The organism is Dyadobacter sp. BE31, assembly GCF_031457695.1.
Classification (GTDB): Bacteria; Bacteroidota; Bacteroidia; order Cytophagales; family Spirosomataceae; genus Dyadobacter.
The window spans coordinates 402,529-459,812 of sequence record NZ_JAVDXA010000001.1 but is presented as its reverse complement, the minus strand read 5'-3'; the positions used below and the strand labels follow the sequence as shown (position 1 = coordinate 459,812).

56 protein-coding genes, 3 tRNA genes and 1 pseudogene (2 of these 60 only partly in view) are annotated in these 57,284 nt (G+C 47.7%); 27 read left to right on the top strand and 33 right to left on the bottom strand.

Annotated elements, in window-relative coordinates:
* From J2Y43_RS02030 to J2Y43_RS02015, 4 genes are all read left to right on the top strand, one after another.
* Positions 1-638, top strand: partial view of a histidine phosphatase family protein gene (locus tag J2Y43_RS02030; RefSeq protein WP_309981479.1) — the 3' portion only. It extends 7 nt beyond the left edge of the window; only the last 638 of its 645 coding nucleotides appear in the window; its start codon lies off the left edge, out of view; it ends in the stop codon at positions 636-638.
* Positions 639-744: 106 nt separating this feature from the next.
* Positions 745-1,842: a histidine kinase gene (locus J2Y43_RS02025; RefSeq protein WP_309981480.1), complete on the top strand. Its 1,098-nt coding sequence runs from the start codon at positions 745-747 to the stop codon at positions 1,840-1,842.
* 52 nt (positions 1,843-1,894) lie between these two features.
* Positions 1,895-2,629, top strand: coding sequence for a LytTR family DNA-binding domain-containing protein (locus J2Y43_RS02020; RefSeq protein WP_106595896.1), 735 nt, complete (start codon positions 1,895-1,897; stop codon positions 2,627-2,629).
* A 30-nt stretch (positions 2,630-2,659) separates the two neighbouring features.
* Positions 2,660-3,475: a DUF3298 domain-containing protein gene (locus tag J2Y43_RS02015; RefSeq protein ID WP_309981481.1), complete on the top strand. Its 816-nt coding sequence runs from the start codon at positions 2,660-2,662 to the stop codon at positions 3,473-3,475.
* Here the strand turns inward: J2Y43_RS02015 and radC are convergent, their stop codons facing one another.
* The 4 genes from radC to J2Y43_RS01995 all read right to left on the bottom strand — a co-directional run bounded on the left by radC (position 3,476) and on the right by J2Y43_RS01995 (position 7,788).
* Positions 3,476-4,180: a RadC family protein gene (gene radC / locus J2Y43_RS02010; protein ID WP_309981482.1), complete on the bottom strand. Its 705-nt coding sequence runs from the start codon at positions 4,178-4,180 to the stop codon at positions 3,476-3,478.
* Between the two features lie 62 nt (positions 4,181-4,242).
* Entirely contained in the window at positions 4,243-5,781 is a 1,539-nt protein-coding gene (locus tag J2Y43_RS02005) for a tetratricopeptide repeat protein (protein ID WP_309981483.1), read from the bottom strand.
* 62 nt (positions 5,782-5,843) lie between these two features.
* Positions 5,844-6,590, bottom strand: a complete 747-nt coding sequence (locus J2Y43_RS02000; protein WP_106595892.1) for a zinc ribbon domain-containing protein — start codon at positions 6,588-6,590, stop codon at positions 5,844-5,846.
* Positions 6,591-6,687: 97 nt separating this feature from the next.
* Positions 6,688-7,788: a Nif3-like dinuclear metal center hexameric protein gene (locus J2Y43_RS01995; RefSeq protein WP_309981484.1), complete on the bottom strand. Its 1,101-nt coding sequence runs from the start codon at positions 7,786-7,788 to the stop codon at positions 6,688-6,690.
* A 161-nt stretch (positions 7,789-7,949) separates the two neighbouring features.
* Here J2Y43_RS01995 and J2Y43_RS01990 point away from each other — a divergent pair.
* The 9 genes from J2Y43_RS01990 to J2Y43_RS01945 all read left to right on the top strand — a co-directional run bounded on the left by J2Y43_RS01990 (position 7,950) and on the right by J2Y43_RS01945 (position 12,226).
* Positions 7,950-8,023: transfer RNA gene (locus J2Y43_RS01990), tRNA-Asp, on the top strand.
* Positions 8,024-8,118: 95 nt separating this feature from the next.
* Positions 8,119-8,192: transfer RNA gene (locus J2Y43_RS01985), tRNA-Asp, on the top strand.
* A 300-nt stretch (positions 8,193-8,492) separates the two neighbouring features.
* Positions 8,493-8,630 (top strand): hypothetical protein, encoded by a 138-nt coding sequence (locus J2Y43_RS01975; protein ID WP_309981856.1) that lies wholly within the window; start codon positions 8,493-8,495, stop codon positions 8,628-8,630.
* A 476-nt stretch (positions 8,631-9,106) separates the two neighbouring features.
* A complete protein-coding gene (locus J2Y43_RS01970) occupies positions 9,107-9,577 on the top strand; it encodes an Lrp/AsnC ligand binding domain-containing protein (protein WP_015814589.1) in 471 nt (156 codons plus the stop codon).
* Positions 9,578-9,672: 95 nt separating this feature from the next.
* Entirely contained in the window at positions 9,673-10,026 is a 354-nt protein-coding gene (locus J2Y43_RS01965) for a PadR family transcriptional regulator (RefSeq protein WP_015814590.1), read from the top strand.
* A gap of 37 nt (positions 10,027-10,063) precedes the next feature.
* A complete protein-coding gene (locus J2Y43_RS01960; RefSeq protein ID WP_309981485.1) occupies positions 10,064-11,089 on the top strand; it encodes a TonB family protein in 1,026 nt (341 codons plus the stop codon).
* Between the two features lie 150 nt (positions 11,090-11,239).
* On the top strand, positions 11,240-11,764 hold the full coding sequence (locus J2Y43_RS01955) for a PolC-type DNA polymerase III (RefSeq protein WP_223410350.1): 525 nt from the start codon (positions 11,240-11,242) through the stop codon (positions 11,762-11,764).
* Between the two features lie 75 nt (positions 11,765-11,839).
* On the top strand, positions 11,840-12,016 hold the full coding sequence (locus tag J2Y43_RS01950) for a hypothetical protein (protein ID WP_309981486.1): 177 nt from the start codon (positions 11,840-11,842) through the stop codon (positions 12,014-12,016).
* Between the two features lie 136 nt (positions 12,017-12,152).
* Positions 12,153-12,226, top strand: a tRNA-Ala gene (locus tag J2Y43_RS01945).
* A 127-nt stretch (positions 12,227-12,353) separates the two neighbouring features.
* Here the strand turns inward: J2Y43_RS01945 and J2Y43_RS01940 are convergent.
* Positions 12,354-13,439 (bottom strand): fatty acid desaturase, encoded by a 1,086-nt coding sequence (locus tag J2Y43_RS01940; RefSeq protein WP_309981487.1) that lies wholly within the window; start codon positions 13,437-13,439, stop codon positions 12,354-12,356.
* Between the two features lie 747 nt (positions 13,440-14,186).
* On the opposite strand from J2Y43_RS01940, the gene J2Y43_RS01935 reads away from it, so the two are divergent.
* Positions 14,187-14,603, top strand: coding sequence for a response regulator (locus J2Y43_RS01935; RefSeq protein WP_309981488.1), 417 nt, complete (start codon positions 14,187-14,189; stop codon positions 14,601-14,603).
* A gap of 47 nt (positions 14,604-14,650) precedes the next feature.
* On the opposite strand, the gene J2Y43_RS01930 is transcribed toward J2Y43_RS01935, so the two are convergent.
* Positions 14,651-15,097, bottom strand: a complete 447-nt coding sequence (locus J2Y43_RS01930; RefSeq protein WP_309981489.1) for a hypothetical protein — start codon at positions 15,095-15,097, stop codon at positions 14,651-14,653.
* A gap of 139 nt (positions 15,098-15,236) precedes the next feature.
* On the opposite strand from J2Y43_RS01930, the gene J2Y43_RS01925 reads away from it, so the two are divergent.
* From J2Y43_RS01925 to J2Y43_RS01915, 3 genes are all read left to right on the top strand, one after another.
* Positions 15,237-15,428 (top strand): cold-shock protein, encoded by a 192-nt coding sequence (locus tag J2Y43_RS01925; RefSeq protein ID WP_309981490.1) that lies wholly within the window; start codon positions 15,237-15,239, stop codon positions 15,426-15,428.
* Positions 15,429-15,496: 68 nt separating this feature from the next.
* Entirely contained in the window at positions 15,497-16,423 is a 927-nt protein-coding gene (locus tag J2Y43_RS01920; RefSeq protein ID WP_309981491.1) for a lysophospholipid acyltransferase family protein, read from the top strand.
* 9 nt (positions 16,424-16,432) lie between these two features.
* On the top strand, positions 16,433-17,905 hold the full coding sequence (locus tag J2Y43_RS01915; protein ID WP_309981492.1) for a glycoside hydrolase family 130 protein: 1,473 nt from the start codon (positions 16,433-16,435) through the stop codon (positions 17,903-17,905).
* On the opposite strand, the gene J2Y43_RS01910 is transcribed toward J2Y43_RS01915, so the two are convergent.
* Both J2Y43_RS01910 and J2Y43_RS01905 read right to left on the bottom strand, forming a co-directional pair.
* A complete protein-coding gene (locus J2Y43_RS01910) occupies positions 17,902-18,909 on the bottom strand; it encodes a glycosyltransferase family 4 protein (RefSeq protein ID WP_309981493.1) in 1,008 nt (335 codons plus the stop codon). The two genes, J2Y43_RS01915 and J2Y43_RS01910, sit on opposite strands and share 4 nt — an antisense overlap.
* The gene (locus tag J2Y43_RS01905; RefSeq protein WP_309981494.1) at positions 18,906-21,149 is read right to left on the bottom strand and encodes a glycosyltransferase family 4 protein; all 2,244 of its coding nucleotides are present in this window, start codon (positions 21,147-21,149) and stop codon (positions 18,906-18,908) included. The genes J2Y43_RS01910 and J2Y43_RS01905 overlap by 4 nt, the downstream gene beginning before the upstream one ends.
* A gap of 271 nt (positions 21,150-21,420) precedes the next feature.
* Between J2Y43_RS01905 and J2Y43_RS01900 the strand changes: the two genes are divergently transcribed.
* Entirely contained in the window at positions 21,421-22,260 is an 840-nt protein-coding gene (locus J2Y43_RS01900; RefSeq protein WP_309981495.1) for a transglutaminase family protein, read from the top strand.
* Between the two features lie 749 nt (positions 22,261-23,009).
* Here the strand turns inward: J2Y43_RS01900 and J2Y43_RS01895 are convergent.
* The 11 genes and pseudogenes from J2Y43_RS01895 to J2Y43_RS01850 all read right to left on the bottom strand — a co-directional run bounded on the left by J2Y43_RS01895 (position 23,010) and on the right by J2Y43_RS01850 (position 33,143).
* Positions 23,010-23,444 (bottom strand): response regulator, encoded by a 435-nt coding sequence (locus J2Y43_RS01895; RefSeq protein ID WP_309981496.1) that lies wholly within the window; start codon positions 23,442-23,444, stop codon positions 23,010-23,012.
* 193 nt (positions 23,445-23,637) lie between these two features.
* On the bottom strand, positions 23,638-24,174 hold the full coding sequence (locus J2Y43_RS01890; protein WP_309981497.1) for a hypothetical protein: 537 nt from the start codon (positions 24,172-24,174) through the stop codon (positions 23,638-23,640).
* Positions 24,171-25,055: a relaxase/mobilization nuclease domain-containing protein gene (locus J2Y43_RS01885; RefSeq protein ID WP_409014400.1), complete on the bottom strand. Its 885-nt coding sequence runs from the start codon at positions 25,053-25,055 to the stop codon at positions 24,171-24,173. The genes J2Y43_RS01890 and J2Y43_RS01885 overlap by 4 nt, the downstream gene beginning before the upstream one ends.
* A 43-nt stretch (positions 25,056-25,098) precedes the next feature.
* On the bottom strand, positions 25,099-25,458 hold the full coding sequence (locus J2Y43_RS01880) for a plasmid mobilization protein (RefSeq protein ID WP_309981499.1): 360 nt from the start codon (positions 25,456-25,458) through the stop codon (positions 25,099-25,101).
* A 141-nt stretch (positions 25,459-25,599) separates the two neighbouring features.
* The gene (locus tag J2Y43_RS01875) at positions 25,600-26,238 is read right to left on the bottom strand and encodes a toprim domain-containing protein (RefSeq protein WP_309981500.1); all 639 of its coding nucleotides are present in this window, start codon (positions 26,236-26,238) and stop codon (positions 25,600-25,602) included.
* Between the two features lie 102 nt (positions 26,239-26,340).
* Positions 26,341-26,535 (bottom strand): annotated as a pseudogene (locus J2Y43_RS33515) (CHC2 zinc finger domain-containing protein); the annotation flags it as partial.
* A 217-nt stretch (positions 26,536-26,752) separates the two neighbouring features.
* On the bottom strand, positions 26,753-27,958 hold the full coding sequence (locus tag J2Y43_RS01870; RefSeq protein ID WP_309981501.1) for a DUF5906 domain-containing protein: 1,206 nt from the start codon (positions 27,956-27,958) through the stop codon (positions 26,753-26,755).
* A complete protein-coding gene (locus J2Y43_RS01865) occupies positions 27,948-28,247 on the bottom strand; it encodes a helix-turn-helix domain-containing protein (protein WP_309981502.1) in 300 nt (99 codons plus the stop codon). The genes J2Y43_RS01870 and J2Y43_RS01865 overlap by 11 nt, the downstream gene beginning before the upstream one ends.
* Before the next feature lie 66 nt (positions 28,248-28,313).
* Positions 28,314-29,381, bottom strand: coding sequence for a hypothetical protein (locus tag J2Y43_RS01860; protein ID WP_309981503.1), 1,068 nt, complete (start codon positions 29,379-29,381; stop codon positions 28,314-28,316).
* Positions 29,382-29,385: 4 nt separating this feature from the next.
* Entirely contained in the window at positions 29,386-30,621 is a 1,236-nt protein-coding gene (locus J2Y43_RS01855; RefSeq protein ID WP_309981504.1) for a site-specific integrase, read from the bottom strand.
* Between the two features lie 419 nt (positions 30,622-31,040).
* On the bottom strand, positions 31,041-33,143 hold the full coding sequence (locus tag J2Y43_RS01850) for an alpha-galactosidase (RefSeq protein WP_309981505.1): 2,103 nt from the start codon (positions 33,141-33,143) through the stop codon (positions 31,041-31,043).
* Between the two features lie 175 nt (positions 33,144-33,318).
* Here J2Y43_RS01850 and gndA point away from each other — a divergent pair, with 175 nt between their 5' ends.
* From gndA to J2Y43_RS01825, 5 genes are all read left to right on the top strand, one after another.
* Positions 33,319-34,731, top strand: a complete 1,413-nt coding sequence (gndA, locus tag J2Y43_RS01845; RefSeq protein ID WP_309981506.1) for an NADP-dependent phosphogluconate dehydrogenase — start codon at positions 33,319-33,321, stop codon at positions 34,729-34,731.
* Positions 34,732-34,743: 12 nt separating this feature from the next.
* Entirely contained in the window at positions 34,744-36,249 is a 1,506-nt protein-coding gene (gene zwf / locus J2Y43_RS01840; RefSeq protein ID WP_309981507.1) for a glucose-6-phosphate dehydrogenase, read from the top strand.
* Between the two features lie 3 nt (positions 36,250-36,252).
* On the top strand, positions 36,253-36,972 hold the full coding sequence (gene pgl / locus J2Y43_RS01835; protein WP_309981508.1) for a 6-phosphogluconolactonase: 720 nt from the start codon (positions 36,253-36,255) through the stop codon (positions 36,970-36,972).
* Between the two features lie 166 nt (positions 36,973-37,138).
* A complete protein-coding gene (locus tag J2Y43_RS01830) occupies positions 37,139-37,315 on the top strand; it encodes a hypothetical protein (RefSeq protein ID WP_309981509.1) in 177 nt (58 codons plus the stop codon).
* Between the two features lie 6 nt (positions 37,316-37,321).
* Positions 37,322-38,155: an SPFH domain-containing protein gene (locus J2Y43_RS01825; RefSeq protein WP_106599317.1), complete on the top strand. Its 834-nt coding sequence runs from the start codon at positions 37,322-37,324 to the stop codon at positions 38,153-38,155.
* A gap of 35 nt (positions 38,156-38,190) precedes the next feature.
* On the opposite strand, the gene J2Y43_RS01820 is transcribed toward J2Y43_RS01825, so the two are convergent.
* The 9 genes from J2Y43_RS01820 to J2Y43_RS01780 form a co-directional block, all read right to left on the bottom strand.
* The gene (locus tag J2Y43_RS01820; RefSeq protein ID WP_309981510.1) at positions 38,191-38,886 is read right to left on the bottom strand and encodes a hypothetical protein; all 696 of its coding nucleotides are present in this window, start codon (positions 38,884-38,886) and stop codon (positions 38,191-38,193) included.
* 2 nt (positions 38,887-38,888) lie between these two features.
* Positions 38,889-39,269: a GntR family transcriptional regulator gene (locus J2Y43_RS01815; protein ID WP_309981511.1), complete on the bottom strand. Its 381-nt coding sequence runs from the start codon at positions 39,267-39,269 to the stop codon at positions 38,889-38,891.
* Positions 39,270-39,281: 12 nt separating this feature from the next.
* Positions 39,282-40,094, bottom strand: coding sequence for a hypothetical protein (locus tag J2Y43_RS01810; RefSeq protein ID WP_309981512.1), 813 nt, complete (start codon positions 40,092-40,094; stop codon positions 39,282-39,284).
* Positions 40,095-40,197: 103 nt separating this feature from the next.
* Positions 40,198-41,034 carry an ABC transporter ATP-binding protein gene (locus tag J2Y43_RS01805; protein ID WP_309981513.1) on the bottom strand — a complete coding sequence of 279 codons (837 nt, stop codon included), beginning with the start codon at positions 41,032-41,034 and terminating at the stop codon, positions 40,198-40,200.
* Between the two features lie 119 nt (positions 41,035-41,153).
* Entirely contained in the window at positions 41,154-41,753 is a 600-nt protein-coding gene (locus tag J2Y43_RS01800; protein ID WP_309981514.1) for a nucleotidyltransferase family protein, read from the bottom strand.
* Between the two features lie 6 nt (positions 41,754-41,759).
* On the bottom strand, positions 41,760-42,953 hold the full coding sequence (locus tag J2Y43_RS01795; protein ID WP_309981515.1) for an XdhC family protein: 1,194 nt from the start codon (positions 42,951-42,953) through the stop codon (positions 41,760-41,762).
* Complete coding sequence (locus tag J2Y43_RS01790) at positions 42,919-44,097, bottom strand: aminotransferase class V-fold PLP-dependent enzyme (RefSeq protein ID WP_309981516.1); 1,179 nt, start codon at positions 44,095-44,097, stop codon at positions 42,919-42,921. The genes J2Y43_RS01795 and J2Y43_RS01790 overlap by 35 nt, the downstream gene beginning before the upstream one ends.
* Before the next feature lie 179 nt (positions 44,098-44,276).
* A complete protein-coding gene (locus tag J2Y43_RS01785) occupies positions 44,277-45,215 on the bottom strand; it encodes a proton-conducting transporter membrane subunit (protein ID WP_309981517.1) in 939 nt (312 codons plus the stop codon).
* A 53-nt stretch (positions 45,216-45,268) separates the two neighbouring features.
* Complete coding sequence (locus tag J2Y43_RS01780) at positions 45,269-46,900, bottom strand: putative inorganic carbon transporter subunit DabA (protein ID WP_309981518.1); 1,632 nt, start codon at positions 46,898-46,900, stop codon at positions 45,269-45,271.
* Positions 46,901-47,123: 223 nt separating this feature from the next.
* Here J2Y43_RS01780 and J2Y43_RS01775 point away from each other — a divergent pair, with 223 nt between their 5' ends.
* Positions 47,124-47,759: a peroxiredoxin gene (locus J2Y43_RS01775; RefSeq protein ID WP_106599327.1), complete on the top strand. Its 636-nt coding sequence runs from the start codon at positions 47,124-47,126 to the stop codon at positions 47,757-47,759.
* A 253-nt stretch (positions 47,760-48,012) separates the two neighbouring features.
* Here J2Y43_RS01775 and J2Y43_RS01770 read toward each other — a convergent pair whose 3' ends face one another.
* Complete coding sequence (locus J2Y43_RS01770; protein WP_309981519.1) at positions 48,013-48,690, bottom strand: DUF6962 family protein; 678 nt, start codon at positions 48,688-48,690, stop codon at positions 48,013-48,015.
* A 383-nt stretch (positions 48,691-49,073) separates the two neighbouring features.
* Between J2Y43_RS01770 and J2Y43_RS01765 the strand changes: the two genes are divergently transcribed.
* Entirely contained in the window at positions 49,074-51,563 is a 2,490-nt protein-coding gene (locus J2Y43_RS01765) for a TonB-dependent receptor domain-containing protein (protein WP_309981520.1), read from the top strand.
* A gap of 177 nt (positions 51,564-51,740) precedes the next feature.
* Complete coding sequence (locus J2Y43_RS01760) at positions 51,741-52,442, top strand: MCP four helix bundle domain-containing protein (protein WP_309981521.1); 702 nt, start codon at positions 51,741-51,743, stop codon at positions 52,440-52,442.
* 68 nt (positions 52,443-52,510) lie between these two features.
* On the opposite strand, the gene J2Y43_RS01755 is transcribed toward J2Y43_RS01760, so the two are convergent.
* Positions 52,511-53,062, bottom strand: coding sequence for a hypothetical protein (locus J2Y43_RS01755; protein ID WP_309981522.1), 552 nt, complete (start codon positions 53,060-53,062; stop codon positions 52,511-52,513).
* Between the two features lie 241 nt (positions 53,063-53,303).
* On the opposite strand from J2Y43_RS01755, the gene htpG reads away from it, so the two are divergent.
* Positions 53,304-55,133, top strand: a complete 1,830-nt coding sequence (htpG, locus tag J2Y43_RS01750) for a molecular chaperone HtpG (protein WP_309981523.1) — start codon at positions 53,304-53,306, stop codon at positions 55,131-55,133.
* 55 nt (positions 55,134-55,188) lie between these two features.
* Here the strand turns inward: htpG and J2Y43_RS01745 are convergent, their stop codons facing one another.
* The 3 genes from J2Y43_RS01745 to rho all read right to left on the bottom strand — a co-directional run.
* Positions 55,189-55,707 (bottom strand): hypothetical protein, encoded by a 519-nt coding sequence (locus J2Y43_RS01745; protein ID WP_309981524.1) that lies wholly within the window; start codon positions 55,705-55,707, stop codon positions 55,189-55,191.
* Complete coding sequence (locus J2Y43_RS01740; protein WP_309981525.1) at positions 55,704-56,057, bottom strand: hypothetical protein; 354 nt, start codon at positions 56,055-56,057, stop codon at positions 55,704-55,706. Before J2Y43_RS01740 ends, J2Y43_RS01745 begins: the two co-directional genes overlap by 4 nt.
* Positions 56,058-56,174: 117 nt before the next feature.
* Positions 56,175-57,284: the 3' portion of a transcription termination factor Rho gene (gene rho / locus J2Y43_RS01735; RefSeq protein ID WP_309981526.1), read on the bottom strand. It continues 696 nt past the right edge of the window; 1,110 of the gene's 1,806 nt are visible here — the last part of the coding sequence; its start codon lies beyond the right edge, outside the window — the gene reads right to left on this strand; the stop codon is at positions 56,175-56,177.

Here is a 57,284-nt window from a genome sequence, read left to right as displayed (position 1 = left end):
GAAAATCGATTTACCTCATTCGCCACGGTGAAACTGATTTGAACCGCAGGGGAGTTGTACAGGGAAGTGGTGTTGATTCCTTGCTGAATGAATGGGGAGAAGCTCAGGCCGAAGCTTTTTTTAATGCTTACCAACATGTTCCGTTTGACAAAATTTATACCTCTGACTTAAAGCGAACACATCAAACCGTTCGCGGGTTCATCAGGCGCGGCATACCCCATGAAAGCTACTCGGGGTTGAACGAAATATCTTGGGGAGACCGCGAAGGCCGCGAACCGAACACGGGCGATAATAACTACTACCGCGAGTTGGTAAATGCCTGGAAAGCGGGTGAGGTAAACCTCGCAGCCGAAGGAGGCGAAAGCCCTGTCGACGTGCGCGAGCGCCAGATTCCGGTGATTGATACAATCCTCTCGCGCCCGCATGAAAGGAACATTCTCATCGCCATGCACGGCCGTGCCATGCGCGTATTGCTGACCACGCTTTTCAACCAGCCGCTGGTGCGTATGGACGACTACGAGCACAGCAATCTTTGCCTCTACAAGATCAACTACTCCTACGATACCCAGCAGTTCGAGCTGGAAGTGTCCAACGACATCACACACCTTCTTTCCATCGAAATCCCGCAAACGATATAGCAGCCGTTTGTGTAGATTCGTTTCCATTGGTGTATTAATGTACCTCCCCTGAGGGGTCATTAATACATTTGTGGCTTTTCAATACATTATCAGCGTTCGCATGCTCATGTCCAAAAAACGCATCTATTGGACTCTTCAGATACTGGGTTGGACATTAATAATCATGTTCGAATACATTCCGTATCTCTTGGAATACGGTTTCAAGCTGACCGAGTTCTATTCTGCGCTGGCTAATATCCTGTTGGGCATTTGCCTTACCCACGTGTACCGCCTTGTGATCAGGCGGTGGAACTGGTCGTCGCTGCCGTTGCCCAGGCTTGCATTGCGCGTAATCGGGTCGGTGTTGTGGCTGGGGCTCATCATGACGATGATTAACCAGCCGATGGACCGCGAGGTGCTGGAACACAATATGCTCAACCAGCCGCTCATTTTCTGGGGTTATTATACCAATTGGTGCAAAATCCTGCTGGCGTGGATATTGTCTTATACGGTTTATCATTATGTAGAGCAGAACCGGCTAGCCAGCTACGAGAAAATCATGCTGAGAATGTCGATGCGCGAGGCGGAAGCGAAAGTACTGCGCTCGCAGCTTAACCCGCATTTTACATTCAATGCATTGAACAGCATCCGTGCGTTGGTGTACGAAGATCCTAAACGCGCGCAGCTCAGCATTACGCAGTTATCCAATATATTAAGGAACTCTTTGCTGGCCGACCGCCGTAAAACAGTGGATTTGCAGGAGGAGCTTCGCACGGTCGAGGATTATCTCGAACTTGAAAAAGTGCGTTATGAAGACCGCCTTAATTATAGCATTACAACCAATCCCCAGGCTATTTACTGGCAAGTACCGCCGATGATGTTGCAGACGCTTGTCGAAAACGGTATCAAACATGGTGTGGCCAAGCAAATGGGAGGTGGATTTATCGGCTTAAAATCGGAAATTGCAAATGAGCTGCTTGTGATCACGATCCATAACTCGGGTGACCTTGGGAATACGGAAGTGAATGCAGGCAACCTTGGCAACACCGAATCCGGTGGGGTTGGTTTAAAAAATACAGCCGAGCGACTATCGATTTTGTACGGTAAAGCGGCAACATTCCGGATTTTCCAGGAGAGGGAGAACGTGGTTTGTTCGGAAATCAAAATCCCGATGCTTTCGGAAGGCGTGATGATGGTGGGAGAGGGGTCCGAAAAAGAGAACTAATGACCAAATCAATATACTATCTGTTTTTTATTCCTAACTGAATCCATCCGCCATGAGGACTTTAATTGTAGATGATGAGCGACTAGCGCGCAACGAGTTGAAGAGATTGCTTGAACCATACACTAAAATTGAAATAGTAGGAGAGGCCGCAAATGCAGAAGAGGCGCTGAAACTGATTGAAGAACAGCAGCCTGAATTACTTTTCCTGGATATTCAAATGCCTGGTAAGAACGGATTTGAATTGCTCTCTTCGATTGAAGGCAAAAGTCCGGAAGTAATTTTTACGACCGCGTTCGACGAGTATGCGATCAAGGCATTTGAGTTCAATGCATTGGATTACCTTCTGAAACCGATCGATACCGAGCGCCTTAAAGAGACCATCCACCGTATCGAGGAAAATCAGGCACAGCCGGAGGCGCCCACACATGCGAATGAGCGCGCGGAGAAAGTGCTGGGTGAAAACGACCAGGTGTTTGTGAAAGACGGTGAGAAATGCTGGTTTGTTAAGCTGGGTAAGATCCGTCTGTTCGAATCGATGGGGAACTATGTTCGCCTGCATTTCGACGACCAGAAGCCATTGGTGTTGAAATCGTTGAATAATCTCGAAGAACGTCTTGACCCGAATACTTACTTCCGTGCCAACCGCAAGCACATTATCAATTTGCATTGGATCGAAAAAATCGAGCCGTGGTTCAGCGGGGGCTTGCTGGTAACCTTGCAGGGCGGGGATAAAATCGAGATCTCGCGCCGCCAGGCCATTCGTTTCAAGGAACTGATGAGCCTTTAATCGCTTCCCCAACTGAAAAAATCGATGACTATGGGTTTGAAGCAAATGGCTGCCCTGATGCTCGGCGCTTTGTCGTTTTGGGCATGTAACCAGCAGTCAAAAAAAGATAATGCAGTCGCTGAAACCAGCTTCCGGGCAGGAGAGGTGAAAAAGGAGCAGTTTGGTGGCTGCGATACGGTGTCCAACAAAGGGGTTTCGGTGCTGATCAGTCTCTGGGAGCCGACCGATTCCGGGGCCGTTGCTACCAAAATCAGGGAATTGCTGACGGATAAGGCTATTAAGCGGTTGAATTCCTACGGCGACCCAGCCAGCGCGTTAGCACGCCTGGAAGCCATTAAAAGCCCGAAAGCAGCTTTCGAGGACTTTGAAAAGAACTACAACGATTTCAAAAAGGAGTTTCCCGATTCGCCTGGCTGTTGGGAAGTGGAATTGCACGGAGACACCGTCATGACGACTTCCAAAGTGATGTTCTATCAGTTGGATCATTACGCATTCACAGGTGGCGCACATCCTAATAGCTTCACATCGTATCATGCATTCGACGGGAAAACGGGCGAGGAGATCGAAATGAAGCGTTTTGTGGCCGACTCTGTGGCTTTACTGAATCTGGTGGAAAAGAAGTTTCGTGAACTGGAAAAGCTCGCTCCCGGTGTTGACCTGGAAGATGCCGGTTATTTTCTTGCGAACCATAAGTTCTTCATTCCTGCAAACTACGTGTTCACACCGGAAGGGGTCTTGTTCTTCTATAATCCTTATGAAATAGCTGCCTACGCCAGGGGGCCGATCGAACTCACGATCCCTTACGAGGAGCTGAAAGGTATTATCAGGAAAGAAGCAGTATTTTGATCACATTTCACCGGCATCTTTGAAACTATAATAGCCGTCATCGGTAAAGATGATATGATCCTGAACAGGCAGGTCGAGCAATCGGCCTGCCTCTTTTACTTGCTCGGTAAGCACTTTGTCGGCAAAACTTGGTATAAGCTGCCCCGACGGATGATTATGCACCAGGATCAGCGAGCTGGCCATATGGTCCAATGCGATTTTGAATATCATTTTAATATCGGTAGCTGTGCCTGAAATGCCGCCCACGCTCACCTGTATTGTCCGCATGACGTAATTGCCGCGGTTGAGCAGCAGAATCCAGAACTCCTCATGCGTTTTATCCATCAGGTAGGGGCGCATGGCTTCGTAAACCGGCTGGGAACCGATGATCTTTCGCTTTTTATCGGATATAATGTCCCTACGCCGTCTGCCGAGCTCCAATGCGGCGAGGATGGTAAGTGCTTTGGCTTCACCTATTCCCTTGATTTTGGTGAGATCCCGGACGTTCAGTTTGGCAAGCTCGTTGATATTGTTGCCTACCGACGTCATGAGGGCTTTGGCAAGGTCCACGGCGGTCATTTCCCTCGTCCCCGAGCGGATCAGAATGGCCATTAGTTCCGAGTCCGAGCAGGCGGCCCGGCCTTTGTTCATGAATTTCTCACGGGGTTTATCGTCATCATGCCAATTGATGATCACTTTCGGGTTGTCGCTCTTTTTTCTGGGCATATCAATGGTTGCATTAATGCTTGCATCCTTGATACGCCAAAAGTAAGCTTTGGTAACAGGAGCTATTGGCCCAGTCCGGTCAGTGCAGCGCGGGCTTTGTTGTCGATGCTGTTCTTGTATTCATGTTTTTTAAAGCTCATCGCTTTTTTGAAATACATGACAGCTTTCTGATTATCAGCCCTTTTTTGATACAAATAACCCATTTGTAATGCAGAAGACGCAGCAAAACCTCCCGCAGCCGCGTCTGTTTGGCCGAGGGCGATCGAGCGGTCGTAAAATGGCACGCATTCATTCAAACGGCCCGATTTTTGGAGGATTCGTGCCATTCGATAATTGAACTCGGCCTTTTCGTAGGTTGTGGCAAAAATCTTCTCCGAAACAGTTTTCATCAGCTCCCAAGCCTTCTGAAAATAGCCGCCATCGGTCGCATATCTGGCCTTGTACAGTACCTTTTGCCTCGGACTGATTTTCCCCTCAGCGAATTCCTTGGCAATCCTTTCGGCAAACTGGTCGGCCTCCACAATTGTGCTACCCGTTTGCGTTACTTTCTGCATATAGCCGACAGCTTCCTGATCACGCCCGGCAAGCCAGCGGCACATAAACATTTTAAAATAACTGTCCTTAATGTAGTTGAATCCGGCATATTGTTTCAGGAATCTGGCATAGGAGGCAAATGACTCATCATAGTCGCCGTTCTGCAACGCAATTTCCCCACGCAGGTAATACAGGAATGGGAATGGCATGTATTCCTTGCCCGTTGGCGCGTCCGAAAGGAAATGCGAGGCTTCTTCGCTTCGGTTTTCCTTCATTAAGACCGTGGTAGCGAAGAAATGCAGCAGCAGGTTATCGGGCTGTTCCTTCGGCCATTGCCGGATACGGGCTTGCTGCTCGGCACTCAGTTGGAGGGTGTAAGCATGCAACAGCAAGTCGATCAGTTCGGCCTCCTGTTTGAAAAACGGCTCTTCCTTCACCACTTCCCGGAGCTCGCGGATGCCCTGCGCGATGTTGCCTCTTAATCCGAGGACTTTGGCGATCCACGTATAGTTTTCGGGAATGGACCCGATCAGCACATGCAGCAGCCCGAGCGATTTGAGGGTAGGGGTAAATGCCGGGAATTTCTTGCGATTATCTTCCAAAAGCCGGTAAGCTTTGATGATTTCCCACGAGCCGCTCACCTCGTTGCCGAATTTGAGTTTCGCAAATGCTGAATGCAAACGGATATCGGCCTGGAAGAGTCGTTTATAAGGCGATTTTTCGGAAAGTCGTCCTACCTGGTCTAGCCGTTTATCTTGTTGCTGGGTGAAAACCTTGTAGCGCGCCCGATCTTCGGCGATGAGCAGATAATGCAAATCTGCATAACTGTCGAGGTAGGAGATGAAGGGGTTATCGGGATTTGCTGCCCTTTCATCATCGATCAGTTCGCGTGCGGCGGGTAATCTCAGTTTTTGTATTTCGAAATAGGCTTTTTGTAGTTTCGGGGAAAAGATGATGTCGCCTTGCTCGTCGATAGCTAATGCAGGGCGGACGGTAAACAAGATGAGCAGCATGCACAATAGCAGCCTGAATACCTCAATTTTGACCTCCGAATGACTCCTACTCATGTTAATGTGCATAAAAAAAGGTTGTCCGGATAAGACAACCTTTCAATTTAGTATTTAAAATTCTAGCGGCGCTGGTGAACCGGCTGAACGCTTTCTACGTCGGCAAGGATACGTCCGCAGTGCTCGCAAACGATCAGTTTCTTACGTTCGCGGATATCAGCCTGGCGCTGAGGAGGAACGATGCTGAAACATCCACCGCAAGCTCCACGTTGTACATGCACAACGGCCAGACCGTTGAGTGAGTTATCGCGGATTTTCTGGTAAGATTTCAGTAGGCGTTCTTCGATTTTCTTGATGTGTTTCTCTCTTTCAGCGATCAGTGCCTGTTCTTCGGCCTGGCTTTCTGAGGTAATTACCGAAAGTTCGTTTTTCTTAACTTTCAGGTCTTCGTTTCTTTCATTCAGGATAGATTCCGCACGGTTGGCGTCTTCTTCAATGAGGCGGATACGGGCTCTGGCTTCGTTGATCTTCTTGTCGGCCAGTTGCATATCCAGTTCCTGCAATTCTATTTCTTTGGTGATGGCGTCATACTCGCGGTTGTTGCGGACGTTCATCTGCTGATCTTTGTATTTCTTGATCAGTTTTTCCCCTTCTTTCTGCGCATTTTTGAAATTGTCGATTTCCGTATTCAGATTGGCAATTTCAGATTTAAATTTTCCTAAACGCGTTTCGAATCCTGCAATCTCGTCTTCCAGGTCCCTTACTTCTTCGGGAAGGTCCCCGCGGGTTTTTAGTATTTCGTCAAGGCTTGAATCGATTTCCTGAAGTTTCAGGAGAGCATCTAGTTTTTGTGCGATTGTGTTTTCCATGTATGTCTTTTATGGACTTGTTTCAATGCTTGAAATGTGAGGTAGTCAGCCCTAATTTAAACAGATTATCAGCAGAATTCGTTGTCAAAACCGGTTTTCAGGAAAAATACCGCACCGGATTGGTACTGATTTCTGACAAACAGAGTGCGAAATTACTAAATTTTCCTGATATATAGTCATGCAATAAATTTTTCGTAAATACTTCGCTTTCGTAATGTCCTATGTCACAGATCATAGTGCGTCTTTCGGCATCGAAAAATTCGTGATACTTGTAATCCGCTGTAACGAAGGCATCGGCGCCTGCTGAAATGGCATTACGCAGCAAAAAACTGCCCGCACCACCGCACACTGCCACGCGACGGATTGCTTTGCCGGTCGGCTCGGTATATTTTATCACCGAAGCCTGCATACTGTTCTTTAAATGATTCAGAAAATCGGCTGTTTCCAGCGGTTCCGGGAGTTCCCCGATCGCCCCTGCACCTACTTCCTGGTTTTCGTTTTCGAGTGTGGACATGTAATAGGCCACCTCCTCGTAGGGGTGTGTGCGGTTGAGCGCGCGCAGTACCTGTGCCTGCAAGTGCGAGGGTAACATTAGTTCCACGCGATGCTCCTTCACTGTTTCCAGCTCGCCGCGGTCGCCAATAACGGGATTTGCATTCTCACTGGGTAGAAATGTGCCCAGTCCCTCGCTACGGAAGCTGCAATTACTGTATTCGCCGATTTGGCCAGCGCCTGCTTCGAAGAGCGCCTGCAATACTTCCTGTGTGTTTTCAACCGGGCAGAAAAAAGCCAGCTTTGAGAGAATTTGCTTTTTGGGGGCCAATACCTTGATATTTCGGAGGCCAAGCCTTTTGGCGATTTGCCAGTTTACGCCTCTCGGCACGTGATCAAGGTTCGTATGGGTGGCATAGAGCGCGATATCATTTTTAATGGCTTTAATCACCGTCCGCTCGACGTAATTTTTGCCATTGAGTTTTTTCAGGCCCTTAAAGATAATAGGATGGTGCGCGACGATGAGGTTGCATTGCTTGCGAATCGCCTCGTCGACGATGTCTTCTGTTATATCCAATGTGAACAGGATGCCCGTAACCTCTGTATCCGGCGAGCCAACGAGCAGTCCTGCATTGTCGTAATCCTCTTGATATGGTAGCGGGGCCAGCTTTTCGAGCTCGGCTAAAATTTCTTTGATGAAAGTCATAAATTTTTCTGTGATTCAACTGTTTCATTTTCAGAATATTCTTAGTTGAAGGGTTATTGTTTTACAAATAAAATAACTAAATTGCTGTGTAAGGTGTTGCAATCGTAAATATTAGTAGTAGTTTTGCACCACGTTTTACAAAAACGCTTGTGAAACGAATCGGTTTGGTAGTTCAGTTGGTTAGAATACATGCCTGTCACGCATGGGGTCGCGGGTTCGAGTCCCGTCCAGACCGCCGAGAAATTAAGTAAGGTAGTAATGCTGGTTCGAGTCTCGCCGGAATGCCGGCCCAGCCAGACCGCCGATTAGATTAAAAGTTCTTTATTTTTTGGTTTGGTAGTTCAGTTGGTTAGAATACATGCCTGTCACGCATGGGGTCGCGGGTTCGAGTCCCGTCCAGACCGCACAAAAGCTCAGAGAAATCTGGGCTTTTTGCATTTTAAGGCTTTTCTCATTGGTATGATTTTCATGTCGGCGAAAGATTTTTAAAATTTTTTCACCAAACGACGAAATTATGGCCAGTCACCAATTTCAGGAATGTATCGATGCCTGTGTGTCTTGCGCACAGGCGTGCACCTATTGTGCCACCGCGTGCCTGCGCGAGGAACACGTTGCTCATCTTCGAAAATGTATCCAGCTCGATATGGAGTGTGCTGCAATATGCCGCGCCGCTGTGGAGTTAATGACGCTCGAAAGTGATTTTAGTGCGCACCTTTGCAGGGTATGTGCGGATGTTTGTAATGCGTGTGCCGCTGAGTGTGAACAACATGCAGCGATGGGAATGGATCATTGCCGCGTTTGTGCGGAGGCGTGCAGGCTATGTGCCGCCACCTGCGAAATGATGGCTACACCGGTTTAAAATAGGCGTAAAAAAAACACGCAGGTTTCAAAATGAACCCGCGTGTCAAATTACACTTCATCAACAAACTAAAAACCAAATAAAACTAATACGAAAAAAATCGCTTGTCAAGTTTTTTTTGCTGTAGGAGGGGGATTCGAACCACCCACGGTGCGGTTAGCTACGGTACAAATACTGTTGGTGGTCCACCCCAGTCGACTTGCGTCGGCATTATGCCGCGTTTATCCCTTATTCACCACCCCCGAGACAGGAGGGCATGGCTGCCAATTTCATCACCCTACAATGTGATTTCAAACTAAGCAAAAGCGGCATTGCTACCGGCTTTTTTATAATTTGGTTCTGCAAAACTAAAACTTCTGATCTGAATTCTAAAATATTTTCATTTAAAATTGTTAAAATTTACAATTCTTTCATAATTTGACCTTGATTGTTGCGAAGAATTCAAACTTTTAACACGAAATGCAAAAATATTCAGATATTGATAATACCGACCTGCGCATCCTTTCCCTGCTCATCGAGAACGCAGCGTTACCGTACACGGAAATTGGGAAGCGTGTATTCGTCTCGGGAGGGACCGTGCACGTGCGCATGAAAAAGTTGGAACAAATGGGTATCGTAAAGGGCTCTCAACTCGTGATCGACCCTACCAAACTGGGCTGGGACATCAGCGCATTTCTGGGAATTTACCTCGATAAAAGTTCGTTGTACGAGCAGGTGGCCACCGAGCTCGAAGGGATACCAGAAGTTGTGAATATCCACTATACCACGGGAATTTATAGTATCTTTCTCAAGATAGTATGTAGGGACACCGGGCATCTCCGCGAAATCCTCCATGACAAGATTCAAAAAGTAAACGGCATACAGCGAACCGAAACGTTCATTTCGCTGGAAGAACGTATCAATCGTTCTATTCCGTTGGCGGAGAGCTAGTTGAAGATTTAGCTTGATCTCAATAAAAGAAATTTGTAGTTTTGTATTGCATATATAAAAAACTTATATATATTTGCTGTATAAAAATTTCACTCATGGAGAATAACACAACGAGTAACGAGTATGTACGGGGTACATTAAAAACCATCGTGTTGAATTTGCTGGCAGAGCACGACCGGATGTATGGTTATGAGATTACCCAGGAAGTAAAAGACAGAACAGGCGGAGCTATCGCCCTGACGTTCGGCGCGCTCTATCCCGTACTCCATAAATTGGAACAGGAAGGGTTGCTGTTGACCGAGTCGGTGGAGGTGGACGGGCGTCTTCGGAAATATTATTCCCTGACGCACCGCGGAAATGAAACCGCCCGTACTAAAACCAATGACTTAGAACGTTTTATAGAGGCAGTAAGACTGCTGCTGGCCCCTAAAAACCTGGCAACAGAATAACAAATAGGTACATGGCTAATCTCTAACAGATCGATCTATGAAACGCCTTCAGGAAAATCGCATTGACCAAATAAGCAAGTATTTGCAGGCAAACAAGCTGGACCCGGAACTGCTTCCGGAGATTCTCGACCACCTGGCTTGTGAAGCGGAGGAAAGTCTTTGGGATGGCAAGCCATTCGAGCAGATTTACCAGGATATGGTGAAGACGGCTGATGCGCAAACCCTCCTGAATCTGAGTGTTGATCATCAAAATCTATTAGCCATGGAAAAATCCCTCAATGACATCGTCTTCGAGAACCGTAACAAGTCGTACGGTGCGTATGATCTGAGAAAAGGTTACGGGCAAACCGTCCAGCGGGCGGTTGTGATGGGTGTAGCGTTCTTTCTGCTGCTGGTAATGTTTCCTCAGCTTTATGCGAAGCTGATACCAGATCCCAAGCCTGACGACATTGCGTACATTGTGGAAGCGAAACCGGTGGATATCGTGATGGAAGAACCGCCTGCCCCGCCTCCTGCCAAAGAAGAGCTGGAACCCGTGCAGAAAACAGTGAAGTCGCTGACGCCAGAGGTACTTCCTGACGACAAAGTGGAGATTGAAGAGCTGCCGCCGGTGGTTGAGGACCTTTCTAATGCGCAACCTTCGACAGAAACAGCGGATGGAGTGGCGGATTTGGATGTGATTGTCCCGCCTGTTGAGAATGCGGTGGCACCTAAGGAGGAAGCTGCGGGTATTGAAAAGAGGAAAGAAGAGACTTTCACGTTTGTAGAGCAGTCGCCACAATATGCAGGTGGAAACGAGGCAATGGCGGCTTTCCTGCGCAAAAATCTTAAGTATCCCAGACCTGCATCGCAAGCAGGGATTCAGGGAAAGGTATTCGTACAATTTACAGTAGGTTCTGATGGAAAAATAGAGAATGCGGCCGCAGTGAAGGGTATCGGGTTTGGTTGCGATGAAGAAGCGGTGAGAGTGGTGAAAATGATGAAAGACTGGATGCCTGGCAAACAGGCCGGCGTTCCGGTGAGAGTGAGATTTACACTGCCGATCGCATTTCAACTGGACTGATCATCGCCTTCTTGCGTAGATGCCTCCCTGTTATTGAAGAAAATCCTCGCTTCGGCGGGGATTTTTTCGTTTTTTTGTACTATTCAAATTTTCCGCCGCAGGCCGGACGATGACAGTACGAGTGAATAACCATTTCAGTGTGAGTAATTAATGTATGCGATAGTTGATATTGAGACCACGGGCGGGGGAGGAACTTCACGCATTACAGAGATTGCCGTTTTTAGACACGATGGTACCCGGATCGTCGACTTTTTTCATTCACTGATTAATCCGGAAATGTATATCCCACCATTCATCACCCGCCTTACCGGGATCGATAACGAAATGGTGAAAGACGCGCCGACATTCTACGACGTTCAGGACGCTGTGAGGGCCATGACCCGCGACGCGTGGTTTGTAGCCCATAATGCGAAATTTGATTACGGGTTCCTCAAACGGGAATTTGGTGCATTGGATGAGTACTTTCAGCGCGATTTGCTTTGTACCGTGCAGCTAAGCAGGAAAATCTTTCCCGGCCTGAAATCATACAGCCTGGGAAATCTTTGCGAAAGTCTGGAAATTATGATTGAAAACCGGCACCGCGCCCACGGTGACGCCGAAGCGACTGTACGCCTTTTCGAAAAACTGCTGCTGAACGACAGCCAGAATCTTATCCCGATGGATTTGTATCAGTAGTAAGTATTGCGCCAACCTTTCATGGAATGGTTTTTGAGGGTTAGAAAACATCACTAACCTAAATGATTCCTTCTCATGAAAGCTTACATCAATCTTCTCATAATACTTCTTTTGTCCTTCACACTGACGAGCTGTGAGCTGATCGGCGACATTTTCAAAACGGGCGTCTGGACAGGCGTAATTCTCGTTGTGGGGGTGATCGCTATCGTGATCTGGCTAATCGCAAAGGCATTCGGCGGGGGCTCACGGTGACGTGCAGGTAGAATGTATATTTAGAAATACATAAAAAAACGCATGCGGGCGCTTGCATCTGAAAATTCTCCGTTTCATCTTTGCACTCCTTAAACGAGGGCCAGTGGCTAAAACGAGTGCTGGTAATATTTGAAATGGGGGATTAGCTCAGTTGGCTAGAGCGCTTGCATGGCATGCAAGAGGTCGTCGGTTCGAATCCGATATTCTCCACTTGATAATCAGCCACTTACAAATGTTTTGTAAGTGGTTTTTTTATTTAGGTCGAACATAGGTCGAACATTTTTCTTCGTTTTTAGTTGGCTTTCTTAGGCATCTGGCGATTCAGCAACATTACTTTTTAGTGGTTTTTTGCTGGTTTAGCGTTTAATCGAACAGCCGCTACTGTCGCTGCGTTTTCATATACCTCATTTTTGGGATTTGAGTATCGAGTGTCAAACATTTTTTTTGCATCATTATAGCTAGTCACTGCACCGAGGATATGCAGAAATTTTATATAATACCATGCAAAATCGATTTGGTATGGTTTGAAACCACTTCTTGCGCTTTTAGGAAATAAGTGATGGTTATTGTGCCATTCACCGGCAACAATTCCTGGCCACAGTTGGTTAATAGATCGATCTGCATGGTTGAAATCGATTCCGGGGCGCTGCTTATCCTCCCCCTTGCCGTGACCTTCGTAATTGAAAGTTCTGACACCTACGGCCCAAAAGCCTGCCGCTCCGAAGAGTGTACATGATAATGCATGCCCTCCAAGCAAAAAAAAGATTAAATACCAAAACGACCAGTTCAGGACCCAACTGACTAAGGCTCTTCTAGGATGTTGGTAGGATCCCCAGCTCTTGTACTGCTGGAATGTATTCGGGACGAGACCGGTATGCTTCATTAGAGATTTTACGCGACTATATTGGGCTTCATCCAGACTCAGTGAAATGGGCTGGTGATTAACATCCGCCAAAAAGCAGTACAAAAAACCGCCTTCTGCATTATAAGGATCTCCCGGGCGATCAGATTTGGCGTGATGTACGTGGTGAGACACTACATATATTTCCTCAGGGATCATACTAATCGTCAAATTCTGTGTGAAAAACCGCCAGAAATGATTGCGAAATTTGTAAGCGCCATGCGTGCAATATCGGTGGTGCCAGATGGTACCGTGTGTTCCCATAACGAACATGCTGTATATGAACGCGGCGATCAGCAATGGAACGGTAAAAAATTTTGAGATAAAAAGTAGTAGAAATGGTACCATGCAGACTACCTTTCCCCAACTCAAAACCGTTAACCAATTTCTTTTGTCTCGAAAAACATTCAATCTCTGGAAAAACTCTGAAAATAATTGCTTAACACTGGGTTTGACAAGGTTTCCCTCGTGGTCTTGCCAGCCATAAGATGGTACGCGTAATACGACATCGATAAAACTCATAGTAATGGGTTGAAATAGTGGAAATATTTGACGCGGTTGTTTGCGGCATTAGGCCGTTTCGCTAAATAGGCGGCATAATGCTCAAGCCTATCCGAATCTCGAAGTCTGAACCTGACCGTTAAGTCAGATGCGCACAAGTGAAGAATGCTAACGCATTATGATTCTGAAGCTAAGAAGTCCATGCAATTTACGGGCGGCACTGCGGGTGTCCTGGAAATAGTTGATCAGTGATGTTGAATGCCTACATCCGGCAGGAGCGGTTTGCCGGAGGTTTTTTCCCAATGAGGCGACCGAGCGGTAAAATTTTAGAGAGGCAGTGCTATAAAGGTAGTGTATTTTGATAAGAGGCCATTGAACAGCAGTTATTTAATTTGATGTCCTTCTAGCTATAACCATTTAAGTTCCCTATCTTCCTGAATGGAAAACAAACATCTAGTAGGGTCGGTGGTCTCGTTGTTAACGGACCCCAGAAAGCGGTTGACGGTCAAAAAGTATTTGAAGCGTATTTACTATTGTGAGGAAATCGGCGACGGTGACAAAAAGATGTTGGCATTTTTTGAAAGGGAATTGATTCCAATTCCATTGAACTGATCGATTAATAAAACGATGTGCGGCGAGCCCAAATGCAATTTGCTAGGGCTCGCTTTTTGTTTACTGTCCTTCACCTGCTTATGACCCAGCCTTAAGGGATCTTAACTGTGGCTAGATTTTTGCTTCAATTGGCCACCTACCAATCATTGCCTACAAATGAACAGAAACGGAGAAATCATCATTATTGAGGATAACGAAGAGGATAGAAATGTGCTCGAATACGTATTTGAAAAGCTGAACTATCCCAACAGGAGGGCATATTTCAAGGATGGAGAGTCAGCGTTAGCCTATATGAATGCACCCTATGCCGAACCCTTTCTAGTATTGTCTGACATTGATCACCCTTATACAGATGGTGCCGACCTTAACACTCAGCTTATTACTGACATTGAAATCAGGCGAATAGGCATCCCTTATCTTTATCTGACGAACAGGGCAAATCACGAGCTGATAATTGATGCATATGGTAAAATGGCACAGGGCTTCTTTATTAAACCCAATTCACCAAAGGAACTTGTTTCGACGCTGAAAGCCATCATAGATTATTGGCTGGCATGTGCTATTTCCTCTTGAACGTCGGGGATCGGCGCAGTGGTGGCTCTTAGTAATCTATGGCTACCTCAACAGTAGATAACCAGCGCGTGTGGAGGTATTGTTAAGCGGATTGCCTTCCCGTTTCTCACTTCAATATTTAATTCTGCCGGGCTCAGATCGGAGGCAAACAAGCACTTCATCGAGCTGTCACGAGGGTGCATCACATCATCGACTGTGACGTATACAATAGCGTAATTTTCCTGATCTAAATTCATAGCGCATAGTATTTCATGGTCGTCCGAAATGCGCGACCACGCGATTACCTCATTATCGCCGGTTTCGTCATCCGGGTAGCTAAAAATGGTTCCATTCCGGGATGTCGATCGGAGAAAAAAGGCTCCGGACAGCAACGTAGGGTATTTTCGCATTAAGCTTTCAAGACGCTCCATTTGATAAGGCCGCAACTTTTCCAGACAGTGCTCACGGACACCCATAAAGTCAGGATTTAAATGAAGGTCGAGTAGGTTTTGCATTACAGAAGTCGGGTTTAATAAGGCGTCTCTTCAAGATAGTGAATTTTGAGCTGAATAAAATATTATTCTAAAATTTTCTAAAATCATTTTTATTGTCAGAATTTTATTTTACATTTGATAAATATTTTAAAATAAAGTTATGAATAGAGGAACGGTTAAGTTTTTTAATGATACTAAAGGTTTTGGTTTCATTGCTCCGGAACATGGCGGAGATGATGTTTTTGTACACACTACTGGTCTCAATGATGATATCCGTGAAAATGACAGTGTGTCTTACGATGTAGAAGAAGGTAGAAAAGGCCTGAACGCAGTTAATGTGACTATTATCTAAGCGGCTCAAACATACAAAGCAATAGAAATCCTCCCGCTGCGGAGGATTTTTTGTTTTTGATCATAAAGATGAAATCCAATACCCAGCAATACCTGAGATCTTTAAGGCGGACGTTAGCACCGCGATTAACAGATCTGCCAGCCACGCTTTTGAGTAAAGCGCTACTTGGCCTGACCTCGCTCCTTGCCAGTTTACTTTCCTTCTTTCTTCGGTTTGTACTGCAATACCGGAAAACAGTGATACGTAAAAACCTGACGAGCTCGTTTCCTTCCAAATCTTCCCGTGAGATTCGTACGCTTATGAGCGCTTATTACCGCCATATGAGCGATCTTTTGCTCGAACCTTTTTTGTTTTACCTGGCACCCGAAAGACTTAGAAAGCGCCTGGCTAAGTATATTAATCCGGAAGTTCTGGAACTGCTTCACGCAAACCAGCGACCGGTAATAGTCTTCGCGTCGCATTACGGGAACTGGGAATACCTGATTAATCTTCCGCAAGTGACGGAGTATCCGGTTTATACAGCCTACTCGCCGATCAAGAATAGTCTGCTCAACGGGATGATGATCAGGTTGCGTTCGTTTCTGGGAGTCAAACTCATTCCCAAAAAGGGATTTTATCGGCAAGCATTGTCGTTGTTGCGGCAAACTGCTACCCCAAACATGCTAGTGGTCATTGCAGATCAGCGGCCTGCGCCCGGCAGTGACAAATTTCATATTTCTTTCCTGGATCAGGATACTGCCGTTCAAACGGGAGGAGAACGGATGGCGGCTTCATCTCAGGCGGCAGTCGTGTACGTTGAATCTCAAAAAAGGTCTCGTTTCAGCTACGAGTTTACGTTCCGGCTGATGGAACATCCTGACCGGTCAACGCCCCTGAGCATTACCAAATCCTACTATCACTTTCTGGAAACTAGCATCAGTCGTGCGCCGTCTTACTGGCTATGGTCACATAACCGGTGGAAAATTCCGTCATTGGGCGCTATCCACTCATCTTAAATTCTTATCATGGCCCCACTTCTTATTCGGAAAGACACCGTTTTTCAACCTGATTCGAGCCGTGTCATCGCGCGATTTCTTTACAACGGCGACGACCGGAGCAAAGCACTGATATCGACCATTCTCGCTCTTGAGACAAGCTCCCAGGTACGACAGCTGAATAGCGTGCTGAGGAAGTATGCTAAGAGGCACCGGAATATCCTCAAAGTATTCGAACGGCATTTTCGAAAGCTGGAAGTCCTGCTCAAAGCCATGCAAATAGACCCGCAGGATCTGGAGACGAACCAGCGTCTGCTGATCGGTGCCTATTTCACGATGGAATATTCCATAGAAGCAGCCGCCTTTTTCAATCCGTCCATTGTGGCCGATCCCGACCAGTCCGGCGTGGAACTGGGCGAAACGCGCGTGATTCTGAGCTTTCGGGCTACGGGGGAAGGGCATATATCGTCTATTGTATTCCGTTCGGCACTCATTGACCAAAACAATGATATTGTCATCGAGACACCTGGCCGGTTACTCGATTCTCCCGAGCATGTGCGTAACCACATCTATAAGAAAAAGTCGTTTTTGTCAAAATTGGGCGAAATGCAGGATTTGGATAATCTTGCGTACCCGACTTTGGAAGGAAAGCTGACCGAGACTTTTACGTACGAAGAACTAAAACGGTATGTGGAAGAAACCAGCAGGTTGCCGGAGATGGACATTGCGGGCGCGGTGTTTCTCCGCGAGGTGATGTGGCTGGCATCTTCGCACTACGAAATGGATTTTTCCCTTGATACCGACATTTCAGAACGTGTGATCTTTCCCATCGCCGATACGGAAAAAAGAGGTATCGAAGATGCGAGGTTTGTCTGTTTCACCAATGACAAGCAAGAACGGAGCTACTATGCTACCTACACGGCATACGATGGCATCAATATCCTGCCCAAGTTGTTGACTACCCGGGACTTTTATCATTTCAAAGTACTGCCGCTTCACGGAGAGATTGCGCAAAACAAGGGAATGGCACTTTTTCCCCGTAAGATCAAGGGCAAATACGCCATGCTTTGCCGCATTGACGGCGTCAATAATTACATTGCCTATTCGGATAATATCAGCGTTTGGCGCAAGGCCACGTTGATCCAGACACCCAGATTCCCCTGGGAATTCGTTCAAATCGGCAATTGCGGCTCACCCATTGAAACCCGGGCCGGATGGCTGGTATTAACGCACGGAGTAGGCCCGATGCGCGAGTACGTGCTAGGTGCCTCGCTGTTTGAATTGGAAAGCCCTGAAAATGAGATAGGACGTCTGATTAACCCCCTATTAATCCCCAATGCAAGCGAGCGCGATGGTTATGTGCCGAATGTAGTGTATTCCTGCGGCGCGTTTGTGCACAATCAGAGTCTGATTATCCCCTATGCCACTTCCGACTATGCTTCTACGTACGCTGTGGTGAATTTGGAAGAATTATTAGAGGACCTTCTCAGGGACAAAGATTAACGAAGAATCTCTTCATAGACGCTTATGTAATTGTCCACCATCTTTTCTTTCGAAAACATCGCTTTCGCCCATTGGCGGCACTCCGGCCTGTCAAGATGTGCAACTTTTTTAACAGCCTGAACGGCCTCACCAATTGTATGCACCAGGAACCCGGTTTTTCCGTCGACAATCAACTCGCACATCGAGCCACGGTTAAAGGCTATTACCGGTGTGCCGCAAAACATCGATTCAGCGACGCTTAAACCGAAAGGTTCGTCAAATTGAATCGGGTGAAGCAGAGCGAGCGCCTTTCCGAGTAACGTTTTCCGCTCGGATGGACCGACGTTCCCGATATAAAAGACGGATCTTTCGTCAATGCAGGGCTTGATCTTTTGCTCGAAATAGGCATCGTCCTGAATCAGCCCTGCAATTAGCAGGACCTTTCCGGAGTCCCGGGCTATCTGAATCGCTTCCAGCGTTCCCTTCTCTGGATGAATACGCCCAAAAAACAGCAGATAGTCTTGAGGGCTCCTCTCGAATGGGAAATCCTTCCCATCGACACCGTTGTATACTGTTGCAATGTAATCCAGTTCGTCGCAACGATCGGCATTGCTTATGGATGCGTAAAAGCATGAGCCGTTATACTTCCGGTAGACATCCAAGATTTTCGGAGAAGAAAACCCATGGATCGTCGTCAGCATGGGGATATGGATCAGCTTTGAGTAGGTTAATGGGAGAAAATCGAAATGATTGTGGATCAGATCAAACCGAAAGGCATTTTCCATTAAATGGCTGATATGCAAACATTCGGCCACCTTCGGGTCGATGTCCCTTTCTTCCGCATAGGGAGCGTGCGAGGTTCCTTCCAGTTTTGCCGTGGTCACCGAATCGGTTGTGGCAAAGAGCGTTACATCTACGCCCTTCTCGACGAGCCCCTCCGTCAGATAGGAGGCTACCTGCTCCCACGGCCCATATTGCCGGGGCGGCGTACGCCACGCGATCGATGATAGTATAGCCACTCTCATACCAGTTCAGCTTCCATTTTGGTGACTTCCTCAAATGCTTCGAGCACGCTTAAATGTGAGATCAGGTAGGCCAATGTGCTCTCGGCTCCCTGGTTTCGGTTGACTCCTGTGCTTTCTAACCCGTCGCAGCAGCCTTTTGTTTCAAAATCGTAAAGGCTTACCCGGAGGTCGTTTTCCCCCAAGAACCACATGAAACAGGTGGATAATTTTTGGATATAGGATAGATCTTTGGTAAACCGGAATGCCTGATGGAACATCAGTACCATGGCGAGCGCATCCAGCGGCTGCTGGGCAAACATCGATTGCTCTCGGTCTCTGCCATACCAGTTTTCGTTGCCAATAACCGACAAATAGCCGTTACGGAGCGTTACATCCGAAAGAAAGTCCATGCTTTCTATCGCTACTTCGAAGACGCGGGGATCATGCAAAAACTCCGCAGCATGCAAGAGCGCCAAAGGTAAAAATGCATTGTCATAGGCCAGCAGCGATTCAAACCATTGCCAATCACTGCTGTGGTGGATATCATATTCGGCAAGAAGCCTGCCGGTCAGTGCTCCCAGTATTTTGATTATTCCCTCGTCGGTCGGATTGCTTTTCAGGTAGTGGCATACCCCAACGATGGTGTTAGCAATGCTTCGGATAGATCTGAGACTGGTAAAATTCGGCACGGCGTCGAAGAAAATTTCGCGGCCGGTCTGGTAATAGGCGTCATTAGGCGCATTCCCGAGCAGATAGCCCAACGACCATATGGTACGTCCAAAAGAGTCCTCTGACCCTACTTCATCCAGGAAGTTGCGGTTGAAGCTCAGGAAGTTTCTGAACATGCCGTCCTGGGTCTGCATGTAGTTGATGTAGCTTAAATATGTGGGTGACAGCTTCAAAGCAAGCGGATGCTTGTTCCTTTTGTAGGTCATCAACACCATCAGCAAGGCCCTTGCATTATCATCCAAACAATAGCCTTCTTTCAGGTTCGGGATCCCGTATTTGGCGTGCTGGATAATGCCGGTGTCGTCGGTGAGGCGCTGGATATGATCGAGCAGGAATGGCGGGAGGGCAAGCGGGTCCAGAATCATCGGACTGCCCGATTCAAGATCCAGTCCGATTTTCGCTATTGATTCCGCCAATTCCAGGTATTTTCCCCCGATTTTCGGCCAGGTTATTTCACGACCATAATCAAATGCACTTTTCCGGAGCTGCCGCATCTGCTCGGGATGATCTAATAGTTCTAGCAATATATCGGTGAGCGCCGTAGAGTCGTGGAAATTGAAAAGGCGCCCCCTGCCATCGGCAAGCAGTTCTGCCGCATGCCAGTACGGTGTAGAAATCACCGCATTGCCGGCGCCGATCGCATAGGAAAGCGTCCCGCTGGTAATCTGGGCCTCGCTGGTGTAAGGGGTGATGTAGATATCGGAGGCCGAGAGGTATTTGAAAAGCTCGGACTGACTTATAAACTCGTTCAGAAACACGACATGCTTTTCGATACCCAGGTGTTTGACCAGGCCTGCAAGGAAGACACGGTATTCTTCCCCGGCGTGCCTGACAACGTTGGGATGTGTTTTTCCAAGCACAATGTAGACAAGTTGCGGGTACTTCTTCACCACCTCGGGCAAGGCCCTTAACACTGTCTCGATTCCTTTATTGCGCCCGATAAACCCGAAGGTCAATAGGACCTGTTTGGAGGAAAGTTTGAACTCTTTCTTGGCCTGAAGCTGACCAAAGTGTATGTCCGGCACACCATGTGCAATAAGTGCGATTTTGTCAATGGGCACCTTGTAGACATCCGACAGCATATCGACCGCGGTCTGGCTCATGACCACTACCGACTGCGCAATTTTACATATCTCGGTCATCACAGCCTTCTGATTGTAGGAAGGTGTTTTCAGGACAGTATGCAGCGTCACGATCAGCGGAATTTTGAGCCGGTGCAACAACGGCAGAATGTAGATGCCATCCTGCCCACCGAATATGCCGAATTCGTGTTCGAGGATGCAGACATCGGCCCCGCTCAGGTTAATGACATTGGCTGCTTCGAGGTAATCGGTCTGCTCTTCCTGCCGGATAGTGAGCTTCACTTCTTTGGGATAATCATAATGCAGGCCATTGTCGTCAATGGCGATCACAAAACCTTGCGAGCCGCCGACCAGTGCTTCCTCTCCGACGGTAGAATGAAATAGATTCTGAGTAAAAGTACCAATTCCGCACTCCCTTGGCGGGTAGGTTCCTATAAAGGCAATTTTCATTTTCGGCCGTTTGTTGATTTGTTGTAAGATAACCTTATTAAACGGCATTACCCGGGAATATTTCAGCTGACACCTAATACTTCACAGAATTTCCACGAATAATAAAACATGTTGAATATCAAGCAAAAGGATCTACCTTACAACAAAACTAAAAACCATGTCAAAAGAAAAAAATCAGCAGAAAAGTGACAAGAAGAAGCCCGCAAAAAACCTGAAAGAAAAGCGCGCGGACAAGAAGGAGAAGCGGGACAATAAGTCGAATGGATACTAGATGACGCGCGTTTCAATCAAGCATAAGATAGACTACAGCTACAGTCACAAAGTACTTCTGTCCCCACACAGATTCCGCCTGGCGCCGCAGCGCTATACCCAGGCGATCATCGACGGATACAGTTTTGTTCTGCGGCCCGCCAATCGCCTATACTGGCAACATGATGTTTACGGCAATAAAATGGCACGGGCCGATTTCGATGCGAAAACAGATTTTATGTCGGTGGAGGTTACTCTGGAAATCGAGCTGACCAGTTTGAATCCCTTCGATGTACTGGTCGACGATGAATTGCAGTACTTCCCATTTTTGTATCCTTCGATCGTTAAAAATGCTTTGCTGCCATATTTACAAATCGTAGACAGGAGTTCTGCCCTCACTGCGTTCGTTGGCTGCACCGAAAAGTTTCATGGTGAAACCCTCTCATTCTTGGTGAAACTCAATCAACATGTTAGTAACCATATCCGGTACGTTCATAGATTAGAATCAGGCGTGCAATCATGCGAGATGACCCTGAGATCCCGGACGGGTTCTTGCCGAGACACAGCGTGGCTCATGGTTCAGGCGCTGAGACGGTTAGGACTGGCGAGCAGGTTTGTATCAGGATATTTAATACAATTAGGTACCACATCGGGCGACTCTGTTGAATTGCATGCCTGGGCAGAAGTGTTCATACCAGGGGCAAGCTGGATTGGTTTGGACACGACCTCAGGCCTGTTCACCAGTGAAGGCCATATCCCACTTGCGATCGGACCCGGTCCCGAGCAAGTCGCACTTGTGGAAGGACTAACCGAGCCCTGCTCAGCTACAATGACATATCAATTTGAACTAACAAATCACTAGACAGCAACGCCGTTTATCCCAGTTGCCCGAACCTTATCGCTAATCTCTTATAGCGATTGTACTGGGGTTATCGTTGAGGTAACACAACAATGAATTGTCGCAAGCGAGTACAGACTTTTGATCTTAATCTAGAATCCTGAACTTTCTGCATACGCACAGGGTATCATGGGAAATAAGTCTTAAACGCCAGCATTGTTGTTGCAATAAGTTCAAATTTTTTCAAAATTGCAGAAAGATAAAAGATGCCATGGGGTCCGAATATCCGCAGCGCATGTGCTTAAAGGTAAACCTTTGGGCTATACAGACCTCATGAAAGTATGAAGTATAGGAAAACAGGACTGGTAAAGAAGGAGAATAAGAAGGAATAACAATGTCTCTTTACGGATACACCTTTTTGGCGGAGGTAGAAGACTTTGACATCGAGGACTACATTGCATACATGGACTGGCGTTCTGCCGCGGGACCACATATCAAAATCTACATAAAGGAAGGCTCCATTTTCTTTTACCTACACGACGAGCTGAAAGACAGACTGTTTCAACTTTCTGCAATAAACCCTTCAAAGCTAAAAACTAAGGAAGCTTTTGAAGATGTGATTAAAGCCTACCTATTAACAAAACTTTGACAGATGGTGAATGTAGTTACTCAACGCTTGAACGGAACATAGCGTCCAAATCCGACGTTTGATATTATCCGTCTGCTTTGTCCCAGATCGTTTTAGCTCGAGAGCTTATAACATAGATTTAAATTTAAAAACATTCTTCATGTAGTCGGCTTGATGCAGAAGCAGTCCAATAGCGAACAATAGTTTCCAACAGCTCTTTTATCTCCTCAAAGCCGGCCGGTTTCACAAAAAAACCTTGAACCGAATCGCAGTAGGCGTCGACTACATGAGCATGGTTAAGAGATGTCGTCAAATACAGGTAAGGCACACATTTAAGTGCTATGTCCGCATTCTTCTTTAATTCAACTCTTAGCTCTAATCCTGTGAGCTTTGGCAGGTTTACATCCGATATTATCAAGAAAATGGTGCCATGATGCGCGCGCAAATAGTCTAGTGCGGCAAAGCCGTCGGGGAAGTATATCCTTTTGTTGGGGAAATCAAGTTCTAAGAAAGCCTCCTCGAGCACGAATTGATCGTCTAAATCATCCTCAATCACGATAATAATGCCTTTTTTGTCCATTTGATATGAGGATTAAAACGGATTGTTTACAAATCTCGGTCCAGCCCAAGATCGTTGATTTCATTGATAACTGGATGCAACGTCTCCAAGTCGAGTTGTTGTCAGGTTCCGGTGTAAGAGCGAAACAAGAAATTGCGCGGTTTTGACTCGACAAATGGCGGTTGCATCGACATTAACCGCTAGTTTGTTCATTTTATCTTTTCCGGCGGCTATCATCAAGCTTTCGTGAATTTAAATCCAAAGACTCCCACACATGCCAAAGAGAATCTACCGAGGGGGTAGCTGTCTGGTCGAAGGCTTGATCGATCATTCTCGTTAAACGAGGAGATAATTGCTGAGCCACTTCATACCTCGCCTCAGTTCGGCTCGCCTGATCAATTTTCTCATACGAACATCTAACTGTCACAAGAGAAGCGGCGGTAGTACAAAGCAGTACTGCCGATGAGGCGAGATAACTTTTAGCCTTAAAATTGAATGTGACTGGCTTGGGATTTTCCAAAGCGTACGATAATGTCTCGAGGTGCTTTCTAATACCTGCTAGCTCGGAAAGCATCATGTTGCCTGATGGCATTTTTGCCACACTGGCCTGAATTTCTGCTAGCATTTGACGTGCTAAATCATCGACCGGAGCTTTGGGATCGATCAATACGCTTTCCATCACTGAAATCTTTTTTACCAGTATAGCTAGTATTTGCTCGAAGCCATCGAGCTTATCTTCAATATTTTTCATAAATGCAGTCCTCTCGATTTTTTGCGTTTTTGTTTTCTTTTGAGCTCTGGATTCATTGTGTCATGTTGATTTATCGGATCCATCAAGTCTTTCAGCAAGTTTTCTTCGTTGTAGTGCGGCAAACCATATCGGTGAGTTAGCATTTTTTCTTGCGCAGGCGGTAGTATCCCCCGATCCCACATCCGGCGCCTCACCGACATCTGTTGCTGAAAATTTTCCCGCAGCCTTCTATCAACTGCCAGAAAACTCATGCTTCGGTCCACTTTTGAGCCCTTCAACACCGTTCCATCCTTCTGGAAGCTGATACCTTCAATCTGATCAGTACCAGACTTGTATTTGTAGATGAGGGCAATTCCGCCCGATGAAAGCGCACCTTCCAATTGTTGCCAATTCACTGCTGATCTGCTTGCCATCTTGATCTGATCTGCCAGCTCATAACGTGTTTTATCAATCCCTTTAAGCCTCGCTCGGTTAACCAGCGTTTTTCCTTCGCCAATGTAGTAGCCATGTTTCAGGGTCATCTCTTTGCAAACCTTCTGATTGATTCGCTTCTGAAAGCGGTCCGAAATAGATTTACCGGCATTATCAACCCGGTTGTAGATGATATGAATGTGCGGCTGATTTGTATCGCGATGTTCAACGATCAGATATTGGGTGTTCTGGATTTTCATTTTGGCCATATATTCGGCAGCCCTCTCGACCATGACTTTTTGTGAGAGCTTATCCTTATCAAACGCACTCCAACTCAGCACCAGGTGGCCGACAGCCTTGCCCAGCTCGGGATTCATCTGGCGCTGAGCATTGAAGTCATGGATAGCTGACTTTACATCCAGGGTCCTGACGCCTTCGCCATGAAGCACGATAGCCTGCTCTTTCTGCATGACATACCTGACTGCCCCTCCGAAACTTGATCCTATCATTATCTTACCGATCATCGTTAGTGAGTCTTTTGAGTAAATGATCAATGTCTGATAGAAGCTGTACGGCCTTTTTTGTCTCGTACAGCAGTCCCTGCATGTTCGTAAACCTGAGCAGCTGGTTTAAGTTATTGGCCAAACCAGCCAGCATTCTCACGAACCCTGCTTCCTCCGCGGAGAGCCGTGCAACAACCCTGGCTTTCCTGGCCGCTTGCCTCAGCCAGGTGCTTGGCCGAAGGCCTGCGTCCTTGGCTTTGGACTCAATCAAAAACCGCTCAGTTTCCGAAAGTCGGACCATCAGTTGCGCGTTTCGTTTGACCTTTTTAGGCGGCCTACCGCCTTTGGATTTGTGTGACTTTTGCTCCATGCTTTCTATATCTTTTATCTCTTTTACAGAGTCTGTTAAATGCCTTTTGCGACCATCGGGAGTAAAAGCAAGTTTGAGTTCCGGCGCGGCCGGAACGAGTTTTTGCGAAGCGAAAACACAAACTTGCTCCCTGAAAGAAACTTAGAAACCCAGCCCTCGGGATTTTCTGGAACGGTGCTGATGTTGGGGCTGCTTTTCCAGCTGCTTGCCTGCTACCAGCATCTGATTCAGATCCTTGTAATCTTTATAGATACCTGAGGCATCGACGAAATTGAGCCCCGCGTTCTCGAATTTTTCAAGCAGCTTTTTCCCAGCTGCATCGTGATCCGGATATAGAAAAACGGTGATGTAACCTTTGAGAATGTCCATACTGCGCTCTGCCAGACTCACCGAATTGAGCACTACAAAGTCGGTCTGGATCTGCTCCTGTTTTCGAAGCGAGAGAAGCGACAAGAAATCCATAAAGCCTTCCAGCACGCAGACCGACTTATGGCCGCTCTCAATATGGGATATGTCCTTCGGAGATGTCGAACCCTTGAAATAGGCACTTCTCAGCTCATAGCCACCCGACCGGTTTTTGAAACCGGCGGCGAAATAATTCTTGTCGCCGACCTGATAGTACACCTCCCGGCAGTAGGGTTTAGCCACGACCAGATCTATACCGCGCGATTCCAGGTACTGGGTAATCGCCGGGTTACTGCCTAACTCCTTTAAAGCAGTAATATGGATGCCAGATTGATCGGAAGCCCTGGCAGGTGTAACGCCTCTGTCTATATGCAAGCTCGTCGATTTTAGATCTTGCGGTTGAAATAGAAAAAGACCAGAATCTAATTTTTCCAACAGAGCTTTTGTATCGCAGCGAAACAGGGCGCGTCCCAAATCAATAATATCACCTCCCTGACCGCTACCGTGGTCATAATAGACATTCAACCGCGCATTGACCTTGAAAGAAGGCGTTTTCTCCTCCCTGAATGGGGAGAGGTACCAGTGGTCTTGTCCTCGGACATATTGGGGGCGAATATGGCATTGTTCTAATAGGTCTACAATAGATATCTGTTTGGCTTGCTCGCAAGTCATAATTACAGGGGCTTGAAAGTGAAAAAATGATGAATTGATGCGACGAGCTTACAACTGATTGACTTTTAATTACTTAAGTCCGCATCAGAAAAGCATCAAAATGCATCAGGGGCCGCATCGCTATTCAGTGATTGATGCGCGTTGATGCTGATTTTGATGCGCTGTAATTATTTATTAATCAATTAATTAGATATGATGCGCATCAAAGCATCAAAAATCAGGGCAATTCATTGAGCTCATTTATACGTCCTCGGGATAGGGTATAGAACCTGCCCTTGCCGGTCTGCTCGAAGACGGAGCCGTCGGTTAAAAATTTGTATTGCGGGTAAGTAAGTGAATTACTTGCCGGGCTCAATTTCCAGGCATTTTGCAAGATCCGCTTGATCTGTGAGAGGTCTTTGAAACGAATGTGCTTTTTATTGAGCCAGTCCTGGACATCGCCGGTGCAAAACCGGATTTCGTCCAGCTCTTTTTCGTCTGCGATCGTCAGCAGGATATGGGCGATCTCGACTTCCAGCTTATTCCGATTTTGGTTCAACAGCTTTTTCAATGCAGGTGTCGCAATTTGATCAGCCGTAAACCACATTCTTGTTTTACTGGGATGAACGAAGTCACGGCTCACCAGAAAATGCAGGAAGAACGGTATCTGTGCCCGAAGCTGGGCAAGCAGGTGATGATTCTCCGATTTTAGTGGTGGCACCTTTCTCACCCAGTACCGGATTTCTCCGGGCTCGGCAATAATGAAATGATCTTCGTTGTTGCTGCACAAAATGAATTTACCGAAGAACTCCACTTCCTGCCGGTCATGGCCCTTGGCTTCTACTTTGTAAAACCTGGCCGTGCTCAGATTCTTGATCCGCTCGGAGTCCTCCTTTCTATCCAGGAACGTTTCGTCCACACCAATGACCAGTTTCTGCGCCCATTCGATGTTGAAGTTGGAGCGGAAATCCTCATTGCTGTTGATCGTCATGTTTTCCCCAAACATCGACTTGACAAAATGCAGGAATGTGGTCTTTCCAGTTCCGCGCTCCTCGCTGACCAGGCACAGGATCGGAAGGATTTGGGTCGGACGTTCGAGAAGGATTTTGAAATAATCATAACCCATCTCGATCTGCTCGCCGAAAATGTGACCCAGAAACTGAAAGATCACCGAGGCATCGCCCTGCCGCGACTCATGCTGGAATGGTTGATAGCGATTGTAAAACCCGCCGACCTTTTGTTGGTAGTCCAGGTGACTCGGCACAAAACAAAATCCGTCGAAGCAATCCACGCGGTCTTTCAAATAGTCACGGCTATGATCCAGCCGTATGCATTCAGCCGACCAGGGGATCAAAGAGGAAATCGTGTCGCCGGAGGATAATGGCCGGTTGACTTTCTTAAAGTAACTGGTCCCAATGCGCAGATACACCGGATTATCCTTCATGGCTACCTACTATTTTCTGCTGACCATTGGCTATCCATTCCAGAAGCTCCTTGCGTGAGAAGAGCAACTTGCCTTCCATTTTGCAGAACGGGATCTTTTTTCTTTTCACCAGCCCATAAATGGAAGTCTCCTTGTATTTGGTAAGACGCGCCGCCTCCTTGGTGTCCAGCAAAGTGTCGCTGGTATCAGAGGAAGCCTCCGGTTTTGACTCTAAAACCCGGCGCAGTGAAGATTCGATCAGCTCTGATAATTGCTGATCGTTCATCGAAACTAGAACTGTTGTGCTCATCCCTATTGCGTTTTGGTGATGGGCAAAGCAAGGCTAGAAAATCGGGGAAAAACAATATGAAGTTGACTAAGTCAGGTCATCGACGCCGTATTCGTTTATTTTCCTTAATGTTTTCAAAACATTTTTAGAATGCGGGCTATCTGTTAGATTGCCAATACTCTGTACGATGTTGCCGCGCGCTTTATTGATGTTACTGCGCAGGCTTTCCAGCTTCGTTTTCGAGTAGCACGAAAAAGTATCGAGCAGCAATTGACAGTACCGGTCAAGGCCGATATTATTTCGATCTGTGTTAAGCTTGTAGGTGGCGTGCATGAGCAGATTTAAAACCCTCTCGTAGTTTCCCGGAGGCATTTCAAAGTACTTATTTTCAGGTCTGGGCAGTCTGCCTCCTTTTTCTTCAAACATCATCCCTAAGAGCTGCAACACTTCCTCTTCACTTTTAAAAACCTGAATCGAGCCCACTGCCTTGCATTTCCATGCATCTAACAGGATCATCCACATGGCTATGATTTCATCAACCGCATAGTCTAGCGGAATCCGCTCCGGGCCTTTCGTTTGCACTTCGGCTTCTGGCAATTCCTGCTTCCGGGACACGACAGGAGGTCTGTATTTAGGAAGACGTAGCATATTTATTCTATCGCCACACGCACGCGCAAGGTACGCCTGGATAAATCCGAGCGCGTATAAACAGGATGGAACAGCGAATCCCTCAAAGTATAAATGATAGGAGCAAAATTCAATGAATTGCTCCAAATGAGCGATTTTGCTTTCGTTGTCAGGGTTATAAAGAATGGAGACTATTTGTAGTGGATACTCCTTCATCGCGTCGAAGTACCCTCTTTCAAATTCAATCCTCAGTTCGTCCGCAAAAGACTCCGAGATTGGGCTATGATGGTCGACGATGATATTCTTCCGGTTTTTCGGGTCGAAAATGGCAGTGAGATTTGGTTCACTGAGAAAGACTGGCGGCATTGCTTTATCAGCAATGTTTTCAAAGTGGAAGTTACGAGATAGGTAGTCTTCCTTTCCTCTGCGAAAAACATGATCTACAAATCTCAAATATGGAAACCGTCCCTGGTCATCCAGGTTAATACCAAGATCAGGATCGAAGCCCGGCAAATTGAAAAAATACATGCGTTCAAAGCGTTGAGTTAATCAGTTCATCCAAAATTGGATCCCCGATGTCTTCCAGATAAATATCAGTTGTTTTTAAGCTGTCATGCCCCAATGATCTACCTATATTCTCCTTGGATACTCCGTTTCTCCGGAGCGTGGTTGCATATGAATGTCGGGCCACGTAAGTAGTCAGGGTCTTCTGAATGCCTAAGGTTGCACCTAATTCTTGTAAGTCCTTGTTAACCCGCGTTCGAATCTTCTGCTTTCTATATCTGATCGATTGAATGCTGTCGTGTCTTTTGTACAATATTGGAAAAATGTAGCCGGCGTCGCTATTGCCTCGAAGGCTTCGGTAAAAATCAAGGATCCGCATAGCTTCTGGATGGAGCTTAAAGCGAAATTCTTCCTTGGTTTTCGATCTGATATATTCGAGTTCGTCATCAACAATATTATCCCATTTTAAACTTGCAAGATCCGTAAAATTGATTCCTCGGCAATAAAAACTGAAAAGGAAGTAATTTCGTGAATTAATGAGTGTATCATTCATTGGATCGATCACCAGCGCTGAGAGTTGATCAATCTGCGACTTTTGAATCGCTCTTTTTTTGGTTCTAGGATTGTTGTATTTACCAAATGCGAGTTCTTTAAAAGGGTAGTGAGCTTCGGGACAGAATTTTTCCCGAATTGCCACCTTCCACATCGTTCTGAAAGTTCTTAGATAAACGCTTCTTGTGGTAATTGCGCATCCGCGTTCCATCAAGTATTCTTCATATTTCTTCAGAAAATTTAGATTGATGGATAGGAGATCTCTGTCTTTGTTTTTTACAAACCCTTTCAAGCTGCTCAGCGTAAATTTGAAAGTGTCCGCATAGCCAATCCGGTTTTGCTGATTGAGCAGAGAAATATGGTCCTCAAAGAGCTTAAAAAGTGATTTGCTCTCTGGTTCTTTCGTTGCGCCAGTCAAACTACGAACCACACTTTTCATTTCGTCGAACGTTGGCTTCCGACCTTTTTTTCCTTCGGATATGATAAGAAAATCTAATTCAGAAACGATCGTTCTTAGGAGTAAATTGACCTCCTGATGCTTAGGGTGACCGCGGGCAACTTGCTGTTGACTTTCAAGCCAATTTTCCCGTTTACAACTCTTTTTCGTGCTGACTAACTGATTCTTACGATCAATAATGATACGGAGCATAATCGGATACTCATAGGAATCATTAACTTTGGAAGCTAGGATAAACTTGGTTGAAAGTGCCATACGTGCATATTTTGATCAAAATTAGGTCGAACATAGGTCGAACATTTCTTGTCTAAGGATAATTAAGCAAACTTAAAGAAACTCAATTAACTGACTAATATTCAATATGTTAGACTGTTTTTTATAAAAATCAAATATACAAAAAATCCTCAAAAATCTGGATGGCATGCAAGAGGTCGTCGGTTCGAATCCGATATTCTCCACAAAATGCCGCTTCTGAAATATCGGAAGCGGCATTTTTATGTTTTAGCCACTCGGCTTTTCTCTTCACTGGAAGCGCGGCACCTGTAAATTGCCGGGATATAGCGGAAGCCAAATTGTTGTTTCATCCCTACATCATTCCATCCAGCGATCCTTTTTGAATGGGTGCTCATAGTTGCATTGGTGCCCGTATGCGGCGCCAATGCATACTTATTAGTTCAATTGACCTTCTCAATCCCCAATACCTCCGCGTCAAACTGCTTATCGATTCGAATTTCAATCCCTTTATCATTAAGCTCTTTCCCGCTGAAAACACCGAAGTCCTTGCTGTCCTCCGCAGAAAACAGCCGGTACCGGCTGTCAGGCTCAGCAAGCGGAAATGCAAATGTCCGCGTCGTCTCAACCGATCCGTTTCTGAAAAAGAACAGCACGCCACCCTGTTTCTCTTTATTGAATTTGTAAACGCCGTCCCAGTTGCTCATGGTAGGGCGCTGGAAAATGTCGGAAACGTAGGAGAAGCGGGTGAACTGGTATTTTTTGTCCATCATTTTAAACCACGTATTCCATTTCAGGTACCACGGTTTCAGTTCGGCTGGGAGTTTGCGACTGTCGCCGACGAGGATCGGTTTTACGGAGGCGAGCGAGAGGAATGTATACTTGGAGTAAGGCGAATCTATAAACTGGTTGCCGATCAGGTTGGTCGCGGTCGGGATGGCGCGGCTGCGGTCGAAGGCCATTTGGCGGATGTTGATTGGGCCTACGGGCGCGTCGTCGTCGTAGTTGGTGAGCCAGTCGTAGTCGGCGTGTTCAATTAGTGCATAATCATTAATGTAATACTCTCCCCAAACTTCGTAGGTGCAGTCGACAAGCAGATCAGGGAATGACTTATGGAGGTCGTCGAAGAGCTGTAATGCCTTTTCGTAGATGGCATAATAGGAGCTTTCACGGTCTTTGTAGCCTTTGCCGTCGGATTTGTAATCGCCCTTTTTTGAATAGTCGAGCACGTAGGCGGAATTGGCGATGGCGAGGTCAAGCTTAATGTAGGCGAGGTCGTTCTCGCGTACGTGGCGTTTTATCTTTTCCAGAATGTAATCATAATAACCCGAGGCCAGCGACATGGTAACCCGGTTCTTCATTTCTTCGTGGAGGTAGGCAGGCTCGCCATTTTGGTCGTACACCGACCATTCCGGGTGTTCTTTATACAGCTTACTGCTTTTGTCCACCGACCCGAGGCTCATCCAGAGGCCGGCTTTCATTCCCCGTTTCCGGATGTGATCGGTAATGGGTTTCAAGCCGTTCGGAAAGCGGCTAGGGTGGGCTTCCCAGTCGCCATAGTTGCTTTCCCAGCCTGCGTCCATAATGAAAAGGTCGGTACCGGTGCCTTCGAGGCCATCGGCGAGCTGGGTTACGAGGGTGTCGTTGATGTTGGTATAAAAAGGCCGCCAGGTATTGTAGAATGTGAACGGGATTTCCTTCCGCTCGAAAAGTTTCACGCCTAGCCGGGTACGGATGAAGTCGGCGAAATGGCCTTCGAATGCATCTTCCCATTTGTCGGATTTAATCAGGCAGATGAAGGTTTTGGGACTATCAAACTTTTCCTGCGGTTCAATCCATTTTTTAAACGGATAGTGATCGGCGAGGCTGGTCATACCGATCGAAATGCGGTGGTGATCGGTGTAGACTTCTGTCTTTTTAAGGATACTGGGAGCCTCATTACCGAGTATAAAGCCCTCTTTCGCGTAATTGTTATGCACAAAAATAGCCGCGTCGTGGTGGTCGCCGTGGTACGGTCGCCAGGCGAAGCGGGAGCCGTAATTGGTATACAATTCACTTTGCTGCGAAGATACCGGTACCAGGTTCAGCCTTTCGACTTCCAGGTCGGCAATGGCGATGGCTTTTGTACCATTGTTGGTAACACTGATTTGCTTGCGTACTACCGGCAGTTCGTCGTATAGTTCGTAGGTTAAATCCACAATCACATTTTCGGCGCTGGTGCCCGGCTTGCCAGCGAGCTGCACAGCCACTTTCTGAATGCCGTCATGCGTCTTGGCGGAGGTGTGTTTAATGTATTTAAATAGCCCATGCGTACCGTTGGCACTTGCAGGTGTACCATTAATTGTAAAATAAAACTCCTCCGAGCCAGGGCGACTGTAATCTTTGTTCGTCAGAAGATGCTGGAAACGGGATGTGTAGAAAGAATTATCACCGATAGTGAATTTTCTTTCCAGGAAGCGGTTTTTAATAACAAGCGAGTCTTGCGAAAACGCATTGCACGAGGCGAAGATCGCGAGTAGGGCGACCTTGATAAATTTGTAGTACATAGTAATGTGTATAGTAAATAATAACTATTTAACTAACTATGAATTGACCATAGTATGGGTGAATTTAATAAAATATCGAGAAGATTTTAAATTTTAAATAGAATGTCAACAAAGATGTAAGCTGGTCTTTGAAAAACCCTGATATTGCAGCTTCTTAATTCAAGACGTTTAATCTATGTCACAGAACTTATTCGATTTTGGAATGATCGGACTGGGCGTAATGGGAAGAAACCTGTTACTGAACATGGCCGATCATGGTTTCTCTGTTATCGGTTTCGATAAGGACGAAACCAAAAATTCTGCGTTGGAATCCAGTGCCACCCCGGGTACCACTGTTAAGGGCGTTTCGGAACTTGCCCAGATGATCCAGCTGTTGCAACGCCCGCGCAAGGTAATGATGCTGGTGCCAGCCGGCCAGCCGGTCGACGATGTGATTGCATCCCTGTTACCTCTTCTTGAAAAAGGCGACGTTATTATTGATGGAGGAAACTCCCACTATACAGATACGCTCCGCCGCGTGAAATACCTCCGTGAAAAGGATATTCATTTCATGGGAATCGGTGTTTCGGGGGGCGAAAAAGGTGCCCGTACAGGCCCTAGCATTATGCCGGGCGGCGATAAGGAGGCTTATGCGCATGTACAGCCCATGCTGGAAGCCATTGCGGCGAAGGTCAACGGCGAGCCCTGCGTGGCTTATCTTGGCAAGGAAGGTGCCGGCCATTACGTGAAAATGGTGCATAACGGTATCGAATATGCGATTATGCAGCTCATCAGCGAATCGTATGCGATACTGAAAAAAGCGGGTTTGAGCAACCAGCAACTCCACGAAGTATTCAAAAGCTGGAATGAAGGTGATTTGCAATCATTCCTGGTGGAAATTACCGCCGATATTTTCCTGCAAAAAGACGACAAAACCGACGCGCATCTGGTCGACGTGATCTCTGACAAAGCAGGTTCGAAAGGAACCGGTAAATGGACTTCGCAAGACTCGATGGAGCTGCCCGTAGCCGTTCCGGTGATTGATACCGCGGTGGCCATGCGTACGCTATCGGGTTATAAGGATGAGCGAGTGGTTGCGGCCGAACTTTACGGTGCAAGCAATGCGATATCGGAAGAAACCCAGGTGCTGATCCAGCAGGTACACGATGCATTGTACTTTGCCACTGTGCTGGCTTACGCGCAAGGTCTCGCGATGCTGTTCCAGGCGTCGAAAGACCTGCAAATGGAGATCCCCCTGACGGACGTAGTAAGCGTGTGGAGGGGCGGTTGCATTATCCGTTCATCGCTGCTCAGCGTGTTTACGAACGCCTACAAGCAAACCCCGGAATTGTCCAATATTCTGTTGAACCAAGAGGTAGCTGCTTTGGTTAAGTCAGTGGAAGGTAATACGCGTTCGCTGATCGCATTTGCCGCCCAGTCGGGTATCCCGGCTGCTGCTTTGATGTCGTCGCTGGCGTACTTCGACGCTTACAAAACAGCGTACATGCCTACGAACCTGATTCAGGCGCAACGTGACTACTTTGGCGCGCATACGTACCAACGTACCGATATCCCAGGTACATTCCACACAGAATGGGGTCAACAATAAATCAGAAACTTTATGCAAAGCAATAAACGTCCCCCTGCCTCGGTACTCTTCATCTTCGGAGGTAGCGGTGACCTCAACTATCGGAAACTCACTCCCGCGCTCTATAACTTGTTTTTGGACAACTGGATGCCCGATCAGTTCGCGATCGCGGGTATCGGCCGGAGTGCTTATTCCAATGAAAAATACCATGAGCACCTGCTCGACGGCGTGACGAAATTCTCGCGCCGCAAGGGTAAGCAAAATGGCCACTGGACGGATTTTACGCAGCACGTTTCGTACCTGCAAATGGACGGCGACGACGCGGCAGCTTACCACAAAATCACCGATCTGGTTAAGGAAAAAGAAGAAGAATGGGGTGTGCATCCCAACGTAATATTCTACCTCGCGGTAGCACCTCAGTTGGTTCCTTCAATCGCTCAGAAACTGGGTGCATTGAAGATTTGCGGCGAGAAAGGCACTACCCGCATTGTAGTTGAAAAACCATTCGGCCATGACCTGGAAAGCGCTCACGAACTGAACTTGCTGCTTTCGAGCATGTTCGCCGAGGAGCAAATCTTCCGTATTGACCATTACCTGGGCAAAGAAACGGTTCAGAACATCCTCGCGCTGCGTTTTGCCAATGCATTGTTCGAGCCGCTCTGGAACCGTAACTATATCGACCACATTCAGATCACGGCAGCGGAAGCAGTAGGTCTGGAAGGCCGCGGAGGCTATTTCGAGCATGCTGGTGCATTACGCGACATGGTGCAGAACCACATTCTGCAAATCCTTTGCATGATCGCGATGGAGCCGCCGGTGTCGTTCGATGCGAATGAGATCCGCAATAAAAAGGTTGACGTACTGAATGCGATCCGCCGCATTACTAAGGAACAGGTACACGATTTTGCCGTTCGCGGTCAGTACTCGGGAGGCTGGAAAAAAGGTGAAAAAGTAGTCGGTTACCGTCAGGAAGAAGGTGTGAACCCGCAGTCGAATATCGATACATTCGCGGCGGTGAAGTTCTATATCGACAACTGGCGCTGGCAGGGCGTACCGTTCTACGTTCGTACCGGTAAGTACCTCAACCAGAAAGCGACTCACATTACTTTGCATTTCAAACAGGCGCCGCATTATGCATTCCCGCCGGAGTCGGCCGAAACTTGGAGGTCTAACCGTCTGACCATCAGTATTCAGCCTAATATGGACATCAGCATCCGCTTCCAGGCGAAACGTCCGGGACAAACGATGATGCTCGATCCGGTGGATATGACTTTCGATTACGATGCAGCAGGTGAGCACGCACCAGAGGCGTACGAAACCTTGCTCTTGGACGTAATGGAAGGCGACGCGACGCTGTTTATGCGTAACGACCAGGTTGATGCCGCATGGAGAGTGATCATGCCGATCCTTGAAGCATGGGAAAACCGCCCGCCGCAAGACTTCCCGAATTATGCACCCGACTCATGGGGCCCCGACGCTGCCGATGCGCTCATCGCCCGCGACGGTCACACGTGGCTCAACCTGCCTCCAACCCCGTAAGCTATGGAGTTGCATATCGAGAAGGATACCAAAGCATTAAGTGCCAGCCTTGCTGAATGGATTAACAATTACATTCAGCAGGTGCTCGCCAAACAGGACCGTTTCACGTTCGTGCTCTCGGGGGGAAGTACACCGAAGGCACTGTACGCATTGCTGGCCGAATCGCCTTACAAGGAGTCTATCCCCTGGGAAAAACTGCATTTTTTTTGGGGCGACGAGCGCGCGGTGCCGTTTGAAGATTCGAGGAATAATGCTAAAATGTGTTATGATGAATTGCTGAATAAAGTGCCTGTGAAGGCTGAAAACATCCACATCATGCGCACGGACATTACGCCCGAAGAATCCGCCGCTGAATATGAAAGGATTGTGAAAACCTATTTCGAAGGTTCAGAAACCACTTTCGACTTCGTATTGCTGGGCATGGGAGATGATGGTCACACATTGTCGCTCTTCCCCGGCACGGAGGTGATTCACGAGCAAAATGCGCTCGCGACTTCATTTTTCCTGCAAGCTCAGGACATGTACCGCATTACACTCACGGCCCCGGTTGTGAACGATGCAGCATGCGTAGCTTTCCTGGCGGCAGGCGCTGGTAAAGCGGAAGTTTTGAAGCAGGTTTTGAAAGGGGATAGGAATGTAGACCTCTATCCGTCACAGATCATTCAGCCTGTAAAAGGGCAATTGCACTGGTTCGTGGACGAAGCTGCGGCTGCGTTGCTCTAAGATTATATTGTTACTCCAATGCTGCGAAGCGCGTCGATCCGTCGGCGCGCTTCGTGCTGTTTATAGGGTTTTTGAAGCGCTCAACAATCCGCAGCACCATTAGATAAAATCTAACGGCCCTTCGCTCGATAGCGTATTAATTTTACGAAAAACAAACCTCACTCACATGATACACATTCTGAAAATCGCGGCGGTTATCATCGTGGTAACCTACGCGCTCCGGCTCGTCAATGCCCAGTCCGATTGGCTCGTCTTTGCCGGTTTGGCCATTGTCGGCGCCGCATTTTATTGCCTATATATTATCGTGGGACAAATCGTAAACCAATTGAAATCTAAACTATAAGCGAACATGAAGAGAAACATTATTATTGGAATACTGACAGTTATCGTATTGATCATGTCGCTGGCAATCCAGCCTTTTTCGTTCGAAAACATTGATGCAGGTAATGTCGGTATACGCATTAATCTGTACGGAAGCGAGAAAGGGGTCGATAATATCACGCTGGTAACCGGGCGTGTGTGGTATAATTCGTGGACGACCAAAATCGTAGAATTTCCGACGTACACGCAGAGCGTTGATTATGAATCGTTTGTGATCACTACCAAAGACGCTGCCGAGTTTAAAGTCGATCCGAAATTGAACTACCATATCAATCCCGACAAGGTGCCGCAGATCTACCGCCAATACAGGCGACCGTTAGCGGAAATCCAGCAAGGGTTTATGAAAAACACGATTTACGACGCCTACCGCATCGTGGCGAACTCATTCACGTCCGACAGCGTCATGTCCAACCGCGAAGTTTTCGAAGATCGCGTGCAGAATGTTCTAACCAAAACTTTGGGTAAAGACGGCTTCGTGTACGACCAGTTGACTTCGGCCATCACCCCGCCGCCATCTTTGCGGCAAATGATCGACGAGAAAAACGCCTCCATTCAGGCACGTCTGAAAGCCGAAAACCAGGCGAAACAAGCGGAAGCCGAAGCAAAAGTGCTCATCGCCCGCGCGGAAGGGCAGGCGAAAGCTACACTGATCAAAGCCAGGGCGGAAGCAGAAGCCAACCAGTTGAGACAAAAAACATTGACGCCCTTGCTCATTCAACAGGAATGGGTGGCGAAATGGAACGGTATTCTGCCGACTACGAATGCAGGAGGCAGTACGAGTTTGATGTTGGGGATTAAATAGTCTGATATTTTAGATAACTTTTCAAACCCCGGGGATTACCTCGGGGTTATTTTGTTTTGCTTCATGATCTTTTTGAGCATACTTCCCGGCAAGCTGATGTAAGCAGAGCTATCGATTAGGGTATTGATATCCCCGAAAATGTCCTTTTCCGCGTTGAAGGTGCTGTTGTCACGGATGTCTATGTCGGCCATTTCAATGCGGCTCTGTGGGTTCAGCAATGCGTAACCACTACGGGAAATGGTGGCTTTGAAGTTGCGGACAGTTGAGTTGGCCAGCATTACCGAATTGCCTTTCTGTTCCAGAACCAGGTCTTCGAATTTGTAATCCTTTATTCTTGTGCGGACACTGTCCGAAACAATGCCTTCCAGTTTTGGCGCAATAATATAGATCGAAGGCAGCGAACCAAATGCGTCGCGTGGCAGGTAATCTGGTTTCCAGTCGGCTTTGTAGGTTATAACTAAAGTATCGCCGGAATGAGCCCATTCAAGATACTGCGGTAAAGTAATCATGCGGATTTCTGCCGTTGGGCCTTGTTGTATTTCAGTTAATGCAAACCCTTTTCCTTTTAAATGAAGATACTTGAATTTGCCCACCTGATGTTTCGAAAATCCGTAATACTTGTCGTTCTTATCGATTTTATCGAACTGCCTTTTTAATACGAAATTGGATGACAATGTTACCACAAAGAACACGGATAATGTGATTGCTAACAGAATGTTACTGGTTTTCATGGCTATTTGGTTAACGTGTAATTTTCTTCAATGAATTTCTGATAGAGACTGTGCAGCTCGTCGATACCAATGTCTAGCAGATAGAGGTTCTTGAAAACCTCGGGGAGTTCGGTAGTCAGGAAGCGTTCTTTGCGGTATGCGAGGATTTTGCCATTCGCCTGCTCATCGGTCGAGTAGCCAATGCCGCGTTTGTTAAATATGATTTCCTTGTTTTGAAGAAAATCATAAGTCCGCATCACAGTGTTCGGATTCACTTCGATCATCGAAGCGAGGTCACGTACCGACGGAATGCGCTCGCCGGGCGGCCATTTGCCCAGTAGAATCTGCTCGCAGATGTAGTCGGCGATTTGCAGGTAAATGGCTTGTTTATCTTTAAATTCCATAATTGGTGCTTATTAAATTTCCCGCTCCTTCATCTGGTAGTAGGCGCAAATCCATAGCATGGCAGCAAGCCATACTGCAAATCCCTGTACTGCATACTCAATAGTTTCAGAAAATTGGATGTGGTAAAAGCCGGCAAAATACTTCGGCCTTTCCATTCCTTCCTCGGTATAGAACCAAACTTTCCATCCGGATAGTGGATATGCCAGGAATTTGCTGGGTTTTGACGCGAATTTTATAGCCATAGTATAGTTGAAATAGGCGAGCATCGAACCAAAAATTATCACTGCAACAGCGGTTTTGATGTAAGCGAACTTTTTAAAGTAGATAGAACCCAGGAATACAGAAGCCTGGATGATGAGGTAACAGTAAGTCGTATATTCAAGCAGGTCCTTGGGAATGTAACCATAGCCGGTACCGCCGGAAGGAAGCAAAGTATTCGCGTAGTCGATGGTCCAGTAATGAAGCTGCCAGAAGAAAATCAGGAACGGAATTACGAATGCCAGATTGAGCAAAAGTGAACTGAAATACTTTTCGAGACGAGACGCCGGGATCATCAATGCTGCAATGCCATTGCTTTGTTCGGAATACTGTGAGAAAGCGGTGCTGGTATAAAGGCTTCCACCAAAAAGCGCGATCATAAATAGCGCCGCAAAATGCAGAATTCTAAGGAACTCGCTGGGTTCGCTTGTTTGCGTGATGGGTAGCATCATTGCCAGAATGCAGAAAACAAGCACGCCGGCCATCATCAGGTAATTCCGGCCTTTTTCGGCTACGTCGAATCGCAGCATGAGGGCAAAGCGGTGAATGTCAAATGTCTGGTTCATAGGATTGCGATGGGGGACAAAAGAGCTGGGACTAGAAATGGCAGAATGTAGCGAAGCGTAGCGGCTGCTAACGCGATCAGCAGAATGATTATAATTTTCATGGCTAATAGGCAAATATTTGACTGATCCTGTGGGGATTTTCAATTACTGCATTGAACAAATGTTCCAGATCAACGCGGCTTTCTTCCCGGGTCGAATTCTCGAAAACAGCTTTGTATCCACGCAGCGAAGGCTCGGAATAAAGTACCCGGTTGTCGTATTCAATGTTGGGTAGTATACCGAAGCACAGGCGTTCCGAAATGGTATCGAGGCTGTGCTGGATGAGTATCTTGCTGTCTTCGAGAATGATAATGGCGTCGATGAGATTGTCGAGGTCGCGGACTTGGTGAGTGGAAATCAGTATCAGACGATCCTTGTCGAGTGCAGATGAAACCAGTCGGCGGAACTGGCTTTTCGAAGGAATATCGAGGCCATTCGTAGGCTCGTCCATGATCAGCACTCGCGTGTTGGTAGCCAGTGCGAAGGCGATCAGCACCTTTTTCTTCTGGCCGTACGACATGCCTGTGAGCTTGTTGCTTTCCGGAATGTCGAGTTCGGCAATGTAGGCGCGAAAAAGTTGCTCGTCGAATTTGGGGTAGAACGGCGCCATGAGGCTCAGGTATTTGTCGACTGTCACTGAGGGGAGGTAAATTTCTTCGGGCAGGAAGAAAACGTCCTGCAAAAAGGCAGGCTGTCGCTTACGCGGCTCATAACCGACCACCTCGATGCTCCCTCCGGTCGGAAAGAGCAGGCCAGCCATATTACGCAACAAGCTCGATTTCCCCGCGCCGTTTTTGCCAAGCAGCCCGTAGATATGCCCGGCGTTGAGACGCAGATCGAGATTTTCAAACAATTTCTTACTCTTTCCGTACCCAAAAGAAACCTGGTTAAGGTGAATCATGGCCAAATCGTTTTAGTGTTCTAGTTAAATAGTACACTGCAAATGTAACTGATGATTCCGCATTCGCAACAGTTGAGCGAAAATTTATTTTTGGATAAATACTGGAAAGACAAAGCTGCTTAAATGCCGGAGATCAGTCGCTTGTAATCTTCCTGGGTGTCGATATCGACGCTGCCCTGGGGGAATGCGTAGGCAGAAACGTCGTCGGCGTAGCGTTTGAAGAGTTTTTTTGCGCCCTCGGCGCCGGTGAGTTGGAGGAGGGCAGGGAAGTAGGAGGCTCCAAAAAATGCGGGTGTACCGAACGAGTCGCTGTATCGGCAGGCTACGATACCCTTTGCCGTTTCTTCGGAATTGACAATCAATGCATTAAATACTTCCGCCGAAACAAATGGCTGGTCGCTCACCGCCAGAATCGTGCCTTTCACAGATTGATAATGTGATTGCAGCGCATTAATGCCGGTTTTAATGGAAGCCGACATCCCTTCCTGCCAGTCGGCGTTGAATGCCAGCTTGCAGGGCAGGTTTTTCAATTCTGTTGCAATTGCCTCGGCATTGGAACCCGTCACAACGATCACGTTGCCGCCGACCGTTTCCAGTGCCGCTTCCGCAATGTGGCGGATCAGACTTTTGCCTTGAAATTGAAGCAGCTGCTTGGGTTCGCCTAGTCGGGAGGAGTTGCCCGCAGCGAGGATTACGATGACATATTCGTTGCGCGGCATGGCGGGTCAGGGCATTATCGTTTGCACTGCACAGAGAAAATCCTCCTTCTCCTCGCGGGTATAATCCACACGCTGGTCGGATCGGTTATGGATTGGTTCCAGCTTCTCACGAAGCGAAAGCCCCACGCGCCTGCCCAGCACAGCCTTAATTTCCGCCAATACCGACAATGCGATTTCTTCGGAGGTTTCGGCACCGATATCAAGCCCCACAGGCCCATAGACTTTCGCCTTTTGCGCGTCGGTAATCAGCATTCCCTCACTTTCCAATTCCGCATACATTCGTTCCAGCTTTTTCTTCGGTCCTAATGCGCCTACATACTGGCAGGCGTCCACGGTTAGCAGCTGTTTCAGCAATGCGAGGTCATAATTGTAGTTATGTGTCATAAGCAGCACAAATGTCCGTTCATCGACGGTAATGTGCTTCAACACATCCTCTGCACGCGACACAAGTACTTTCCCGGCTTTGGGAAACCGCTGACGGGTAGCATGCCCGGTACGGCCATCGACGACGGTAACATCCCAGCCCAGCACGCTCGCCATTTCGGTGAGCGGAATGGTGTCATTGCCTGCGCCGGCTATGATGAGAGAAGGAGGGGTGTTGAAATATTCGATGAAGCCGGTTAGTTGGCTGTCGAAGGCCTTGAAAAACGAATCGCAGCGCTGGTAGGCCGTTTGGCTTTCGGACACTAGTTGTTCCTGCATTTCAGCCTCGGTGCAGTTGCATGTTACCTGGTCGTCGGTTTGCAAATGCAGGAAGCATGTGCCGGGTTGCGCGCCTGTGCGGGAATGCAGGGAGAACAATGTTACCAACACGGCATTCTGGCGTTTGGCCGAAACCTTTTTCAACAGCTCCACCGGATTATCGGCGTTGTCTGTTTGAATGGGTTCAAAAAGGATATGTACAATCCCGTTGCAGCCGAGCTGAACGCCCAGCGTGGTATCGTTTTCGTCGGTGGTGTCGTAGGTTACCAGCTTGTTTTTCTGCTGGGAAATGGCCAACAATGCTTTCCGTAATGCATCGCCTTCGAGGCAACCGCCGCTGATGGCTCCGGTAAGCTGGCCGTCGTCCGTTACGAGCATGCGTGCACCCGGGCGCCTGTACGAGGAGCCCTCCACGTGCACAACCGTCGCGAGCGCCATGCGCTTGCCCGAAATCAATGCCTGCTCATACGACCGGATGATGTCCGTGATCTCTTTCATGGCGATGTTGTTTTACAATCTTTGAAATAACGGAGACCGCGTGGTTGACGTGCTCTTCCGTAGAGAACCTCCCGAAACTGAAACGGAATGAGTTGTGAATACGCTCGTCTGAAAAGCCCATCGCTTTCAGCACATAGCTGGGCTCCAAAGTGGCAGAGGTACATGCCGAGCTGCGCGAAAATGCCAGATCGCTCCCTGCTTCGAATATCAGCTTTTCGCCATCCACCTGCCCGAATGAGATATTGGTACAATGCGGGAGCCTGCGCGCGTCCTCTGCATTGATCTCGATGTCGTGCAGCACGAGCAGTTCTACTTCAAAGGCATTTCTAAGCGCAGCAACACGCTTGCTTTCGCTGGCCATTTCCGCGCCGGCAATCTCACAGGCCCAGCCCAGTCCGACAATGCCGGGGACATTCAATGTGCCGCTGCGCATGTTCCGTTCGTGGCCGCCGCCGTCGATTTGGGCGGTTAATGCTACCGCGGGGTTTTTCTTGCGGACATATAATGCGCCTGCACCTTTGGGACCGTAAATTTTGTGGGCACTCAATGCGAGCAGGTCAATGCCGTCATTCTGCACATTTACGGGAACTTTGCCCACGGCTTGTGTAGCGTCCGAAAGAAATGTGATATGGTGCTTCTTTGCAATAGCAGCTATTTCACGAACGTGCTGGATTACGCCGGTTTCGTTATTGGCGTACATTACTGCAATGAGAATGGTATTGGCAGTAATAGCATTTTCCAGGTCGGTGAGACTGATAAGTCCGTTCGTATTTACCGGTAAGTAGGTGACGCTGCCGCCGTGGCGTTCGATGTGTTTGCATGTATCAAGCACTGCCTTGTGCTCGGTACATACCGTGATAATGTGTTTTTTGGGTTGTTCGGAATTTTCAAAAACACCTTTAATGGCCAGGTTAATTGCCTCCGTCGCACCGGAAGTGAAAACGATTTCCTGCGGGTGTGCGCCTATGAGGTTCGCGATTTGCTCTCGTGCGATATCCACGGATTCTTCGGCTTCCCAGCCATAGGAATGCGTGCGGCTGGCGGCATTCCCGAACCTGTCCGAGAAATAGGGGAGCATCTCCTGCAAAACCCTCGGGTCCACAGGGGTAGTCGCGTTATGATCCAGGTAGACAGGTAATTTCAAGGGTAAGGGCTGGTTTTTATTTAAAAAAGCAAAACTGGCAGGCTTAGTTCAAAATAAACAAAAAACCATCTCATTTTAAACATGAGATGGTTTCCGAAACTTAAACGAACAGGTTAACTATAATTATGAAAATCGGTATTCAGTTTGATGATTTGACTAGTGGGTTAACATCAATGGTGTCAGGGTCTGAGGTACTTCGAAAGGCGGGCATACAAGCCCCATTCCTTCGTAAAGAACATGTAAATGGTGTATTTCAGCTTTTTAGGCAGCCGGTCCTCCCAGGTTCTTTTATTTAAATGAACGCTTTTCCCCGTGTCCGCGGACACAAGCGCAGGCGGAACCAGTAGCCGGTACGCACCCAGGAATGCATTTGCTGCGACATGTATGAGTGCCAGGCTTTTAAATCCCGCAGCTACTTCGATAAAAATGAGCCCCGTATGAGCCATCGATACATAGGCAACGCGCCGTTTCACCGATGATTGAACCCTCGCAAACCCTGCCGCCATCGCAGCCGCGGTCAACCCGAGCAATCCGATGAGCACCCTTATGGACAGCTGGTGCTCCCAAAACGGGTAAGAACGCAGCAGGAGGAACACACCCATTTGTACCGTAAGGGTAGCCAGCAGAATCGCACCCGCCGTCGTTGAATTTTGCAGCGCCTGCGGCAGCCATGAGGAAAACGGCAACTGCGACGATTGCATGGAAGCCGTTACCAGCACCAGCAAAGAGACTACCGCCGCGTTTTCCCGCCCGAGGTGGTGGCTTGCCCACATGGCAAGGAGCAAGCCCACATCACCCAAGCGATATATAAAGAAGGCTTTCGCCGGAATGCCGAGCGTCGGGTCGCCACCGTTTTTGAAATCGCGGTGGAGGATAATGAGCAGAAATGAGGCAACGCCCATAACCTCCCAGCCGAGCAACAGTGTTTTTAATCCGCCAGACAAAATGGCTAACCCGTAACCCGCACAAAAAAGCAGGACCGCAATGATAAAACGGGGCCACTGCTTATGTCCGCGCAATGTTTTGCGGCCATTCCATACGGCCAGCGTCGTCATAGCCAATCCGATGGTCAGATAGGCCAGCGTCAAACCGTCAAAATGGAAATCACTCCAAAACATATACTCACATTCAAAAAAGCTATCGACGACCGGTATTAATCAGCAATGCGGCCTCACCAATCACCAGCCACCGATAGCGAATACTTTAATGGATCGGACTTATAGCCTACCATTTCACCGTTTTTTAAGACCCGCAGTTCACGGGTGAGAGGGTCAATCACGACGAGGTGTACCCATTCATTCATAATCCATTGTGCGACGGACCGCCGCCCGACGGACCGCCGCCCGACGGATCGCCGTCCGATCACTTTCAGTACCATTTCGTGAAAATGCTCTACAATGCACAGCAGGCGTATCGGTTCCAGCCCTTCCGTTAGCTCGGTTGGCAAACCCGTTCGCAAATCTCCCCGGGTACCGTCGGCGACGCCGAATAGGCCTATTAGCTGATCACCCAGCGCATTGCCGCCATTCACATCCGCGAAATTCGTGCGAGAGAAAAAGTATTCAAGATTGGTGGCCCCAAGCGAGGGGACCACGGTTTCGAGCATTCTTTCCAGTTCAGCACCGTCCCGATCAAGCGAGAAGTCATAGTGATGGAGAGCCGCACGGTAGCCGGGCGGGGTGTCCCGTACTACCGTGGGCCTTCCGATAATGCAAAGGGACTCCGGCGCGCTCGTGCGAACCGTTCCCAAGGTATGACTGCTGTGCTGATTCGGCGAATTCCGGCTTAATCCGGCTAGTACTTCCTCATAATAGCTCCATTCCACCGCTTCCTGCCAAATAGCGAGCACTTCGCTCTTTTCGCTGGCGGGGACCGGCGCAAACAAATCGCTCGGAGGACTTGCCAGGCTGGAAGCGAGCGGGTCCCACTGCTTGCCAAGGCGATCGTCCAGCACATCGATTTCCAGGAGCAATTCGAACACGATCAACTCCCGGAGGGTAATATGACTGCCATTGAGCAGGTTGCTGCTGTTTCTTTCCAATGTCGCCACCAATCCCGACCAGCCGCGATGGGAAAATTGCTGGTCGAAAAGGTATTGTTTGAAAAGTGCCTCGTCGCCGACAATGATAGCGAGCAAGTCGCCGATTGATGGGTCGGTCTGCAAAAGCATCTTACGCGCCCGGGGCGTATTGAATGCGCTGATGAAGCTGTTCGCCTCCACTTCGCGCATGGAGTCGAGAAAGCCTTGTCCGCGTACCGGGAATGACCAGTCCGAAACGCCGTGGTCGAGATAGTTGCCCAAAATCCGGAACAATCTCGGATGCACACAGGTATCTGGATCAGTTTTATATTGCTTTTGCCAGTTGGCCCTCAACCGGCCGATCCGTGGTGCGGCCACGGCGGCCGGAAATTTCTTCATCAGCACTTTGTCCTGCCACTCAAAGGTCTTTGCAGCCCCCTTTTTCTCCACCAGCACTTTTTCCAGGACATCGGGTTTCACTCTTTTGGAGTTATAAAGCGAACGGTATTCTTCCAGGGAAAGCGAGGTTTGGTAACCCAGCATTTCGGACGCGTGCCGCAGCGCGTCATGAAAGTGTAAGTGCTGAAAAGCCTCCAAAGGATTCCGGTGGGTAAATGTCCTTCCGGGCGACAATGCCGGCAAAAATCGCTTCAACTCATGCAGTACCGCGAGTTCGTCGAAAGAGTTGTTCCGGGCTGTCATGTGCAGAAACTGATAGCGTTTTACAAAGTCTTTTTGCCGACCGGCCGGGTGCAGAACCCATCTCCGGTTTTCGTTTCTCAAAGGAGCCAAACAGCAATTAAAACGCAATTAAACAAGCCTTAAAATGCGGTTAAAATTGGTTAAAATGAAGATTGTCAGCCGGTAATGCGGCTTTGGTGGGAGTGGTTTGCCGCAGGATTTATTAATGGAAGAAATGGGCCGTTTATGAAACTATTTCTTTAATTTTGTGTTCTACTCTACAATGTTAGTAGATTAATGTTTCATTCTTTAAACCTTCACCATTATGTCACTTCGATTAGGAGATATCGCACCGGACTTTGAAGCAAATACCACGCAAGGACCCATTAAATTCCACGAATGGCTGGGAGATAGCTGGGGATTGTTGTTCTCTCACCCCGCTGACTTTACTCCCGTTTGTACAACCGAATTGGGTAAAACGGCCCTTTTGAAAGGTGAGTTTGAGAAACGCAATGTGAAAGTACTCGCCGTGAGCGTCGACGACCTGGATTCGCACCATCGCTGGATCCCGGATATCAATGAAGTAAACGATACCGAGGTGAACTTCCCGATCATCGCCGACGAAGGTCGCCAGGTAGCGCAACTGTACGACATGATCCACCCGAACGCGAGCGAAAAAGCAACCGTACGTTCGGTGTTCGTGATCGGTCCGGACAAGAAGATCAAACTGACGCTTACTTACCCTGCATCGACAGGCCGTAATTTCAACGAAATCCTTCGTGTGGTGGATTCACTCCAACTGACTGCCAACTATTCCGTAGCCACACCGGCAGACTGGAAAGATGGTGAAGACGTGATTGTGGTGCCTGCTGTAAGCACCGAAGATGCGCAGAAGAAGTTTACAAAAGGTTTGAATATCGTGAAGCCGTATTTGCGCTACACGCCGCAGCCGAATAAGTAAGGCGTTGAGGCGTTCGATGGACGGTAGTGCTTTTTTGACCGCCGACCATGGACCGCCGACGGCTGATTCGACCATAGACCATAGACCATGGACCATGGATGGCTTGAAAAAAGCGGATGTCCTGTGATTGGGCATCCGCTTTTTTTGGCTATCTGAAAGTCTATTCTTTTACACAATAAAACCATGGTCGATCGTCGATCGTCCATGGTCAATTACCATATCGTCCGCAGATACAGCAATCCGCCGTCGGCGGTCAGCGGTCGGCTGTCAAATCCCCTTCAATCACCTCCTCCGGCACAATCTGCTCCTCTCCATAAAATATCATATGCCGTGCTCCCTGGTAGTAGAACCAGATGGAGAGCGACATCGGGATATGGGCAATGTCGTTGTAATTGAACCAATCGCCGAAGCTGAATTTCAATGCGTGGAAGCCGGCGGCTATCGCGCCCATGAGCGTGGCGAGGAAGATATTCTTGCTGCCCGGGTCCTTTTTCTTCTTATAAACATAGAGCTCGATCATGAAGAGCATCAGGAAGAGCCCGTAGAAAGCGTGGACTTCCACAACCCGAAAATCGAGGGTAATGAATGTCAGTACAAAAAATATGGTGAGCTCGACGTAATTCAGCCAGCCCAGTATAAGGCCATTGCGCTGATGCAGGAGCGGCTTGATATGCCATATGGCCGCACGTTCGAACAATGCGACGGCGATCATGCTGGCAAACCAGCCCGGTATTTTACCGACTTTCCCGGTCATGTACAAAAAACCATGTCCCAATATCCCGCCGATGGCCGTTGCAATGGCCATGAAAAGGAAGAAATACTGGATTTGCTTGTACATGCGGTGCGCGCGCCCGAGTTTGTTGAGGTGGATAAACGCGTAGATACACACAGCAGTCATCATCAGGCTCGACAGCACCGTCGAGGGCTCCATAATGGTTATTCCGAATAGATTTATCTGGTGGACTTTGCTAAAATCTATGACGACATCATTCATGAACAGAAGAGTAAGTTAGCACATACCGAACTTCGCCGGTTTGCATTCGAGTTTCAAAAGTACGCACAAATGGGGCAGCAATCTGCATGATCGCCGTATTGAATGCCTTCCCCACCAAAATTGTACCACAGGCCGCAGCTGTTGGATCAGGCCGGGTAAGTTACACCGCGTTTTCAGTTTGGTATCCCGAAAGTGCCGATTCGCAGATGAAAACGGGGTAGCTATCTATTATTAAATAATAAATACGAAGTATGTTTTTCCTTTGTATTGAGAATTGTATTTAAGTAGGATAGCGGCGAAAGCACCCTCTTTGAAAACTTATGGAAACCATGAAGAATCCCTTACTATCAGCTGTCAGATTTATTGTTTTGACCCTGTTTCTGGCCATTGCAGCCAATCAATCCTTTGCGCAGATCCCCGCACAAGGGTACTCCAAAATTTCCGGAATTGTACTCGATTCAGCCGCCGCGAAAGGCGTTGAGTTTGCGAGTATTGCATTATTCAATGTCGCTGATAACAAGGCGATTGACGGTACCACTGCCGACGAGAGCGGCAAGTTTGCCATTTCGAAAGTGGCGCCGGGTTCTTACAAGCTGATGATTTCCTTCATTGGTTACAAAGATAAGGCCGTGAATGTGAAAGTGGAAAAAGGCAAGGATGTGGAACTGGGATCGATTCAGCTTGCTTCGAGCGTCCAGAATTTGCAGGAGGTAACCATTACCGGAGAAAAATCGCTGATCGAAGAGAAGGTGGACAGGATGGTTTTCAATGCGGAGAAGGATATTACTTCCAAGGGTGGCGACGCTTCGGACCTGTTGCGTAAAGTGCCGATGCTTTCTGTCGACCTGGACGGGAATGTATCCTTGCGTGGAAGTGCGAATATCAAGGTTTTGATCAATAACAAACCTTCTACCATTATCGCGGCCAATGTGGCGGACGCTTTAAAGCAGATCCCGGCGGATATGATCAAATCGGTGGAAGTGATCACCTCACCATCGGCCAAGTATGACGCGGAAGGCTCGGGTGGTATCATTAATATCATTACCAAAAAGAACAACCTGCAAGGCCTGACGCTGAATATCGATTCGGGTGTTGGTAACCGTGGCTCGAACCTGGGCTTGAACGGAAGCTACCGGAAGGGCAAAATGGGTTTTACACTCGGCGGTTTCGGCCGTGCATTCTATAACAAGGCCACGTCGGTGCTCGATCAGACGACCTATTCCGGCAGCAATTCATTCCTGACCAACCAGAGTTCGACTGCGAAAGACCGCGGTTTGTTCGGGCAGTATTCACTGGGATGGGATTATGATTTGGGTAAAAACCAGGCATTATCCGCAGGTTTGCGCTATGGAACGCGGAATTTCATCCAAAAACAGGATCTGACTATCAATCAATACGAAAACAGCATTCTCAACAACAGTTCACTCCGCAAGGTGGACCGCAAGGATCTTTCCGGAACTGTGGATTTCAACATCGACTACATCCGCACGTTTAAACCGCAGCAGGAGTGGAGTATTTCGACATTGTATAGCCGCACCGGACTGACCAATAATTTCAATACCGATATCCTGAACGAATCGGGCGCGGTAGATAGCAAACTGAAAAACGAGAACAAAAATCAGAACTCGGAACTGACGCTCCAAACGGATTACCAGACGCCGCTGGGCAAAAATCAGCTGTTTGAATTCGGGGCAAAGGGTATTTTCAGAACTGTGGATAGTGATTTTAAATACCTTACTGCCGGGGAATCAGGGAATTTTGTGTTGAGTACTACTAATCCATCGGGTGTTCTGAACTACAAACAGAATGTGGCGGCAGGGTATTTCTCCTACACGCTTTCAACTAAAAACAAATACACCTTCAAACTCGGAACGCGCTACGAATATACCGGCATTACAGCCGATATGGGGGACAATAAGCCGATCGATATTCCTGCTTACGGAAACCTGGTGCCGAGTATCAACGTGTCGAAAGTACTTTCGGGCAGCACTACTTTGAAAGCGGCTTACAACCGACGCATTCAACGCCCGGGTATCCAGCAGCTGAACCCGAACGTGAACCTGGCCAATCCGCAGAGCATCAGTACCGGTAATCCGGCATTGAGCCCCGAACTGACCGACAACTTTGAGCTCGGATTGAGCACCAACATTAAGAAGACCTACATTAACGCATCGGTTTTCGCACGGCAGACAAACAACTCCATTACGCAGGTGCGCATGGCCGTGGATACCCTGCAAGGCGCGATTGTTACCACTTATGAAAACATTGGTAAGCAAAGAGCCTACGGGGCGAATGTCTTCGCGAATGTTTACCTGACGCCCAAATGGACTTTGAATGGAAGTATCGACATTCTGCATTCGTACCTGGAAGGCCAAACGACTGGCCTGGATGGTACTTCGGTGGGCATCAGCAACTCTGGTTTCAACTATGGTGGACGGTTGATGTCGCAGATTTCGCTGCGAAACGGTTGGGGATTGCAGGCATTTGGTTTCTACCGCGGCAAGGAGATCCAGTTGCAGGGAACGCGCACGGGCTTCTACATGTACTCGCTAGGGTTCAAAAAGGATATTGCTAATAAGAAAGGCAGCATTGGTTTCGGAGCAGAGAATTTCCTGACCAAGGGTGTGCGGTTCACGTCGGACCTGACTTCGCCGCAATTCGTGCAGACTGGCACTACACAGCTTTACAACCGCAACTTCAAGGTTACGTTCAGCTATTCGATCGGAAAGATGAGCTTCAATGCACCTAAGAAGAAGACAAAGTCGGTTAACAATACGGATGTTGTAGGTGGCGGTGGCCAGCAAAACTAGGTTTGCGATGCTGTTGCCGTAGCGCAGGGGCCTTTGCCTCTGCGCTTTTTTTGTGTGTACATTGCGAAACAGATATTACACAGCGCACTTTTTCGTTAATATAGAAAGATATTTTTGTATTTTCTAAATACATTGATACCTTGGGAAAGTTAATCTTCAATTCGTGAGGTGGTCGCCATGAAATGGTCGTTTGTTATTCAGCAGAAGTTTAAAGCTGCTATTTTGTTGGGAGGGATCATGGCATTGATCGTTGGCGGAACATTAATTTCCCGCTATAATGTGGAAGGGATAGACGAGTCGTTTTCCTCTATATATAAGGATCGCCTCGTTCCGGCGACCACGATTTTGTATCTCACAGAAAATCTGTACCGTAAGCGCCTCTCGCTTGAAAATTACCTCTATTCAGAGGCGCAACAGTCGCCCGCGCACGTGAAGGCGCAGCTACACGCGCATGACCGCAGCATCGATTCACTGATCCGGCTGTTTGAGAAAACCTACCTGGTGGATGAGGAAGCGAAAAGTCTCCAAGGCTTCAAAAGTCAAATAGGACAATACGCAAGGCTGGAAGGCGAGGTGCTTGCATTATGTACGGTCGGATCGTTCGCCGAGGCGAAGCAAGTGTTTTCAGCGCCTGGCAGCACGACTTTCGAGAGCACGATCTTGAACCTGAATGAGCTGGCGGGCATTCAGTCGACGATCGGGAAGGACTTGGTGAAAGCGTCGAAAGTGAATGTGGCGAGTTTTGGTATTATCTCCTTTTTACAAATCTCCCTTGCGATTATTACCGGCCTGGTGGTGATTGTGCTGATCCGCAACTCGCAGATCATCCAGAAGCCCCGGCCGAACAGCAATAAAAGCCAATATTTTAACCTAAACTGATAAAGGAACGCTCAAAAAATAAAAGGTCGGGGCTTCCCGACCTTTTATTTTTTATGAATGCGAGTGAATTACTGGTTCACCTTGCGCCCTTTCAATGTCTCTCTCTGGTTTTTCACCTGTTTCAACAAATCTTTCTTCACAAAAAGGCGGGCACCATTGCCGCTTTGCAGGTCGAATGTGCGCTCTTTGTAGTCGAATTTGTTGTTAGGAAGTACATCGAGGAAGTAATTCTGGCCGCTCAGGTTGAATTTCATCCCTTTGGTATCCTGCTGGGTATCGTCCCACGAAACGTTGATTGTACCGTTGCCGGTGCTCAGAGCAACGCCCGGAGTGAATGGCAGTACGTTGATCGTTTGAATGCTTTTGCCGTTGCTCATCGTGATCTGTCCTTCCGGATTTACCTTGATATCGTTCGGGTCGGTCACTTCCCGACGGATGTTGATCGACTTGTCGTTGAAAAACTGAACTTTCGTAAGGGAAATATTGGCAGCTTCCAGGTCGCGACGAAGGTCTTCGGTAAAAACAGTGTAATTCGAGAGAGGAACGGAGTTCATGGTGGTGCAGGCAGAGAACCCGCTGATAAAGAATACTCCTACAAAAAGTTTTTTAATCAGATTCATGTCAGAAATTGATGTTCGGCGGAACTGGTTTGGTGATTTTAGTTGAGTTGTTTACCGGTCGCAATATTAGTAAAAAAGCCTTTCACATACCAGCCGATTAAGCTTTCCTACCACTGGGTAGGGGAGTACTGACAATGTGTCAGCCGGTATGCGTTTTGATTGTTATTGGAACGCATATTTCTGGCGCGTATTGCAAAGTGAAATTACATTCTTAAAATATAAAACAAACGATAGCATAACTATGGAATCAGTGATTCAGGAAAAAGGGAATTTGAGCATTCACACCGAGAATATCTTTCCGATTATCAAGAAATTCCTTTATTCGGACCACGAAATCTTTTTGAGGGAACTCGTTTCCAATGCGGTAGATGCGTCACAAAAGATCAAAAAGCTCGCTTCCTATGGCGAATACAACGGTGAGCTAGGCGATCTGAAAGTGGTTGTGAAGCTCGATAAAGATGCCAAAACGATCACGATCAGTGACAATGGTATCGGTATGACAGCCGACGAGATCAAAAAATACATCAACCAGATCGCATTTTCAGGCGCTACCGAGTTTGTAGAGCAATATAAAGACAAAGGCGAGGGCGATAAAGGCATTATCGGTCATTTTGGTTTGGGTTTCTACTCGGCTTACATGGTGGCGCAGAATGTGGAGATCATTACCAAATCCTACAAAGAAGGCGCGGAGCCGGTTCGCTGGGAATGCGACGGTTCGACAGAATTTGAAATTTCTTCAGTAGAAAAAGAAGAACGCGGAACCGACATTATCCTGCACGTTGCGGAGGATTCTGAAGAGTTCCTGGACGCACACCGCCTGCGTGGCATCCTCGAAAAATATGGCAAGTTCCTGCCGATCGAGATCGAGTTTGAAGATAAGGTGATCAACAACCCGAGCCCGATCTGGACCAAGAGCCCTTCCGACCTGAAAGACGAAGACTACCTCGCATTTTACAAAGAGCTTTATCCATTCGGCGAAGACCCGCTTTTCTGGATCCATTTGAATGTGGATTACCCATTCAACCTGACCGGCGTGTTGTACTTCCCGAAACTGCGCAACGACTTCGCTGGTCAGCGTGAAAAAATCCAGCTTTACAGCCGTCAGGTATTCATTACCGACGAAGTAAAAGACATCGTTCCCGACTTCCTGCAACTGCTGCACGGGGTGATCGACTCGCCGGATATTCCTTTGAACGTATCACGCAGCTACCTGCAAGCGGACGGTAATGTAAAGAAAATCAACGGATACATTACCCGTAAAGTAGCTGACAAGCTGCTCGAAATCTTCAAAAACGACCGCGAAGGTTTTGAGAAGAAGTTCGATGATATTGGTTTGTTCGTGAAATACGGGATTATCAGCGATGACAAATTCTATGAAAAAGCGAAGGATTTCTGTTTGCTGAAAAACACCGACGGTAAATATTTCACTTTCGAAGAATACCGCGAGTATATCAAGGAAAATCAGACTGACAAGAACGAATCACTTGTGTGGTTGTACACGACCGACGAGAAAAAACAGGATGCATTCATTCAATCGGCCAAAAAGCGCAGCTACGATGTGCTTGTGCTGAACAGCATGATCGACTCGCACTTTATTAATGCGTTGGAGCAGAAACTGGAAAAGATCAGCATCAAACGTGTTGACGCAGACACCCTCGATAAGCTGGTTGAGAAAGAAGTGAAGTTGGAAAGCATCCTTTCTTCTGACGATCAGGAAAAAGTGAAGAAGGTGTTTGAAGGCGTTTCGGAAAACAAAACTGCGCATATTACCGTGGAAGCAATGCCGGTCGACGAATTGCCGGTGGTGATCACATTCCCCGAATTCATGCGCCGTATGACCGACATGCAGGCATCTTCGGGCCAGCGCTCTATGTTTGGCGATATGCCTTTGATGTACACGGTTTCGCTCAACTCCAACCACCCGCTGATCGGTAAAATTGCGGGATCGGAGAATGAAGACGAACAAAAGTCGTTGGCTAAGCAGGTTTACGACCTGGCATTGCTGTCACAGGGAATGCTTTCTGGTAATGACCTGACGCAGTTTATCCAGAGAACTGTGAGTACTTTATAATCGAGATTGATGTTTAAAATGAAAAGCCGCTGTAAAAGCGGCTTTTCATTTTTTTTTATGATCTTCCTGAAATCAGTTTGTGTTTGAATCTTTCCAATTCTTCCCATTTCTGCTGCTTGGCTAGACCGGCCTGTTGTGGCCAGGTCGAGGGATCGTGGAGCTGGTAACGCGGGCCGGCTTTTTTAAGGAAACTTGCAATGCGGAGCAGAGATGTTTCCATGAGCTGTTCATAGGTGTGAATGCCTTCTTTGTTTAAAATCTCCTCGATTTTGGGTCCTATTCCTTCAATCACTTTGAGGTCGTCGGGCGCGTGATCGGGGCTGATCGGAGGATAAACGGTTTTGTGAGCGTTGGTAGCAATCGGGTAATCCACTGTGGTGTTCGTTAAAGTCCGGTATTGAGCGAGTTCGTATTTCTTTTCCTCTATTAATTCGCGCAAGTTATCAATTCTCTTTCTGATAATCACTTTTGCCAGAAACCAACCGGCGACGGTAGCGGCGGTCAGCAGCACCGTAATTTCTGCAACTGCTACGGGAAGACTGTCGAGATCGATAGTAATAGCCGTGAGGTTCATTGTTTCATCTGATAATAAGCCAGCTCGCGATGGATTCGATTCAGCTTGTACCGGAGATCCCTTGTTTTCTTGATTTCATAAGCTCTGCCCAATATAAAGCCGATAATCAGCGTGCCAGCGATCATAATGACATGTTGCCAAAAATGCGTGAGCTCTATGTGATAAGCAGGCAACCCGAAAGGGCGGAGGGAGAAATAAAGCTGGCCACGCTGTGCCGACATTTCCGGCAAAAGCGATTGCGAGCCGAATAGCATGTCGCAAAACTGCCTGATTCTGCAAACATGCCAATAAATAGAGCCTGCTATCCAGAATCCCAGGAACGTCCACCAGAGCGCCTTGCTATTGAACATGAGGAACGGAAGTTTGACGGATGTATGCTTTTCCTAAAAATAGGGTTTCGTCAAATAATATCCAACAGGAGGGTTAATAACGCAAAAAAGCCCGGACGTTGGTCCGGGCCTTCTTATTTATCGGTTCATCGAGATCAGGAACTCTTCGTTGTTCCGGGTCCCTTTCATATGTTCGAGCAGGAAGTCCATCGATTCCATGGCGTTCATGTCGGCCATGTGCTTACGTAGGATCCATACTTTTTTGAGTGTCTCTTTGTCGAGCAGCAAGTCCTCGCGGCGCGTACCGGATGCCATTACATCAATGGCAGGGAATACGCGTTTGTTGGACAGCTTGCGGTCGAGTTGCAATTCCATGTTACCGGTACCTTTGAATTCTTCAAAGATAACTTCGTCCATTTTGGAACCGGTGTCGATCAATGCGGTAGCGATAATCGTCAATGAGCCGCCGTTTTCGACGTTACGCGCGGCACCGAAGAAGCGTTTCGGCTTGTGCAATGCGTTGGCATCCACACCACCGGAGAGGATTTTACCGGAAGAAGGAACCACGGTGTTGTAGGCACGAGCCAGACGCGTAATAGAGTCGAGCAGGATTACCACGTCGTGACCGCATTCCACCATTCTTTTGGCTTTTTCCAAAACAATGCTCGCAACTTTCACGTGGCGGTCGGCCTGTTCGTCGAATGTTGATGCAATTACCTCCGCACGTACGCTGCGCTGCATATCGGTAACCTCTTCCGGACGTTCGTCGATCAAAAGGATCAGCAGGAACACTTCGGGGTGGTTACGGGTGATGGCGTTTGCGATTTCTTTCAAAAGCACGGTTTTACCGGTTTTAGGCTGCGCAACGATCATTCCGCGCTGGCCTTTTCCGATAGGTGCAAAAAGATCGAGAATACGGGTAGAATATTGTTCCGGGCGCGAGCTCAGGCGCAGGCATTCATCCGGGAACAATGGAGTAAGGTATTCAAAAGGAATACGGTCGCGGATTTCCTCGGTGGTTTTACCATTTACCGTTTCCACGCGCAGCAGCGCGAAGTATTTTTCTCCCTCTTTCGGCGGGCGGATCTGACCTTTTACGGTATCACCGGTTTTCAGACCGAATAATTTGATTTGCGAAGGCGAAACGTAAATATCGTCCGGGCTTGCCAGGTAGTTGTAATCCGCAGAGCGAAGGAAGCCGTAGCCGCCATCCTGCATGATTTCCAACACCCCTTCGTTGACGATCAG

Excerpts from the sequence above, each read along its gene's own strand:
- J2Y43_RS01795 (WP_309981515.1), bottom strand. The coding sequence starts at position 42,953 with ATGAAAGAGATCACGGACATCATCCGGTCGTATGAGCAGGCATTGATT.
- pgl (WP_309981508.1), top strand. The coding sequence starts at position 36,253 with ATGGAGTTGCATATCGAGAAGGATACCAAAGCATTAAGTGCCAGCCTT.
- J2Y43_RS01810 (WP_309981512.1), bottom strand. The coding sequence starts at position 40,094 with ATGAACCAGACATTTGACATTCACCGCTTTGCCCTCATGCTGCGATTC.
- J2Y43_RS02000 (WP_106595892.1), bottom strand. The coding sequence starts at position 6,590 with ATGGAAAACACAATCGCACAAAAACTAGATGCTCTCCTGAAACTTCAG.
- J2Y43_RS01850 (WP_309981505.1), bottom strand. The coding sequence starts at position 33,143 with ATGTACTACAAATTTATCAAGGTCGCCCTACTCGCGATCTTCGCCTCG.
- J2Y43_RS01885 (WP_409014400.1), bottom strand. The coding sequence starts at position 25,055 with ATGCAGAAAGAGCAGGCTATCGTGCTTCATGGCGAAGGCGTCAGGACC.
- J2Y43_RS02020 (WP_106595896.1), top strand. The coding sequence starts at position 1,895 with ATGAGGACTTTAATTGTAGATGATGAGCGACTAGCGCGCAACGAGTTG.
- htpG (WP_309981523.1), top strand. The coding sequence starts at position 53,304 with ATGGAATCAGTGATTCAGGAAAAAGGGAATTTGAGCATTCACACCGAG.
- J2Y43_RS01925 (WP_309981490.1), top strand. The coding sequence starts at position 15,237 with ATGAATAGAGGAACGGTTAAGTTTTTTAATGATACTAAAGGTTTTGGT.
- J2Y43_RS01920 (WP_309981491.1), top strand. The coding sequence starts at position 15,497 with ATGAAATCCAATACCCAGCAATACCTGAGATCTTTAAGGCGGACGTTA.
- J2Y43_RS01895 (WP_309981496.1), bottom strand. The coding sequence starts at position 23,444 with ATGGACAAAAAAGGCATTATTATCGTGATTGAGGATGATTTAGACGAT.
- J2Y43_RS01815 (WP_309981511.1), bottom strand. The coding sequence starts at position 39,269 with ATGGAATTTAAAGATAAACAAGCCATTTACCTGCAAATCGCCGACTAC.
- J2Y43_RS01860 (WP_309981503.1), bottom strand. The coding sequence starts at position 29,381 with ATGTATTTTTTCAATTTGCCGGGCTTCGATCCTGATCTTGGTATTAAC.
- J2Y43_RS01940 (WP_309981487.1), bottom strand. The coding sequence starts at position 13,439 with ATGAGTTTTATCGATGTCGTATTACGCGTACCATCTTATGGCTGGCAA.
- J2Y43_RS01880 (WP_309981499.1), bottom strand. The coding sequence starts at position 25,458 with ATGGAGCAAAAGTCACACAAATCCAAAGGCGGTAGGCCGCCTAAAAAG.
- J2Y43_RS01930 (WP_309981489.1), bottom strand. The coding sequence starts at position 15,097 with ATGCAAAACCTACTCGACCTTCATTTAAATCCTGACTTTATGGGTGTC.
- J2Y43_RS01855 (WP_309981504.1), bottom strand. The coding sequence starts at position 30,621 with ATGGCACTTTCAACCAAGTTTATCCTAGCTTCCAAAGTTAATGATTCC.
- J2Y43_RS01890 (WP_309981497.1), bottom strand. The coding sequence starts at position 24,174 with ATGAAAAATATTGAAGATAAGCTCGATGGCTTCGAGCAAATACTAGCT.
- J2Y43_RS01970 (WP_015814589.1), top strand. The coding sequence starts at position 9,107 with ATGCAAAAATATTCAGATATTGATAATACCGACCTGCGCATCCTTTCC.
- J2Y43_RS01995 (WP_309981484.1), bottom strand. The coding sequence starts at position 7,788 with ATGACTTTCATCAAAGAAATTTTAGCCGAGCTCGAAAAGCTGGCCCCG.
- J2Y43_RS02005 (WP_309981483.1), bottom strand. The coding sequence starts at position 5,781 with ATGAGTAGGAGTCATTCGGAGGTCAAAATTGAGGTATTCAGGCTGCTA.
- J2Y43_RS01935 (WP_309981488.1), top strand. The coding sequence starts at position 14,187 with ATGAACAGAAACGGAGAAATCATCATTATTGAGGATAACGAAGAGGAT.
- J2Y43_RS01865 (WP_309981502.1), bottom strand. The coding sequence starts at position 28,247 with ATGAGCACAACAGTTCTAGTTTCGATGAACGATCAGCAATTATCAGAG.
- J2Y43_RS01870 (WP_309981501.1), bottom strand. The coding sequence starts at position 27,958 with ATGAAGGATAATCCGGTGTATCTGCGCATTGGGACCAGTTACTTTAAG.
- J2Y43_RS01770 (WP_309981519.1), bottom strand. The coding sequence starts at position 48,690 with ATGGAGCCCTCGACGGTGCTGTCGAGCCTGATGATGACTGCTGTGTGT.
- J2Y43_RS01960 (WP_309981485.1), top strand. The coding sequence starts at position 10,064 with ATGAAACGCCTTCAGGAAAATCGCATTGACCAAATAAGCAAGTATTTG.
- J2Y43_RS01915 (WP_309981492.1), top strand. The coding sequence starts at position 16,433 with ATGGCCCCACTTCTTATTCGGAAAGACACCGTTTTTCAACCTGATTCG.
- J2Y43_RS01800 (WP_309981514.1), bottom strand. The coding sequence starts at position 41,753 with ATGCCGCGCAACGAATATGTCATCGTAATCCTCGCTGCGGGCAACTCC.
- radC (WP_309981482.1), bottom strand. The coding sequence starts at position 4,180 with ATGCCCAGAAAAAAGAGCGACAACCCGAAAGTGATCATCAATTGGCAT.
- J2Y43_RS01910 (WP_309981493.1), bottom strand. The coding sequence starts at position 18,909 with ATGAGAGTGGCTATACTATCATCGATCGCGTGGCGTACGCCGCCCCGG.
- gndA (WP_309981506.1), top strand. The coding sequence starts at position 33,319 with ATGTCACAGAACTTATTCGATTTTGGAATGATCGGACTGGGCGTAATG.
- J2Y43_RS01965 (WP_015814590.1), top strand. The coding sequence starts at position 9,673 with ATGGAGAATAACACAACGAGTAACGAGTATGTACGGGGTACATTAAAA.
- J2Y43_RS01900 (WP_309981495.1), top strand. The coding sequence starts at position 21,421 with ATGACGCGCGTTTCAATCAAGCATAAGATAGACTACAGCTACAGTCAC.
- J2Y43_RS01955 (WP_223410350.1), top strand. The coding sequence starts at position 11,240 with ATGTATGCGATAGTTGATATTGAGACCACGGGCGGGGGAGGAACTTCA.
- J2Y43_RS01775 (WP_106599327.1), top strand. The coding sequence starts at position 47,124 with ATGTCACTTCGATTAGGAGATATCGCACCGGACTTTGAAGCAAATACC.
- J2Y43_RS01785 (WP_309981517.1), bottom strand. The coding sequence starts at position 45,215 with ATGTTTTGGAGTGATTTCCATTTTGACGGTTTGACGCTGGCCTATCTG.
- J2Y43_RS01950 (WP_309981486.1), top strand. The coding sequence starts at position 11,840 with ATGAAAGCTTACATCAATCTTCTCATAATACTTCTTTTGTCCTTCACA.
- J2Y43_RS02025 (WP_309981480.1), top strand. The coding sequence starts at position 745 with ATGTCCAAAAAACGCATCTATTGGACTCTTCAGATACTGGGTTGGACA.
- J2Y43_RS01760 (WP_309981521.1), top strand. The coding sequence starts at position 51,741 with ATGAAATGGTCGTTTGTTATTCAGCAGAAGTTTAAAGCTGCTATTTTG.
- J2Y43_RS01740 (WP_309981525.1), bottom strand. The coding sequence starts at position 56,057 with ATGTTCAATAGCAAGGCGCTCTGGTGGACGTTCCTGGGATTCTGGATA.
- J2Y43_RS01755 (WP_309981522.1), bottom strand. The coding sequence starts at position 53,062 with ATGAATCTGATTAAAAAACTTTTTGTAGGAGTATTCTTTATCAGCGGG.
- J2Y43_RS01905 (WP_309981494.1), bottom strand. The coding sequence starts at position 21,149 with ATGAAAATTGCCTTTATAGGAACCTACCCGCCAAGGGAGTGCGGAATT.
- J2Y43_RS01765 (WP_309981520.1), top strand. The coding sequence starts at position 49,074 with ATGGAAACCATGAAGAATCCCTTACTATCAGCTGTCAGATTTATTGTT.
- J2Y43_RS01830 (WP_309981509.1), top strand. The coding sequence starts at position 37,139 with ATGATACACATTCTGAAAATCGCGGCGGTTATCATCGTGGTAACCTAC.
- J2Y43_RS01745 (WP_309981524.1), bottom strand. The coding sequence starts at position 55,707 with ATGAACCTCACGGCTATTACTATCGATCTCGACAGTCTTCCCGTAGCA.
- J2Y43_RS01825 (WP_106599317.1), top strand. The coding sequence starts at position 37,322 with ATGAAGAGAAACATTATTATTGGAATACTGACAGTTATCGTATTGATC.
- J2Y43_RS01820 (WP_309981510.1), bottom strand. The coding sequence starts at position 38,886 with ATGAAAACCAGTAACATTCTGTTAGCAATCACATTATCCGTGTTCTTT.
- J2Y43_RS02015 (WP_309981481.1), top strand. The coding sequence starts at position 2,660 with ATGGGTTTGAAGCAAATGGCTGCCCTGATGCTCGGCGCTTTGTCGTTT.
- J2Y43_RS01805 (WP_309981513.1), bottom strand. The coding sequence starts at position 41,034 with ATGATTCACCTTAACCAGGTTTCTTTTGGGTACGGAAAGAGTAAGAAA.
- zwf (WP_309981507.1), top strand. The coding sequence starts at position 34,744 with ATGCAAAGCAATAAACGTCCCCCTGCCTCGGTACTCTTCATCTTCGGA.